We start from the raw sequence: 42,970 nt of genomic DNA, 5'->3' as shown, positions 1-42,970 counted from the left end.
AGGGTGCCCGTTCTCCTTGAGAGTGGTATGATCGCACGCGTATCACCCATTCGACAAGGAGCCCACCTATGGCGATCACCCCAGAGGCCGTCAAAACGGTCCTGAGCCGCGTCATTGACCCCAACCGAGGCAAAGATTATCTCTCTACTGGTGCGGTGGCCGGCGTCTCGGTCGATGGCGACGCCGTCTCGGTGAAAATCGTCCTCGACTATCCGGCGAAGAGCCAGTGGGAGGCGATCAAAAAGGAGATCGAAGCGGCGATCCGCTCGGCGCTCAACCCCTCGGCGCTCTTTGTCGAGGTGACGAGCCGCATCGCCACCCACAAGGTCCCGCCAGGGTTGCGGCCGATTCCGGGGGTGGCCAACATCGTCGCGGTTGCGTCGGGTAAGGGGGGCGTGGGGAAGAGTACCACCGCAGTCAATCTTGCGCTCGCGCTTGCGGCGGAAGGGGCGAACGTCGGGATGCTTGACGCCGACATCTACGGCCCGTCGCTGCCGCAGATGTTGGGGCTCGGCCACCAGAATCCCGTCTCCGAAGACGGCCAGAAGATGCAGCCGCTCTTGGCTTACGGCTTGCAGGCGATGTCGATCGGCTTCATGGTCGACGTCGAGACGCCGATGATCTGGCGCGGCCCTATGGCGTCGCAAGCGTTGGTGCAGCTCCTCACCGAAACGGCGTGGCACGACCTCGACTACCTGATCGTCGATATGCCGCCGGGAACGGGGGACATTCACCTGTCGCTCGCGCAGAAGGCGCCGCTCACCGGCTCGGTGATCGTCACGACCCCACAGGAGATCGCGTTGCTCGATGCCCGCAAAGGGATCAAGATGTTCGAGAAGGTGCAGGTGCCGGTGCTGGGGGTGGTCGAAAACATGAGCCTCCATATCTGCTCGCACTGCGGCCACATCGAGCCGATCTTCGGCGAAGGGGGCGGGAAGAAACTCTGCGAGGACTACGGCGTGCCGTTCCTTGGCGCGCTGCCGCTCGATCGGCGGATCCGCGAAGAGACCGACAGCGGCAAACCGACCGTGATCGCCGAGCCCGACGGCCCGATTGCGGCGAAGTATCGCGAGATTGCCCGCCAGGTGGCGATTCGCGTCGCGGAGCGCGGCAAAGATTACACCCACAAAATGCCGACGATCGTCGTCAAGAACGACTGAAGGTCATCGATGAGCATCAAATCGGACCGCTGGATTCGCCGCATGGCGGAAGAGCATGGGATGATCGAACCGTTTGAGCCGGACCTGGTGCGCGAGGTCGACGGCAAGCGGGTCGTCTCGTTTGGCACCTCGAGCTATGGCTACGACGTGCGCTGCGCGAACGAGTTCAAGATCTTCACCAACATCAACTCGACGATCGTCGACCCCAAAAATTTCGACGAGCGCAGTTTCGTCGATTTCGTCGGCGACGTCTGCATCATCCCGCCGAACTCCTTTGCCTTGGCGCGAACGGTCGAATATTTCCGCATCCCGCGCAACATTTTGACCGTTTGTCTTGGGAAAAGCACCTACGCGCGGTGTGGTATTATCGTCAATGTCACGCCGCTCGAGCCCGAATGGGAGGGGCACGTGACGCTGGAGTTCTCCAACACCACCCCCCTTCCGGCAAAGATCTACGCGAACGAGGGGGTCGCCCAGATGCTCTTCTTCGAGTCTGACGAGGTGTGCGCAACGAGCTACCGCGACCGGGGTGGGAAGTACCTCGGGCAGCGGGGCGTGACCTTGCCGCGAATCTGACGCGCCGAGAGGGGGGTTATGCGTTTTCACTTTCCGATCGTCATCATCGACGAAGATTTCCGCTCCGAGAACGCCTCAGGCCTGGGGATCCGGGCGCTCGCGCAGGCGATCGAGGCGGAAGGAATGGAGGTGCTGGGGGTGACCAGCTACGGCGACCTCACCTCGTTTGCCCAGCAGCAGAGCCGCGCGTCGGCCTTCATCGTCTCGATCGACGACGAGCAGCTGCAAGATCCGCTCCAAGCGGCCGAGGTGATCGAACAGATCCGCAACTTCGTCGCCGAAATCCGCTTTCGCAACGCCGACATCCCGATCTTCCTCTACGGCGAGACGCGCACGAGCCGCCACATCCCGAACGACGTGTTGCGCGAGCTCCACGGCTTCATCCACATGTTCGAGGATACGCCCGAATTCATCGCCCGTTACGTCGTGCGTGAGGCGCGCAACTACCTCGATAGCCTCGCCCCCCCCTTCTTCCGTGCGCTCACCCACTACGCGGCGGACGGCTCGTACTCGTGGCACTGCCCCGGCCACTCGGGCGGGGTGGCCTTTCTCAAGAGCCCGGTGGGGCAGATGTTCCACCAGTTCTTCGGCGAAAATCTCCTGCGCGCCGACGTCTGCAACGCCGTCGAAGAGTTGGGGCAGCTCCTCGACCACACTGGGCCGGTCGCTGCGAGCGAACGGAACGCCGCGCGGATCTTCCACTGCGACCACCTCTTCTTCGTCACCAACGGCACCAGCACCTCGAACAAGATGGTGTGGCACTACACGGTGGCGCCGAACGACATCGTCGTCGTCGACCGCAACTGCCACAAGTCGGTGCTCCACGCGATCATCATGACCGGCGCGATCCCGGTCTTTCTCACCCCGACGCGCAACCACTACGGCATCATCGGCCCGATCCCCGAACGGGAGTTCTCCCGCGACGCGATCGAGGCGAAAATCGCCGCCCACCCCTTTGCCCAGCTGGCGAACGACCGCCGACCGCGGATCCTCACCCTCACCCAATCGACCTACGACGGGATCCTCTACAACGTCGAGACGATCAAGGCGCGGCTCGACGGCTTTATTCCGACGCTCCACTTCGACGAGGCGTGGCTCCCCCACGCCGCATTTCACGACTTCTACGGCGACTACCACGCGATCGGCGAGAACCGCCCCCGCTGCCGCGAGTCGCTTGTCGTCTCGACCCAGTCGACCCACAAGCTCCTCGCGGGGCTGTCGCAGGCGTCGCAAATTCTCGTCCAGGAGGCCGAAAGCGGCGGTTTCGACCGCGACCTCTTCAACGAAGCCTACCTGATGCACACCTCGACCTCGCCGCAGTACGCGATCATTGCGAGCTGCGACGTCGCCGCGGCGATGATGGAGCCGCCCGGAGGGACGGCGCTCGTTGAGGAGTCGCTCATGGAGGCGGCGGAATTTCGCCGCGCGATGCGGGAGGTGGCGCGCGACTACCCCGACTGGTGGTTCCGCGTCTGGGGGCCGGAGCGGCTCGCCGAGGAGGGGATCGGCTCCCCCGACGACTGGATGCTCCGCCCCAACGAGCGGTGGCACGGCTTTGGCGACGTCGCCGAAGGGTTCAACATGCTCGACCCGATCAAGGCGACGATCATCACCCCGGGGCTCGACGTCGACGGCGACTTCGACGAGTGGGGGATCCCTGCGGGGGTCGTGACGCGCTACCTCGCCGAGCACGGCATCGTCGTCGAAAAGACCGGGCTCTACTCGTTCTTCATCATGTTCACCATCGGCATCACCAAAGGGCGGTGGAACACGATGGTGACCGAACTGCAGCAGTTCAAAGACGATTTCGACCGCGACCAGCCGCTGTGGCGGGTGATGCCCGAGTTCGTCGCCAAACACCCCCGCTACGAGAAGTGGGGGCTGAAGTCGCTCTGCCAGCGGATCCACGCTTTCTACAAAGAGCACGACGTGGCGCGACTCACCACCCAGATGTACATCTCCGAAATGGTCCCGGCGATGCGCCCGGCGGACGCCTTTGCCAAGATGGCCCACCGCGAGATCGACCGCGTCCCGATCGACGCGCTCGAAGGGCGGATCACCGGGATGCTCGTCACCCCCTATCCGCCGGGGATTCCCCTCTTGATTCCCGGCGAGCGGTTCAACGCCACCATCGTCCGCTACCTGCAGTTCGCCCGGGCGTTCAACCGCGCCTTTCCGGGGTTCGAGACCGACGTCCACGGCCTCGTCAAAGGGGAGAATGGCGACTACTTCGTCGACTGCGTGCGCGGGTAGATGCGGCGGTAGGTGACGAAGTCGAAGGGGTAGGGGTGGCGCGCGTCGCGCGGGTGGTGGTGGCGTGCCGTCTCGACGAACGCGTCGCGCGGCCACGCCGGGAAGAAGGTGTCGGCAGGAACCGTTGCGGCGACTTCGGTGAGCTCGATCCGGTCGGCGAAAGGCAACGCGGCCGCGTAGAGGGTCGCGCCGCCGATCACAAAGAGGACCGGTTCGTGCGCGAAGGCCTTGAGGGCCTCTTCGAGCGTCGGCGCAGCGACCACTCCCTCCGGAAGGTCCGAGGCGGTGAGCGTGCGGCTGACAACGACGTTGCGCCGCCCGGGAAGGGGGCGACCGAGCGACTGCCACGTCTTTCGTCCCATCACGACCGGCGCGCCGAGCGTGAGCGCTTTGAACCGTTGGAGGTCGTCCGGGAGGTGCCACGGCAGCGCGCCGCGGTAGCCGAGCTCCCCCCGTTCGCCGACGGCGGCGATCAGCACCACCTCACTCATACCGCCACCGGTGCGGGGATGTGGGGGTGGGGGTCGTACCCCTCAAGCGTAAAGTGCTCATAGCGGAAATCCTCAAGCCGCGTGACCGTCGGGTCGAGCCGCATCCGCGGCAGCCTCCGCGGTTCGCGCGCAAGTTGCAGCTTCGCCTGTTCGATATGGTTGCGGTAGAGGTGGCAGTCGCCGCCGGTCCAGATGAATTCGTGAGCGGTGTAGCCGCAGACCTGCGCGACCATCATCGTGAGGAGCGCGTAGGAGGCGATATTGAACGGCACCCCCAGGAAAATGTCGGCGCTCCGCTGGTAAAGTTGGCAGGAGAGTTTGCCGTTCGCGACGTAAAACTGAAAGAGCGCATGGCAAGGGGGGAGGGCCATCCGGTCGACGTCGGCGGGGTTCCACGCCACCACCACGTGGCGGCGCGAATCGGGGTTCTTCTTGAGCCCCTCGATGAGTTTCGCGATCTGGTCGATCTCGCGCCCGTCGGGGGCTTGCCACCGCCGCCACTGCTTGCCGTAGATCGGTCCCAGCTCCCCGTTCTCGTCGGCCCACTCGTCCCAGATCGTCACCCCGTGGTCGTGGAGATAGCGGATGTTGGTGTCGCCGCGCAGGAACCAGAGGAGCTCGTGGATGATCGAGCGGAGGTGCAACTTCTTGGTGGTGAGAAGCGGAAACGTTTCGCCGCCGTTTAGCGGAAAACGGATCTGGTAGCCGAAGATCGAGAGGGTCCCCACCCCGGTGCGGTCGTCTTTGGCGACGCCGTGGGTGAGCACGTGGTCGAGGAGGTCGAGGTAGCTTCGCATCGTGACGCTTTGTTGATCTGGATCAAAGTGAGGTCAGGGGGTTTGTGCTATAAACCGAAGGGAAAAAAGGAGAGCCCTTCATGCGCAATATCGAACTCTACCGCAATTCGGACCACTTGTGTGTGCTGCTCAACGAAAGTGAAAGCGAGGAGGAGGGGGGCATCCACTCCAACCAGTACCTGATTCTCCATCGCGGTGAAGGGATTCTGCTCGATCCGGGCGGATTTGGGGTGATGCCCGATGTCCTGGAGGCGATGCTCGACTACTGCCAGCCGGAGCAGATCAAGACGATCTTCCTCTCCCACCAGGACCCCGATATCGTCGGCGGGTTGGCGTCGTGGCTCGAGATCACCCCGGCCAAGATCTGGATCTCGCGCCTCTGGGTCCGGTTCATTCCCCACTACGGACTTCCCGCTGCCTATGCCGAAAGGCTCGTGCCGATTCCCGACGAAGGGGCGACGCTCACCCTCTCCGATGGGGTGGCGATGGAGCTGCTGCCCGCCCACTTCCTCCACTCCGAGGGGAACTTCCACCTCTACGATCCGGTTGCCCGTGGCCTCTTCTCGGGCGACCTGGGCGCGGCCGAAGTGCGCAGTGATGCGCTCACCCCATTCGTCGACGATCTATCCGACCACCTTCGCCACATCGAGGGGTTCCATCGCCGCTACATGGGCGGGCACCAAGCGATCGCAGCGTGGTTAGAGACGATCGCCGGGCGGACGATCGACTTTGTCGCCCCGCAACACGGGCCGATCTACCGCGGTCAGGCGGTTGCCGACCTCTTGGCCTGGCTCAGCCATCTGCGCTGTGGGGTCGATCTCCTGCAGCCGGGAGGGAGGTTCCTGTCGTGAGCCGTTTTACCCCCCCAGAGCTGTTGACGTTGCGCCGTGACGTCCTGCGCTCCGCCAGTAGCCTCCTTGAGCGACAAGTCCGCGCTGAGCAGGCGTTCGAGGCGATCGCCAAGACGCTCCACCGGGTCCATCGCGAGATCGCCGCGGTGGTGACGGCGCGCGCGGTCGACGAAGGGGCCGACCCGGAGTGGCGCACTGTCGCGAACCGGTGTGCCACCCTGTCGCAGACGTTGGGGCTTGTCGAGGCGCAATACCGCCGTGAGGTCCACCGCCACCGGGAGGCGCTGCAAGCGCTCTTGGTCGCGTTTGAGGGAAGCAGCCGACTCCTTGCCGAGACGCTCGTCGAAAAATCGCTCCTCGACCGCCATCGCCAGGTGCTCGAGCGGGTGCTCCTCTCTTATGAACGGGTGATCAACTGGCTCCCTTTCGTCGAAGAGGTGCTGCAGGAGTTTCACACCATCTTTCCATTCGACCTCTTTTTCGTCGCCTTTGCCGAAAAGCACGGCATTACCGCCCACCTCTTCTACCCGGGGCGGCCGAGCGAAAGTGTCCGGGCGGCGTTGGAGCCGGCGCTGATCCGCAAACTCCTTCTTCAGCTCGAGCAACCTCTCGACGCGGCGATCGACCTCGACGTCCGCTACTTAGGGTGGCATCCCTGGGCCGGAGCGGGGGATCCTGAACGGTTCGAGGTCCTGAGCGCACGGGTCCCGGACCATCGTACGGGGCTAGCCGGTATTCTCGGTGTCGCTTTCGCTACTGACGAACAGCTCTCCCCTCAAGAGGAGGCGGTGATTCAGTCGCTCCTTGCGATCCTGGTGATCGTCGTGGGGTCGAGCAGGGCGCTTGCGCAGACGCTGCAAGAGCTCGAATACTACTCGCTGCACGACCCCCTGACCAACCTCTACAACCGCCGCCACTTCCTTCACATGCTCGAGTATGAGATCGGGCGGAGCCAGCGCCACGACCATCCCTTCAGCCTGGTGATGATCGACCTCGACGACTTCAAGGAGATCAACGACACCCATGGTCATCCCGTTGGCGATGCGGCGCTGAAGGAGCTCGCGAACCTGCTGCAGGATTCGATTCGGGTCGGCGATCTCGCCTGCCGGATTGGCGGGGACGAATTCATCTTGCTCTTACCCGAAACGCCTTTGGCTGGGGCGCGGGCTTTCGCCGCCAAGCTGCGGGAGCGGTTGAGCCGCCACCGCTACCAGATCCAGGGCGCGTCGTTTCACCTCACCTGTTCGCTCGGCGTCGTGACCTTCCCCGAGGATGGCAAAAGCGGCGAGGAGCTCCTCGCCCATGCCGATCTTGCAGCCTACGAGGCGAAACGGCGCGGGAAGGACGAAGTCTGTTTCTACCGCGACCTGCGGGAGCATCCCCACGGAAAAGCGGAGCTGCGCGAAGCGGTCGCGCAGATGCGCAGCGACGCCGAACTGCTGCGCGCGGCGCTCCAAGAGCACCGCATTGTCCCCTACTACCAGCCGATCGTCGATACCCGTACCGGCCAGGTCGTCGCCTTTGAGGTGCTCGCCCGCCTGATCGAACCCGACGGCGCCGTGATCTCTGCGGGGCGCTTCATCACGACGATCGAACGGTACGGGTTGGGGCGTGCGCTCGATCGCGCGATCATCGCCGCGGCGTTGCAGGCGGTGCGTCACCATCCGGGCGAACAGCCGACCCTCTTTTTCAACCTCTCGCTCCAGGAGATCGAGAACCGCAACGTCTTGGGTTTCGCCGCGCGGCTCTGCCACCAGTGGGGCCTCGACCCCCACCGGATCGTCTTCGAACTCCTGGAGCGGCACGCCGTCGACGACCTCGAGAAGATGCGCGGCTTCATCCGTCAGCTGCGCAAGAAGGGGTTTCGCTTCGCGCTCGACGACTTCGGTAGCGGCTACAACAGCCTCCACTATCTGCGGGAGATCGAGGTCGACTTCGTCAAGATCGACGGGGCGTTCGTCCGCGGAATTCTCACGTCACGGATCGACGAGGCGCTGGTGCGCAACCTCGCGCGACTCTGCCAAGATTTGGGGATGGAGACGGTCGCCGAATTCATCGAGAACGGGGAGGTTTTGACCAAAGTGCGGGCGATGGGGATCACTCACGCGCAGGGGTACCACCTGGGCCTGCCGCTGCCGCGGTTGCCGGTGGTAGAATCGGGGCGCGCTGACTGACTCTTCTCCTCCCCGTAGTTCAATGGATAGAACGAGCGCCTCCTAAGCGCTAAATCCAGGTTCGATTCCTGGCGGGGGGACGCCCGCACAATTGGCGGCAAAAAAGGGCTCAACTTTTTCCGTTTTTTGCCGATAACTCCAATAAAATTGTTCTGGAAGTGAGAGAGGAGTCAGACGATGCGCATCAACCAACCGGTGACCCAACGCGAATACCCCGTGCGCGACGACTGCGCGATCATCAGCCACACCGACGAAAAGGGGCGGATCACCTATTTCAACAACGACTTCGTCGAATACTCGGGCTTTACTCCCGAAGAGCTGATGGGGCAGCCGCACAACATCGTCCGCCACCCCGACATGCCGCCTGAGGCGTTCCGCGACCTCTGGGCGACGCTCAAAGCGGGGCGCCCGTGGCAGGGGTTGGTGAAGAACCGGCGCAAAGATGGTGACCACTACTGGGTGAAGGCAACCGCGACCCCGAAACCGGGGGGGGGTACATGAGCGTGCGGTTGAAACCCTCCCGCCAGGAGGTCGCTGAAGCGGATGCCCTCTACGCCCGGATGCGCGCCGGCGAAAGCATCGCCCTGGAGGGGGGCAAGGTGCGGGCGGGGGCGCTCACCCGGCTGCTGCAGCGCATCTCGCTCACCCAGCGGGTGGGGCTGCTGATGGTGCTGCCGATCATCGGCTACCTCATTCTCCTCGGTTTGAAGTGGGCAGAGAGCGGCTCAGTCTCTCTTTCGATCATCGTGGCAACCGTTTTGGGGTTGCTGTTGACCCTCGTGGTCGGGCTCTGGACGATTGGGCGGATCAGGAGCGGTTTGGGTGAGGCGCAGCGGATCCTCGCGCAGATCGCGAACGGCGAGCTCAAGGTCGAGTTCGACGACATGGGGCGCGACGAAATTGGGCTCCTCTTCGACCAGATGCAGATCATGCGCAACCGCCTCTTCGAGCTGATCTTCACCCTGCAGCAGCAGTTGCGAGAGGTGCAGACGGCGCAGAGCACGGCCGAGAAGAGTGCGCACGAGATCGCCGCGAGCGCCCACCAACAGGCGGCGAACAGTCAGGCGATCGCCGCGGCGGTGACGGAGAATGTCGCCGCCGCCGAGCAAATCGCGCACAACGCTACGGTCACGGCGCAAGCGGCGACCGCGGCGTCGAGCGCCGTCGATCAGGGGGCGGCGGTCGTCCACCGCGCGGCCGACGAGATCGCCCGCATTGCCGACGCCGTGCGCGCCTCGTCGACGAACCTCACCAAACTGGAGGCGATCGCCGGCGAGATTGGCCAGATTATCATGACAATTCGCGACATTGCCGATCAAACGAACCTTCTCGCGTTGAACGCCGCGATTGAGGCGGCGCGCGCGGGTGAGCAGGGGCGCGGCTTTGCCGTCGTCGCCGATGAGGTGCGCAAACTCGCCGAGCGGACCGCGAAAGCGACCGTCGAGATCGGCTCGATGATCGAGCGGATCCAGGACGAGACGCGGGTGTCGGTCGCGAGCATGCACCAGGGGGTGGCGCTCGTCGAGAAGGGGGCCGAGAGCGCGCACGAAGCAGGCAGTTCGGTCGAGGCGATTAAACGGGAAGCGGCCAAGGTGATCGAAGCGGCGCAGGCGATCCAAAACGCGATGAAGGAGCAACTCGAAGCGATGCGCCTCATCGAAAAGAATGCCCACGAAATCGCCGACGGGAGCGCCACGGTCGAAAGCCGCGCGGAGCAGGTGGTGGAAGCCGCAAAGCACGTTGGAGGGGCTACGGCGCGGGTGATCGCGACCGCAGCGCTCTTCAAGACTTGAAGAGCGCTCGCAGAGGAAGCCTCAGCAACGCTCGCTGGGCGCGGCGCAGAGGTGTGAGCCGTCCCCCTCAAGGCGCGAGCGTTTCGCCGAACCGCTCCGCCCAGCGGGACCAGAACGCGGCGGGTACCGGAGTTTTGCTGCGGGTGGTGTAGTCGAAGGTCACCACACCGTGCTTGCCGCGCGCCACCTCCCGCCCTGTGGTTGCTTCCGTGAGTTGCCAGACGAGGTCAAAACCGAACGGGTGGGGGTCGCTCACCCCCATCGCGCAGTGGAGCCGCTCGCCCCAGAACGCCTCGCTGCGGTACTGGGCGGCGACATCGGCCAAGATGATTCCAGCGCCCCCGACATCGCGCTGGGAAAAGCCTAACTCTGCAAGAAGTCGGCAGCGCGCTTCCGCAACCAACCCCAAGAGGCGGGCGTTGTCGAGATGCGCCCCTTCGTTGATGAGGTCGATGTAGACCGCGAGCTCCGTAACAAAGGGGAGCCGCTCGGGAAGGACGATTTTGATCCGGGCCATGGTGGGTCGTTGCTCAGTGTCAGACGCCCGCGATGATACCCGAAACGGCGGCAAGTGGCGGGGAGTGGTCGTGCGGTTGCGCTATAATGGGATCGATTCTGACGAAGCCCACGGATGCGCGAGATGACCCCCACTGTTGCGCTCCTTCGGAAAGTGCCCCTCTTCTCGTTGTTGGACACCGAGACGCTCCACCATTTGGCCGAAACGGCCCACGAGGTGGCGCTTGAGCGCGATGAAACACTCTTTTTCCGCGGCGATCCGGCAAACGGCTTCTATGTGGTCGTTGAGGGGCGGGTGAAACTCTTCATCGACGGTCCCCATGGCGCCGAGAAGGTGATCGAAACCGTCGGGCCGACGGGCACCTTTGGTGAGGCAGTGATGTTCCTCGGGCAACCCTATCCGGTAAACACCGCGGCGCTCACGCCTGCCAGACTCTTGTGGATTCCGAAGCAGGCGATCGAGCAGCTCCTCGCGACGAACCGCGATTTTTGTCAGCGGATGCTCGCGGGGATGGCGATGCGCCTCCGCTCGCTGATCCACGACATCGAGACCTATTCGCTCTGTTCCGCAACCCAGCGGGTGATCGGCTACCTGCTGCAGTGGGTCCCCGAGACGGAAAGTGCGTCTCCAGGAAAAGAGCTCCTCATCGAACTTCCCGTCCAAAAGTATGTACTCGCCTCGCGCCTCAACCTCAAACCGGAGACGCTGTCGCGCGTCTTCTCCGATCTCGCTGCCGAAGGGTTGGTGCGCACCAGCGGGCGCAAAGTGTGGATTCTCGACCTCGAGCGGCTGCGCCATTTCGCGCCGGAGGAGGGGTTCGTTCCGCCGTGTCGATGATGGCGGTGCTGCAAGCAAAAAGCACTACCGAGGAGCTCCCCGGTAGTGCGCTCTGAGCGAAATCTCTGGTCTATTTGTGGAGGAGGTCTGCGGGGAGCGCCTCCTCTTTGACCCCTACGCCTTGCGCAATGTTGGGGAGACGATGGGCGATCCCTTTGTGGCAATCGATGCAGGTTTTCCCCTCGTCGCGCGCCTGCATGTGCATCAGGTTCGCGCGTCGCCCCTGGGCGCTGTAGTCGAAGTAGTCATAGTTGTGGCAGTTGCGGCACTCTTGCGAATCGTTCGCTTTCATCCGCGCCCATTCGTGTTGGGCGAGCTCATGCCGCTTCGCGAGGAACTTCTCGCGCGTGTCGATGGTTCCCCGGAAGTGGTGCCAGAGTTCGTTCGACGCCTGGATTTTCCGTTTGATTTTCGGAAACCACTCCTTGGGAACGTGACAGTCGGGGCAGGTGGCGCGTACGCCCGTTCGGTTCTGGAAGTGGATCGTCTGGCGATACTCCTCGTAGACGTTGTCGCGCATCTCGTGGCACGAGATGCAGAACGCCTCGTTGTTGGTTAATTCGAGCGCCCAGTTGAAGCCGCCCCAGAAGAGGATACCGACGACAAACGCGACAGCGAGCGCGCCGAGGCCGAAGGGGCCGAAACGGCGAAGGATCTTGTTCTGTTCTTCCATGGTCTGCTCCCTTGCTTATTGCCGCCGCCCTTGCACCGGAGTGAAGGTGTTCTCCACGAGGGGCCGCGCGTTGGTCTGGGGAACGTGGCACTGATTGCAGAAGTAGCGGGTTGCGGCAATGTTGGAAAGCTCTGTTCCTTCCCGGTCGCGGAAGTGGGTGATGCTGATCCGCGGGGCGCGCATCTGCTGCGCCCGGTCCCAACCGTGGCAGTCGAGACATTTGTTGAAATTGATCGAGACCTCGTAGCCGTCGATCTTGTGGGGGATCAGCGGCGGTTGCTGGACGAAGTCGCGCGGGAGCGGTTCACCATCTTTCAACGGCTGAAAGTTTCCCGGGGGAAGATCGGGGTCATCGACGCTCCCGCCCCGCAGACTCTGCACCGGCTGGGCGAAGACAGAAGAGGCGAGAAGGAGCGCAGTCAAGGTCAGAAGCGATTTTTTCATGGTTCTCTCCAGTCAAAACGATGGGTCATGCGAAAGACAGATTTGTCGCAAACATCGATGCACCGGCCACAGGTGGTGCACTGTTCGTTGAGGATCACGGGGTGGCTTTGTCCTTCCGCTTTGAGTGCGGGGCGGATCACTTGGGGTTCGGGGCAGACGGTGAAGCAGTCCATGCAGTCGTCGCACGCCCGCCGGTTGGCGGCGCTCACGCGCATCAAGGCCGTTTTGCCAAGCAGCGCATAGGCTGCCCCTTGCGGACAGATGTGGCCGCACCAGCCGCGAGGCGCGATTAGGAGGTCGTAGAGAAAGATCGCCACGGGGACCAGCCACGCGAGCCCGACGCCGAAAATGATCGCGCGGTGGGTCCATGAGACGGGGTTTACCCACTCCCACACCAGCATGCCGCTCACCAGCGAAGCAAGGAGTACCGCGCCGAGCAACCAGAAGCGCAGCGATGCTTTGGGGGCGTGTCCCCCTTTGAGGCCTAAGCGGCGACGCAGCCAGGCTGCGGCGTCGGTGACGGGGTTGATCGGACAGACCCACGCACAGTAGGCGCGCCCCCCCACCACCAGGTAGAGGAGCGTTACGACTGCGGCCCCAATGAGCGCCGTCGTTTCGGGCCAGTGCCCGGCTGCGAGCGTCTGAAGGAAGACGAACCAGTCGGTCATCGGAACGGTTTCAACCACCTGGCTGGCACTGAGGTTGCCCTTCAGCAGCCAGACGCCGCCAACCGGCCCGATGGCGAATGCGGCGAGAATCGCGATCTGGACGAGGCGCCGCGCCACCAACCAGCGATGGCGCGCCCACCACCCCTTGCGCACGGTGTTTTCAGGGGCAACCGTGTTACATCCGGGCGAGGAGGCGATCACGCTCATGGCTTCCACTCCGAATCGAGCCCGCGCACCGGGAGCTCAATCTGCTCACCGATCAACGATCTTCCCGCTTTGGCCTTCTCTTCCCACCCCAAGCGGTAGTGCTCCGGTTTTGAACCCTTGGCGAGCGCGACCGGCAACACTTTGATCGCGGCTTCACCAGGGAGCGGGCACGCTTTTTCGCACTTGCCGCAACCGGTGCACGCATCGGAATGGACGGTGGGCAGAAAGAGCGCGTGACGGTCGGAACGCGGGTTGTGCTGCAGTTCGAGGGTGATCGCTTTGTCGATCACGGGGCAGACGCGATAGCAGATGTCGCACCGCAGCCCGAGATAGTTGAGGCAATTCTCCTGGTCGATCAGCACCGCAAGCCCCATTCGCGCGTTGCGAATGTCGGTCAGGGCGTGATCGAGCGCCCCCGTTGGGCACGCTTTGACGCACGGGATATCCTCACACATTTCGCACGGCACCTGCCGTGCAATGTAGTAGGGAGTGCCCACGGGTGCCCCTTCGCCCGGTTTGGCGAGACGAAGGGTGTCGTAGGGGCAGTCGCGCACGCAGAGCCCGCACCGGACGCAGGCGGCCAAAAAGTGCTCCTCCGTCAACGCGCCGGGGGGGCGAAGGGCGACCGCACGGGCATGGGCGCTCTGCGTGGCATGGAGCGTCACCCCGCTCGCTACGAGCGCCGCAGCCCCCACCACGCCGGCGCTCTCTTTGAGAAAGCGGCGGCGTGCCGGGTTGGGCGGCGGGTTGGTGGAGGGTTTGGCCATTGCCGCGAACTCCTGTTACGCTTTCATCACCCGGACGGCGCACTTCTTGAAATCGGTCTCTTTCGAGATCGGGCAGGTGGCGTCGAGGGTCAGTTTGTTCACGAGCCGCCCTTCGTCGAAGAAGGGGATGAAGACGAGCCCCCTCGGGGGTTTGTTGCGGCCGCGCGTTTCGACGCGGGCGATGATCGACCCCCGCCGCGATTCCACCTTCACCGGCATTCCCTCCTGCAGTCCCCGTTCGCGGGCGTCGTCGGGGTGCATGTAGACCACCGCTTCGGGTACCGCTTTGTGGAGTTCGGGCACACGGCGGGTCATCGACCCCGTATGCCAATGCTCAAGCACGCGCCCGGTGCAGAGCCACAGGTCGTAGGTTTTGTCGGGCGATTCGGCCGGGGGTTCGTAGGGGAGCGCAAAGACAATCGCCTTGCCATCCGGTTTGCCGTAGAACCGGAGCTCTTCACCCGGTTTGATGTACGGGTCGTACCCCTCGCGGTAGCGCCAGAGGGTCTCTTTGCCGTCGACCACCGGCCAACGCAGACCACGGGCGCGGTGGTACATGTCAAACGGTGCAAGGTCGTGGGCATGGCCGCGGCCAAACGAGGCGTACTCTTCAAAGAGCCCCTTCTGGACGTAAAAACCGAACTCCTGCGATTCGTCGTTCATGTAATCGGCAATCGCGTGTTCGTTCACCCGTTTGACTTCGTCGAGCCCGAAGCGGTCCACCTGGCCGTTGCGGAAGAGGATTTCGAACAGGGTTTTGCCCCGATATTGCGGCATTTTGTTGAGCAGCTCTTCGGGCCAGACCTCTTCGACTTTGAAGTACTGGGAAAACTTGAGGTATTGCCACAGGTCGCTCTTCGCTTCACCGGGGGCTTTCACTTGCTGACGCCAGAATTGGGTGCGCCGTTCGGCATTGCCGTAGGCCCCCTCTTTCTCCATCCACATCGCGCTGGGAAGGATCAGGTCGGCCGAAAGAGCCGAAACGGTGGGGTAGGCGTCGGAGACGACGACAAAGGCTTCCGGGTTGCGCCAGCCGGGGTAGACCTCCTCGTTGACGTTGGGTCCGGCCTGCATGTTGTTGGTGGTCGAGGTCCAGTAGCATTTGAGTTTGCCGTCTTTGAGGGCGCGACTTTGGGCAACCGCGTGGAGACCGATCCAGTCGGGAATCGTGCCCGGTGGCAGCTTCCAGATCTGTTCGGCGATTTCGCGGTGTTTCGGGTTAGTCACCACCATGTCGGCAGGCAAACGGTGGGCGAAGGTGCCCACTTCGCGTGCCGTACCACAGGCCGAAGGTTGCCCCGTGAGCGAGAAGGGGCCACAGCCGGGCTTCGAGATCTTGCCGGTCAGCAGGTGGACGTTGTAGATCATGTTGTTGACCCACGTGCCGCGCGTGTGTTGATTGAAGCCCATCGTCCAGAACGAGACGATCTTCTTCTCGGGGTCGGCATAGAGTTTGGCGAGCCGTTCGAGCTTCTCGGCAGGAACCCCCGAGAGTGCAGCGACCTTTTCCAGGGTGTATTCACTGACGAAACGGGCGAACTCCTCGAAAGAGATCGGTTCGGACGCATTGGGATCTTTGGCGTTTTTCGCCTGTTGTTCGCGCGGGTCGGTCGGGCGCAGCCCGTAACCGATGTCGGCAGCGCCTTTGCGGAAATTCACATGTTTTTCGATGAACTGACGGTCGATCGCGTTGTGGGTGATCAGGTAGTTGCAGATGTAGTTGAGGATCGCAAGGTCAGTCTGAGGGGTGAAGATGATCGGGTTGTCGGCCAGTTCAAATGACCGGTGGGTGAAGGTCGAGAGGACATGAACCTCACACCCTTTGTGGGTCAGGCGGCGGTCGGTGATTCGGCTCCAGAGGATCGGGTGCATCTCGGCCATATTCGACCCCCAGAGGACGAAGGCGTCGGCGTGTTCGATGTCGTCGTAACACCCCATAGGCTCGTCCATTCCGAAAGTGCGGATAAAGCCGGCCACTGCAGAGGCCATGCAGTGGCGGGCGTTGGGGTCGATGTTGTTGCTGCGAAAACCGGCTTTGTAGAGCTTCGCCGCAGCGTACCCCTCCCAGATGGTCCACTGTCCCGAACCGAACATGCCCACCGCTTGGGGGCCGTGCTTTTTGATCGCCTCTTTCCATTTTTCGGCCATGATGGTAAAGGCCTGGTCCCACGTGATCGGGGTGAATTCGCCATTTTTATCGAATTTCCCGTTCTTCATCCGCAAAAGCGGCTGGGTCAAACGGTCTTTGCCGTACATGATTTTGGAGAGGAAGTACCCTTTGATGCAGTTGAGACCGCGGTTCACCGGTGAGTCGGGGTCTCCTTGGGTGGCGACAACGCGTCCATCCTTGACGCCGACCAGCACCGAACAGCCGGTGCCGCAGAAACGGCAAACCCCTTTGTCCCACCGGATTTTGCCCACACCCTCCGGTTGGGCGAAGACGGCGGGGGCAGGCAAACCCACCGCCGAAGCAGCGGCGGCAATGGCGTTGAGTTTGATGAAGTCGCGCCTATCCATGGTTCTCTCCTGATGTTGCTTGCGTCGGTTCAAAAAATTCGTAGGCCACGCTACAGGCCTGCACAGTGGGCAGAAGCTGGAGTTGGACGAGGGTATCGGCGAGCGGCTCGCCGCCCTCTTCGTCGCTCACCAAGGCAACGATGATCCCTTTGTCGTGATCGACCAAGCCGATTTCGACGTTCCCGAACCGCTGGGCCTCGTCGATCGTCGGTTCAATCTGGTGCGGGAGTACCCGGAGTACCACGGAGACCAGTTGCACGTTGCCTGCTCCTTCCATTGGTCAAGCAACATGCTAGAGCAACGCACAACACAAGAAAATCGGGCAAACGAGGGAAGCGTTTCCCCCAAATGAGCGACCCGGTATCGGTCAAAAGGATTAGGTCGATGGGTCTAAGGGTTGCCCCCACGGGCAAGACCTGCTTCAACCGCGATGACCGCGGCCTGAACGCGACTTTGGCATTCGAGTTTGCGCAGGATGTTCTGGACGTGGACTTTGACGGTGCTTTCCGCAAGGTCGAAGAGCCGGGCGATCTCTTTGTTGCTGGCGCCTTCGGCGAGTGCGGTCAATATTTCGCGCTCTCGCGGGGTGAGCCGTTCCAAAAGGGGGACAGCGCCATTTTTCTTTGCCGGATCGGGTTTGTGCCGCATCGCGCTCACCAGCCGGACCGTCATCTCCGGGGAGATGATCGTCTCGCCGTCGGCGACGCGGTGCAACGCGTCGAGGAAGTGGTGGGCGTCGATATTCTTGAGGAGGTAACCTTGGGCGCCGGCGGCCATGGCGTCGGCAAGATCGTCGGTGTTTTCCGAGACGGTGAGGACGATGACCTTGGCCGAGGGGATTGCTCCCTGCAGCGCTTCGAGCACCTCTTTGCCGCTGAGGCCAGGCATGTTGAGGTCGAGGAGGATGATGTCGGGCTTGAGCGAGATGGCGCGCTTGACCGCGTCGAGGCCGTTCGCAGCCTCGCCGACGACGTCGAATCCACCATGCCGCTGAAGGAGCGCCTTGATGCCACTGCGAAAGAGGGCGTGGTCATCCACGAGCAGAATGCGCAAGGGAGGGTGTTTCTCGGTCATCTGTAGCCACTCTTTGGGTTCGTGGAAGCGTCAGGGTAATAGTCGTGCCCACCCCCGGGGATGATTCGATGGTGAGGGTTGCGCCGATGCGGTGCGCCCGTTCGCGCATGATCTGCAACCCGACGTGGTCATTTTCGGGAAGTGGTAATTGCTGGGCGTCAAAACCGACCCCATTGTCTGCAATCGTCAAGGTGAGGGTGTGGGGTTCGCCGGTACAGTGGATGGTCACCTCGTCGGCATGGGCATGTTTTCGGACATTGGAGAGCGCCTCCTGGACGATGTGCAACACTTGGAGAATCGTCGAGGGGGAGAGGTGGCCGATCACCCCGTGGCAATAGAGCCGGGTGCGGATTGCGGTCTGTCCCTCGAAACGCTCTGCGGCGGCAGTGAGCGCTTCGCACAAATCGTGATGTTCGACGCGGATCCGGAACGAGACGAGGAGTTCGCGGACCGTATCGTAACTCTCCTGGATCCCTTCCCGGATGAGCGCAAGGTCTTGGCGGGCTTGGTCGAGGTTCTCCTCCGCGAGCGACTGCGCCAACATTTGCGCTTGCAGGTTGAGGTAGGCGAGTGTCTGCGCGATGCTGTCGTGCAGCTCCTGGGCAAGGAGGTTGCGCTCCTCTGAGACCGCCATCTCTTTCTCTCGTTCGGCAAGGAGGAGGTTTTCAATCGCGACGGCCAGGTGGTGCCCGATCGTTTCCAGGAGCCGCGTCTCATGGGGTTCGAGCCGCCGCTCTTGGTCGAAGAGGAGGTTGAAAAGACCGATGACACGCTGTTTGACACGCATCGGGATCGCGACGACATGGTAGCGGTGGCGCAAACAGAACGGGAGGTTTCCGTCAGCCATCGGCTGGGTCGGGCAGCCGACCAGGGTGTGATTCTGAGCGACGGCTTGCCCGCAGAGGCACTCTTCCCAGTTGATCGAGGTGGCGCAGGCTGCCTGCTCCGATCCCTGAGCCATCCCTTCGGAGGCGATTAGCGTCAGCACCCGGTCGCGCGGGCGGTTGAAGCGAACCATCCATCCTTGCGCCCCTACCAGGCTGGCCGTTCTGGCCAAGACGGCGCGGACCAGCTTGTCGACCTCTTCGGGTTCGGCCGTGGTCGCAGCCACTTCATAGAGGATGGCAAGCTCCTGCGCGCGAGCCTCCAGAGCCCGGGTCTTCTCTTCAACGCGCTCTTCGAGCGTGGCGTAGAGCGACTTCAGCTCATCGGCCATGCGGTTGAACCCTTGGGCGACCGCGCCGAATTCGTCGCGACGGTCGACGGGGAGGCGCACAGCGAAATCGGCCGAACCCATCCGTTCGATTCCGCGGTGCAGCGCGGAGAGGGGGCGCGAGACGAGGTGGCGGAAGAAGAGGAGGAGAAAAACGGTACTGAGGAAGGAGGCGACCAGAAAGCCGTTCAGCAGCCACCAAAGAATCGAAGTGTGGTGGGCGTTCCACGACTCGATCTGGGCGACCAGCTTGTGGACTTCGGGGACGTAGCGGCGCACCGTTTCGTCGCACTCGAGGAGTTGGGCACGCACCTGCTGCAGTTCGGGAAAGGGGGTTTCCAGAAGCGCTACTGTTGCGCGAAAACGGGGGGCCATCTCGGTGGTCCACGCCCGTTGGACGCGTTCGAGTTGTTCGCGAACTGGGCCAGTCGCCGGCAGCAAGAGGGGGCGTTGCGGGTCACCGCGGCTCAGAAGCGCTAATGCTGCTTCGTATTCGGCCAATGCCTGTTCCACTTCGGCAAGGAGTCGGCTGCGTCGCTCCGGAGTATTGCCCGCCTGTTCGAGCAGGTAGGCGATGCGGTAGGTGCGCATCCGCTGCAGACCGGCTTCGTTGATCGCCCCGGCGCCCCCCTCGAGTTGGTGACCGACCCAAAGGGCAGTGCCAATCAACGCGACCGCCACAGCGAGAAAGAAGAAGAGAATCCCGTCGATCTTTTGGGTGAGTGTCCCCGGAAGGCGCTGGAGAATCGACATCGTGGCGTCACGCAGAGAGGGAGTTATTCACCCATTGTGGCGCGTCACAGCCCATCGGTCAAGAGGGCGTAGATTTTGGGGAGCCGTTCAGCCAGGGTAGTCATGCGCGGGATGAGGAGGTAACCCGCCTGGCCAAAGAGGTAGGGGAGGTATTCGGCGGCATCTTTGTCGATCGTCAGACAAAAGGGACGCACCCCTTGGCTTCGCGCTTCCTGGATGGCCATGCGGCAATCTTCGATCGCGTACCGCCCTTCGTAGCCGTCGAGATCGTGCGGTTTGCCGTCAGAGAGGAGGAGCAGGAGTTTCAGGCTTTGTGGTTGCTCCTGGAGGGTGCGGACTGCAGCGCGAACGGCTGCCCCCATCCGGGTGTAGTAACCCGGTGCGAGGGCGGCGATCCGCGAACGAACAACTTCGGCGCGACGTTCGGCGAAGGTCTTGAGCCAGTGGATTTTGACTTCGGTCCGGCGAAGCGACGAGAAGGCGGCGATCGCGTAGCTGTCGCCGGTCGCGGCAATCGCCTCCGAGAAGACCCACAACGTGTCGCGGATGAGGTCGATCACCCGCACGTCGTCGCTGGCGTGGGCGTCGGTCGAGAGCGAGGTGTCGGCAAGGAGGAGCGTCGCGATGTCGCGATGGTGGGCCCGTTTCGCGAGGTAGAGCCCGCGGTCGGCTTCGGCGGTGCCTGCGGCACGATCGGCGCGAAAACGGACGAAGCGGTCGAGATCGATCTCGTCGCCGAAGGGTTGTCCGGTCAGAGTCACCCGCACCGGCGCAAGCAGCTCGAGTTGCGCGCGCAACCGGCGGATCAACGGGCGGAGCGTGGCGGGAATTTCGGTGGGTTGGTGCGTTCCGTTCGGCCGCGACTCGACGACCCGGCAGTGGTTCTCCCGATAGGTTTGGCTGCGATAGTCCCATTCGGGATAGAGGTGCTCGCCAGACAACGCTTCCGGCTCTTCGCTCCCCGGGGGCGTTTCGACCTCGATGCGGACTCGGGCGGCGACCCGTTCGTCGTCGTTGGCAAAGTGGAGGGTGTCGAGCGTCTCCGCGGCGCGAAGGGGATCTTCTTCGGGTTCATCGTCCTGGCTGCGGTTGACCCGGACATATTCGGCCCACGAGAGGAGACTCTCGGCGCGAAAGATGAGGAGCATGCCGTGCTCCTCTTTCGGTGCGTCGGTGCGTTCTGCCCGCATCGTCCGCGACGGGTTCTCCTGCTCCTTTTTGGGGCCGTCATTTTCCGCCGCTTCGCGATGGCGCTTCATCTCCGTGGGACGCGAAGCCTCTTCGTGTAACCAGAGCCAGACGGGGAACGGGGGCCTTTTCGCGTCGGGCGGAAAGGTGGGGCGGCTCCCCGGTTGGCGGAGTGCGTCGCGGATCGCCTCTTCGACGGCGCGTTCAGCGGCCGAGAGACGGGTAGGTTCGGGACGGTGGGCCAACAGGGCGTCGACCAGCCGCTGATAGCGTCGCTCCCAACCCGGAAAACGGGCCAGCGCGACCGCGGCCGCCCGCTGGTTGGCGAGCCAAATCGGTTCGCCGTTGGGGACAAAATGGGCGGCAACCAGAGCGAGCCAGAAGTAGGCGTCGCGGTTGAGTGCGGCTTCGGGGAACCAGTCAATCGTGGAGGGCAGGTAGAGCGCGTCCGCTCCGATTGTGGCTGGTTGATAGCGATCGCCCACACCTGCAATGCGCTCGATCAACCGGCGGCGGTGGCGGGTGACCGCACGAACGGCCGGTTTGACGACGCGCCCGGGAATGCCGCCACAGCCGCGGTAGAAGAGGGCAAGGGCGCGCGATAGCCCCGCGAGCGTCACCGCCGCGTCGGGATAGTTTCGCGATGCTACTTTGGTGATCCATCGGTCCCACAGGGCGCCGACCCACTCTTCCATCGGGCGGTCACCCTTCGAAGATCGAACGGACGATTTCGTGCAGCCCGGCCGCCACCTCGGGTTCGTCGGTCAGCGCTTCGACGATCGCAGCGCTACAGGCCACATGGGGTTCGACGCCGCTCGCGATGAGCCGCGCGGTGTAGACCAGCATGCGGGTGGAGATCACCTCTTCGAGGTCGATCTGTTTGAGCCCGCGGATCGCCTGCGCCAGGTGGACCAGTTTCTGCGCGACCCACGGCGCGCAACCCGTTTCGGCAATGAGGATCGCTTGTTCCTGCTCTGCGGGTGGAAAATCGAAACGGAGCGCGACAAAACGCTGCCGGGTCGAGGGTTTCAGCCCCTTGAGGAAGTTTTGGTAGCCCGGATTGTAGGAGACGACGAGCATGAAGGTGGGAGGCGCGGTCAGCCGTTCGCCGGTGCGCTCCAAGAAGAGCTCTCGCCGGTGGTCGGCCAACGGGTGGAGCACCACGGTGACATCTTTACGGGCTTCGACCACTTCGTCGAGGTAACAGATTCCCCCTTCGCGCACGGCACGGGTCAGAGGACCATCTTGCCAAACCGTTTCGTCGCCGCGGATGAGAAAGCGGCCAACCAAATCGGCAGCGGTAAGGTCGTCGTGGCAGGCGACCGTGTAGAGCGGTACCCCCAGGCGCTCGGCCATATAGGAGACGAAGCGGGTTTTACCGACCCCCGTCGGCCCCTTGATGAGGACAGGCAACTGGTTGGCGAACGCCTTTTCGAAGAGGGCGATCTCGTTGCCCTGAGGGAGATAGTGGGTCGTCATCGCTTCGCCTCGGTACTCCTTGCGGTTTCCCCATGGCGCTGTGCTGTCGGCGCAGCGTTGGCAAAGGGGCGCATCGCCTCTAACCCCTGGGCAACGCGGATCACCTCGCCGACGACGATCAACGCGGGCGGTTGCACCTGCGCCGCAGCGGCGATCGCAGGGAGCGTGGCGAGCGAGCCGACGATGCGGCGTTCGCGGGGGGTTGTCGCCGCCTCGATGATCGCTGCAGGCGTCTCAGGCGCACGTCCGTGGCGGATCAGCTCGGCACAGAGCTCTGGCAAGGTGGAGACGCCCATGTAAAAGACCACCGTTTGCCGCGGACGGGCCAGAGCCGGCCAATCGAGGTTGAGCTTACCGTTTTGGAGGTGACCGGTGACGAAGACGCACGCCTGCGCCACGCCGCGGTGGGTAAGCGGCAAGGCGTTGCTCGCTGCCATCCCGCACGCTGCTGTGATGCCGGGAACAATTTCGAACGGTACGCCGGCGGCAGCAAGGGCCCACGCCTCCTCACCGCCGCGACCAAAGATCAACGGGTCGCCCCCCTTCAACCGGACAATCCGGCGTGGCGCCTCTTGCCACAAGCGAACGAGGGTCTGGTTGATCTCCTCTTGGGGGAGGGTGTGGTTGCCCGCGCTCTTGCCGACAAAGATGCGCTGGGCGTCGGGCGCAACGAGCGCAAGTACGTCGCGCGACACCAGATTGTCGAAAACGACGATCTCGGCGTTCGCTAAGACCTTTGCGGCGCGGAGTGTCAGGAGTTCTGGGTCCCCTGGACCCGCACCCACCAAATAGACCTGAGCAGGTAACGGTTTGGCCACTGTGGGCTCCTTTCCTCTAGGAAGTGTCGTCCCCTCTTTTGTACCATCCCGCTTGGGCATTTGCGATGACTTGTATCAATTTCTTCATACCGCTATCCCGGACGGCCATCGGGACGAGGGCGGATCAAGCGGGGGAAGAAACGAACGAGGTAGATCGCAAACGCCAGGGCAAAGAGGATCGCCGAGAGCCGGAGCGCGCCGATTGCCCACGCGGTGGGGAGCGCCGCGCAGAGGCGCAAAACAGTTGCCGCGCCGATGAGAATGAACGCGGTGGGGATACCCGGCAGGGTGGCGTTGGGGTTTCCGCCGGTGTGGCCGAGTGCCGTACGGGTGACCATCCCGAGGATCATCCACCCCATTCCCCCCACCGTGAGGAGATGAAGCGCGGCGCTTTTCCACGACGGCGCCGCCCAACCGGTGAGCCCGTAGGCGGCGATCCCAAGCCCCGTGGCGGCAAAACCGAGATGGAGGACCCAGACCGCAGGGTTTTGCCAAATGCGCGGGTGATACCAACGCGCCGACCGTTCGAGGTAGCCAAACGCGGTCAGGAGGGATAAAACTAACACTGCGAGGGGTGGAAGACCCAAGAGGGTTGCCCCGGCAACGGCGGATACGCCGCCCACGGTGAACGCAAGGGCGGAGGGCGACGGAGCGATGGGTTCGAGGTCGAGCGCCCGACTGGTGAAAAAGGGGATCACCCTGAGCCCCATGAAAGCGATAATCGCCGCGACGGTCAAGACCCCCGCTTCCAGATAGGCCAGGGGGTTGCCCCACTGGGTATCGCCAGCACGCGTCAAGAGAAGTCCAAGCTCGAGGCTCCCCAACACGGCGACGAGCACGGGAACGGGGTAATTTTGCTTTTGACGGCGCTGCCAGATGCGGTACCAGAGGGTCTCAGCGGCAGAAAACCAGAAAAGAGTAGCGGGAACTGCGATCCACCCAGGGGTTGGTGCCAACGCGGCGGCGACGCGCGCGGCCGCCCAGAAGAGGACGACGAGCGCCAGTCGCCAGCCGGCAAGGGGGGGTAGCCCAGTCCAGTTGGTGACCGCAGTGTGGAGAAATCCGACGACGATCGCTCCTGCAAAGCCCCAGACCATCTCGTGCCCGTGCCACAGGAGGCCAGTCAAGAGCGGTTCGCGCTCACTTCCTGGGGCAAACGGCGGCGCAACGCCCCAACCCCACAGCAGGACGGTGATTGCCGCCCAGGCGCATCCCACCGTGTAGAAGGGGCGGAACGCCATCGCCAGCCAAGCAGAGAGACTGGGCGGGGCCTGTTTCAGTGAAGAGGGGGTCACCGGGTGCTCCTTGTTGTGACGCAATGCGGCGATTATGCCGCGAACGAGATCGCCGGTCGTTGACCGCGGTCATTTTTGCCCGAGGGGTTCAGACAAAATTGACACGGGTCAAGGCAATCTGGGCAAAGAAGCGCTAAAGTGACCCTTGCCGAACCTTCATGGGGAAGGGCGGTATCTTTGGAATTTGGGGAGTTACGACCATGAGGATGAAAACTTTGACGCTGGCCATGATGGCGCTGCCGTGGGCGGTGGGCACCGCGTTGGCGGAAAAACAGGTCTCTCCGGCGGAGGTGAACTATCAAGCGGGGGGTTCGCCCGTGGGCAATGTCGAGATGTACCAAGACATCAACCCTAAGGCGCCGCCCATGACCAAAGCGGAGTTCGATAAGGCGCGGACGATCTATTTCCAGCGGTGCGCCGGCTGCCACGGGGTTCTGCGCAAAGGGGCGACTGGGAAGCCCCTCACGCCGAACATCACGCTGGAGAAAGGGACCCCCTACCTCGAGACCTTCATCAAGTACGGTTCTCCCGCGGGGATGCCCAACTGGGGGACGTCGGGTGAGCTCACCGACGAAGAGGTGAACCTCATGGCCCGTTACGTTCAGCAGACGCCGCCGCAGCCGCCGGAGTTCGGCTTGGCCGAGATGAAGGCGACGTGGAAGGTGATCGTCCCGCCTGAGAAGCGGCCAACGAAGAAGATGAACAACTACAACCTCGACAACCTCTTCTCGGTGACGCTGCGCGACGTCGGTAAGGTGGCGTTGATCGATGGTGACACCAAGCAAATCATCAACATCGTCCCCACCGGTTACGCGGTCCATATCTCCCGTCTCTCGGCCTCCGGGCGCTACCTCTACGTGATCGGCCGCGACGCCAAGATCAACATGATCGACCTGTGGATGGAAAAACCCGACAACGTTGCCGAGATCCGCATCGGGCTGGAGGCGCGTTCGGTCGAAACCTCGAAATTCAAAGGGTTTGAGGATAAGTACGCGATTGCCGGCTCCTACTGGCCGCCGCAATACGTGATCATGAACGCCGATACCCTCGAGCCGCTCAAGATCGTTTCGACGCGGGGGATGACGGTCGACACCCAAGAGTACCATCCGGAGCCGCGAGTCGCGTCGATCGTCGCCAGCCACTTCCGTCCTGAGTTTGTCGTCAACATCAAAGAGACCGGCAAAACCCATCTTGTCGATTACTCCGATATCGACAACCTGAAGATCACCGAGATTCCGCTTGCCCGCTTCCTCCACGATGGCGGGTGGGACGCGTCGAAGCGCTACTTCTTGGTGGCGGCGAATCAGTCGAACAAGATCGCGGTGATCGACGCGAAAGAGGGTAAACGGGTGGCGTTGATCGACGTCGGCAAAATCCCGCACCCCGGGCGTGGGGCGAACTTTGTCGATCCGAAGTACGGACCGGTGTGGGCGACAGGCCACTTGGGTGACGAGACGATCTCGCTGATCGGAACCGACCCCGAGAAGCACCCCCAATATGCCTGGAAGGTGGTCCGCACCCTTCAAGGCCAGGGTGGGGGTAGCCTCTTCATCAAGACCCATCCGAAATCGAAGCACCTCTACGTCGATACGCCGCTCAACCCCGATCCGAAGGTCTCGCAGTCGGTCGCGGTCTTTGACATCGACAACCTGGACGCGCCACCGAAGATTCTGCCGATTGGTGAATGGGCGGGTCTCACCGACGATGGGGCGAAACGGGTCGTTCAGCCCGAGTTCAACAAGGCCGGCGACGAGGTCTGGTTCTCGGTCTGGTCGGCGAAAGACAAACAGTCGGCGATCGTCGTTCTGGATGACAAGACGCTGAAGGTGAAAGCAGTGATCAAAGATCCGCAGTTGATCACACCGACGGGCCACTTCAACGTCTACAATACCCAGCACGACATCTACTGAGGAGAGGGTAGTGGAACTGCGGCAGCGAAAAGGAAAAGGGGTCCGTAAGGGGTCTCGCATTTTACCTGCTGCCGCAGCCCTTGCGGGGTTTCTTGTTTGCTCACTCTCTATAGGCGCGGGGGAAGAGAACCAGCCCCGCGCGATCAGCGAGGCGCGGCGGGCGGAGTTGATCCATCTCGTCCGCCACGATTGCGGCGCGTGCCACGGCATGACCTTGAATGGCGGATTGGGGCCGGCGCTCACCCCAGCGGCATTGGCGGAAAAGCCGCCGGAGAGCCTCGTCGCCACCCTCCTTTACGGCCGCACGGGAACCCCCATGCCGCCTTTTCTTCCCTTTCTCACCGAGGATGAGGCCCGATGGATCGTCGAACGGCTCGTGGCCGGATTCCCCACCGAATGACCTGCGCTGTGCGTGCCCTTAGCCGTAGCGCCCTGTGGAGCGCCGCAGCGGTTCTCCTCTTTGCCCTCGCGGGCTGTGGCACCGCGGTTCCGGACAAGGGGGGCGTAGCCTCCTCTGCGACCCCTTCCTCAGAACTAGCATCCCTGCCCACAGGGGACCTCGGGGTGGTAGTCGAACGGGGATCGGGGAGCATTCTCCTCGTTCGGCAGTCGCAGCCTACGGTGGTCAAGCGTCTGGAAGGGTTGGGGGATCTGTCGCACGCGTCGGTGGTCTTCTCTCGTGACCAACGCTACGCCTACCTTTTTGGTCGCGACGGGGCGTTGACGCAGATCGATCTCTTGACCCAATCGGTCAAGAGAAGGGTGGCGCAGGCGAGCAACAGCATCGGCGGTGCTGTCTCGAGCGATGGCCGGCTGGTTGTGGCGCAGAACTACGACCCTGGGGGGCTCCGAGCGTTCGACGCCGAAACGCTCGAGTGGGTGGCGGACGTTCCTGCCCTTGCTGGGCCCAATGGGAAACCTTCGAAGGTGGTCGGGCTCGCCGACCTTCCGGGGCGGCGCTTCGCCTATGCCCTGTTCGAGGCCAACGCGCTCTGTGTAAGCGATTTTACCCGCCCCGCGGAACCGAAGACGCGCTGCTTCCCGGCAGGGAAGCAGCCCTATGATGGCCTCGTCTCCAACGACGGCCGTTTCTACCTTGCCGGGCTCTTTGGCGAGGACGGGATTGCGCTCTATGACGACCTCAATCCCGAAAAGGGGGTTGAGAAAATCATCGCGGGTTACGGACGGGGGGAGCAGCCCCTACCCGTCTACAAGATGCCCCATCTCCGCGGCTGGGCCCTTGCGGGTGAGCTCGCGTTTTTGCCAGCGGTGGGACGTCACGAAGTGTTGGTGGTCGATACGCGAACGTGGCAGGAGGTGGGGCGTGTCGCGGTGAAGGGGCAACCGGTTTTTGCCGTAGCGCGACCCGACGGGCGGGAGGTGTGGGTCAATTTTGCCTTCCCCGACAACGGCTGGGTCCAGGTGATCGACCGCAAGCGTCTCACGGTGACGCACACCCTCGCTCCCGGCAAGGCGGTGTTGCATCTCGAATTTACCCCTAAAGGGGATCAGGTGTGGCTCTCGGCGCGGGACAGCAACAGCGTCGTCGTCTACGATACGGTAACGAAAGAGGAGGTGGCGAGGCTTCCTGCGCGCGAACCGAGTGGGATCTTCTTTACCCACCGCGCCTACCTCTTCGGGCGGTGAGGAGCTCGGGATGAACGCCCCGCACCCCTTGCCCAACGCCCCAGGTGCCGCGCAGATCCTCACCCTGATCAATCGCTGGCAGCGGGGCTTTCCGCTGGTCGACCGCCCTTTTGAGGCGATTGCTGCCGCGACGCCACCGCTCACCGAGCGCGATGTGATCGCGGCGTTTCAGCAGGCGCAGACGTGGGGGTGGATCGATCGCGTCGGCCCGGTCTGGGCACCGCGCCGCCTGGGATGGAGCACCTTGGCCGCTGCAGCACTACCGGAAGAGCGGCTTGACGAGCTGGCGAAGAGGCTCAGCCGCTACCCTGAGGTCAACCACAACTATGCCCGCAGCGGCGCACCCCTCAACCTCTGGTTTGTCCTCACTGCCCCCAGCGAGCAGGCGGGGCGAACGTTACTGGCGGAAATGGCGGAAGAGCTCGCGACACCCCTCTACCCTTTTCCCCTGGTGCGCGAGTTTCACATCGATTTGGCGTTTGACCTGGCAAATGGGGGGAAAAGCGAGGATCGGGTGGGGGAAACACCCATCGTGCCGCTTGATCCCTGGCGCCACCGGCCGCTCAGCGCCTCAGAACGGCGGCTGATTGCGCGCCTCAGTGACGGCTTGCCGATCGCTCCCCGTCCGTACCATGCCGTTGCTGAGTCGTGCGGCATCCCTAGCACTGCGGTGGTTGCCGCGATCGCCCGGTGGCTGGGGGAGGGGACGATACGCCGCTTGGGCGCCGTCGTGCGCCATCGCGCGCTCGGCTGGACCGCGAACGCGATGGCGGTTTGGGCTGTCGCGCCGGAGGTGGCTGACGCGGTGGGGCCGCGCCTTGCGCAAGAACCGGCGGTCCATCTCTGTTATCGTCGCGAACCGGTTCCTGACGTGTGGCCGTACACGCTCTATGCGATGGTGCACGGCAGGGATCGTGATACGGTTGCGGCAACGGTTGCCGAGTTCTCGGAGCGGTTGGGGTTGGCCCATGCCCCCCATCGGCTGCTCTTCAGCACCCGCTGTTACAAACAGACCGGAGCACGCTATGTCCGCCCCCATGTGGCCTGAGGTGCCCGAAAGCGAAGCGCTTCTCCTCTGGGCGCTCCAGGACCATCTTCCCTTGGTGCCACGCCCATTTGCCCGGTGGGCCGAAGTATTGGGGCTTGAGGAGCGCGCGATTGCCGCGACGATCGCCCGTTGGTTGGCCGAAGGGGTGATCACCCGCTTCGGGCCGTTCATCCAAGTCGAACGAAGTGGTGGCGCTTTTGCGCTCGCTGCAGTGGCTGCACCTGAAGCGCGGCTGGATGAGGTTGTCGCGGCGATTAACGCCTTTCCGGAGGTTGCCCATCACTATCTTCGGGATCATGATTTCAATTTATGGTTTGTCCTCGCGTGTGAGGACGCCGTGCTGCTCCCCTCGGTGGCTCTGGCGATCGAACAGGCGATCGGGTTGCAGGTTTGGCTCTTTCCCAAAGAGCGGGAATTCTACGTCCGCCTGCGCCTCCTTCCCTGGACCGCTGAAAGAGCGCCTAATCCCCAGCGCCTTGCGGCGTGGGAGGAGCTGCTGGCCACGACCCGAACCGCTGAGGGTGCCCCAGCTGCGACAGGTGGCGAAACCTCCCCCTTGACTCCTGACGAGCGGTCGCTGCTCCTGGCTACCCAGGCGGGGTTGCCTTGTGTCACCACACCCTATTGTGCCGTTGCAGCCCATCTCGGGTGGCGGGAGACGCGCGTCATCGAAACTTTTCACGCGCTGCTTCAGAGAGGGGTTGTTCGCCGTATCGGTGTGGCTGTCCATCACTACGCCCTCGGCTACCGGGCTAACGCGATGTGCGTCTGGGATGTCGCCGACGATCGGGTCGACGCCGTTGGCCAATGGCTTTCGGCAACCGGTGAGGTGAGCCACTGCTACCGCCGTCCGCGCCATCTTCCCGTCTGGCGATACAACCTCTTTGCGATGGTGCATGGGCGGACGCGCGCCGAGGTCGATGCCCGGCGTAACGCGCTTGTTGCCGCGTGCCGCGAACGCTTCCCCGGTGCGCTGGCTGCCCACGATGCGCTCTATTCCACCCGGATACTCAAAAAGAGCGGGGTGCGTCTGCGCGCCCACGCAACCGCCTAACTGATCGAGGAACCTACGATGTTTCGCATCTCGTCGTTCATTGCCGAGTTTTTTTCGCCCACACCGGCGCGTCCCCGACGGCGCCTCCCTGGCCCCGTGGTGATCTGGAACCTCATCCGGCGCTGCAACCTCCTCTGTGCCCACTGCTATTCGCTCTCCGCCGATACCGATTTTCGCGGCGAATTGACCACCGACGAGGCCCTTGCAGTGATCGACGATCTCGCCGCGATGCGTGTTCCCGCCCTGATCCTTTCGGGCGGTGAGCCGTTGCTGCGTGCCGATCTCTTTACGCTGGCGCGCTACGCCAAGGAGAAAGGGCTCTATACCGCGCTCTCGACCAACGGAACGCTGATCGACGAGGCGATGGCGGAGCGGATTGCCGCAACCGACTTCGACTACGTCGGGATCAGTCTCGATGGGCTCGGGGAGACCCACGACCGCTTCCGGCGTAAGGAGGGCGCTTTTGCGGCGTCGCAACGGGCGCTTCTTCAGCTGCGCGATCTCGGTGTCAAGGTCGGGGTTCGCTACACGATGACCGAAGAGAATGCGCACGATTTTCTTCCGCTCCTCGATTGGGTGGCCGAAGCGGAGATCCCCCGTTTCTACTTTTCCCACCTCAACTATGCCGGGCGCGGGAAGAAAAACCGCGGGCGCGACGCGGTGGCGCAGACGACGCGTTGGGCGATGACCACCCTTTTTGAACGGGCACTTGCCGATCATCAAGTGGGAATAGCCCGCGAATATACGACCGGCAACCACGACGCCGACGGCCCCTTTTTCCTGCTCTGGGTTCAGGAGCGCTTCCCCGATCGGGCAGAGCAGATCGCGGCAAAGCTGCGGCAATGGGGGGGGAACGCGAGCGGCGAGAATATCGCCAACATCGACAACCTCGGCAACGTCCATCCCGATACGATGTGGTGGCACGTCACCCTCGGCAATGTCCGGGAACGCCCCTTTTCGGCGATCTGGCGCGATGAATCGTCGCCGCTCCTCAAAGCGCTGCGCCAATATCCCCGTGCGGTGGGCGGCCGCTGTGCCTCCTGTCGGTTTTTACTGCTGTGTAACGGCAGTTCGCGGGTTCGCGCCGAGAGTGCAAGCGGCGACCTCTGGGGCGAAGATCCAGCGTGTTATCTCACCGACGAAGAGATTGGCGCTACCATCGCCGAAGCGGTCTCAGCCTAAGGAGTAGGGAATGGGTGCGAGCAGAAAATGGACCTCGAACTTCGCGGTGCCGATGTGCGCTGCGGTGTGGGTTGCTTTCGCTGCGGGGGGTACGGTAGCGGCAGAGGGAGGGACGGGTGAGGGGCCAGCGGCGTGGTACCGCGACACCTGTGCCCAGTGCCACGGCGTCGACCGGACTGGCGGTTTAGGCCCTGCGCTCCTCCCTGAAAGTCTCGAGCGGCTCCCGCTCCCCAAAGTGGTGGAGACGATTGCCAACGGCCGGGTGGCGACGCAGATGCCTTCTTATGCCGCGACACTCTCTGCCGATCAGATTGCTGCGCTCGCGAAGTGGTTGAAGAGTACGCCTGCGGTGATCCCGGAGTTCACGCTTGAGTCGATGAAAGCGACCCACTGGGCGAAACCGGTGGTGCCACTCACCGGGCCCAAGGATGGGGGCGACCCGTGGAATCGGTTCGTCGTCGTCGAGCAGGGCGACCACCACCTCACCGTGCTCGATGGTAACCGCTTTGCGGTTCTCGCCCGCATGCCCACCCACTACGCGGTGCATGGCGGCCCGAAGTTTTCCCCCGACGGCCGTTTTGTCACTGTCGCGTCGCGTGACGGGTGGATCGAGAAATTCGACCTCTGGGCGTTGGAGAAGGTGGCTGAGATCCGTGTTGCGGTCAACACCCGCAACGTCGCAGTCTCGAGCGACGGCCGGTTCGTCGCGGCGGCGAACACCCTACCGGAGACGCTGGTGGTGCTCGACAGCGACCTCAACCCCCTCAAAATCCTGCGCGGCGAGTCTCTCGACCGCAAAGAGCACTCCCGTGTTGCTGGGGTCTACGACGCTCCGCCCCGCCGCAGTTTCGTTGTCGCTTTTCGCGACATGCCGGAACTGTGGGAGGTCTCGTACGATGAAGAGGCCAAGCCCGTTTTCGATGGCCTTGTTCATGACCACAAGATGGCAGAGGGGCTGGCAGTCCCCGGTTTTCTCCACCCCAAACGGACCCGTTTGCCGGCGGTGCTTGACGACTTCTTCTTTGCCCCCGGCTACCGCAATTTGATCGGCGCTTCACGCAGCGGCAAAAGTTTTGTCGTCAATCTCGACGTGCGGCAGCCGATCACCGAACTGCCACTCGACGGGATGCCCCATCTCGGTTCGGGAATCACCTTCGAAACCGGCGGGCGCCGCGTGATGGCATCGACCAATCTGCGCCGCGCGGTGCTCACCGTCATCGATCTCGATACGTGGCAGTTGGTCAAAGAGATCCCTTTGTGCGGCCCTGGCTTTTTCGTCCGCAGTCATGAACAGAGCCGTTACCTCTTCGTCGATTCGATGATGGATCCCAAATGCCGGGATACCCTGACCGTGATCGACAAAGAGCAACTGACCGAGGTGGCGCGTTTGACTCCTTTCCCCGGTAAGACCTTCGCCCATGTCGAATTCACCGCCGAGGGGCGCTATGCGCTCGCAAGCGTCATGGAGCCAGCGCCAGACGGGGCTTTGGTGGTGATTGACGCGGAAAAACTCGAAGTGGTGCGCACGATTCCCGCTCACAAACCGATTGGGAAGTACAACGCATGGAACAAAGTCCACCGCTCCGAGGGGACCAGTTGGTAATCGGCAGCGGGGGAAGGGAAGAAAAGGTCTATCCGCCAGGAGACCTGGCGATCTGGATCTTTATTCTTGCCGAGCTTACCGCCTTTTTTGCCCTCTTTGTGACCTACGCCACGAGTTACCGGCTGCATCACGCCCTCTTTGCAGCGATGCAGCCGACGCTCGACCCCGAGTGGGGGGCGGCGAACACCCTGCTGCTGCTGCTTGGGAGTTGGGCCGTTGCGCGGGCCGTTCTGGCAGCTGAGGAGAGCGAGTCGGCAGGAGAAGGGCAGCGGGCAGCGCGCTGGCTCTTTTTCGCCCTCCTCTGTGGTTGCGCGTTTCTCGTCAGCAAGGGGATGGAATATGCCGCGAAGTTTCGTGCCGGGATCGATCTCGACACCAACCTCTTCTACACCTTCTATTTCTCCCTGACCGCATTTCATGCGATGCACGTCGCGCTGGGTGTGGTGATCTTGGCGATTGTCGCGGTCAAGGCGGCCAGGGGAGCTTACACCAGCGGCGCAACGGTAGGGTTGGAGAGTGCCGCGAGTTACTGGCACATGGTCGACCTGGTGTGGTTGATCCTCTTCCCACTCCTCTACCTCTTCAGGATCCCCGTATGAGCAGACGAGCGGCTCGAAGACAGTTGGTGAATGGTGCCGCATTCGTTCTCCTCACCGCAACCCTCGTCGCAACGGCGGTGAGCGAAGTGGGGGAGAACGGCCCCTTGTCTGGCTCTACACTCGCCCTTTTTCTTCTTGCGCTCGCTGTGGGGAAAGGGGTTGTGGTGGCTGAAATCTTCATGGGGCTCCGTTGGGTGGCGTGGCGGTGGCGGATGCTCCTCTGGGCGTGGGTGGTAGGTGTCGTTACCGTCTCAGGCGTATTGATTCTTGCTTGAGGTGGTTCTCTTCATGACATAAAAAAACCCCGGTGGATCCACCGGGGTCAAATCCCACGATAGGAGAGCCCACCGATTATGCCGTCGCCTCTTGGGCAAGCGGCCGATATTCAGGAGAACCCTCAACCCCCTTGAAGAAACTCATGAGGTAGACGACGAGACCGGCAAGGAAAGCGACGCCCGCAATCACCCGCAGCCAGTAGAAGAGGGCGAGCTGTTCTTGCACCTCCATGAACGGCAGTGGGTTTGTCGCCATCCGTTGCAACCAAACCTGGAGGATACCGGCGGCAGTGAGGAAAAGGGCAATGAAGATCATCGAGATGGTCATCACCCAAAAGCCCCACATTTCGAGGACCTGCGACTGGTTGCCGTTCGCCTCGCGGCCATTGAGTTTGGGCCAGACGTAGGAGATCATCGTCAGCACCACCATCGCGTAGGCACCGTAGAAAGCGAGGTGACCGTGTGACGGGGTGATCTGCGTCCCGTGGGTGTAGAAGTTCACCGGAGCGAGGGTGTGGAGGAAGCCCCAGACCCCTGCGCCGAGGAAGGCCATCACCCCAGTGCCGAGCGCCCACAGGGTGGCTGCGCGGTTCGGGTGGTTGCGGCGGCGGCGGTTCACCATATTGAAGGCGAAGAGGGTCATCGCAAAGAAGGGGATCGGTTCAAGCGCCGAGAAGACCGAGCCCCAGAGTTGCCAGTAACCCGGCGTGCCGATCCAGTAGTAGTGGTGTCCCGTACCGATGATCCCGGTGACCAGGGTCAGGGTGATGATCACGTAGAGCCACTTGTCGATCACCTCACGGTCGACTCCGGTCACTTTGACGAGGACAAACGCGAGGATCGCCCCCATGATCAACTCCCACACCCCTTCAACCCAGAGATGGACGACCCACCACCAGTAGAACTTGTCGCGGACGAGGTTCTCCGGGTTGACGAAGGAGAAGAGGAAAAAGATCGCGAGCCCCCAGAGGCCAAGCAGCAGAACCGAGCTGATCGCCGTTTTGCGCCCTTTGAGGAAGGTCATGCTCAAGTTGTAGAGGAAGGAGAGCGCCACCAACACGATACCGATTTTGGTAATCGTCGGTTGCTCGAGGAACTCGCGCCCCATGGTCGGCAGAAGATCGTTGCCGGTCATTGCAGCGAGTTTGGCGTAGGGGACGAGGAGATAGCCCAACACCGTGAGTGCTGCAGCGATCAGAAAGACCCAGAAGGTGGCAATCGCCAGTTTGGGCGAATGGAGATCACGTTCGGCCTCTTCCGGAACCAGGTAGTAGGCTGCGCCCATAAAGCCCATCAAGAGCCAGACGATGAGTGCGTTGGTGTGGACCATCCGCGCGACGTTGAAGGGGATCGCCGGAAAGAGAAAATCGCCGACGACATATTGGATTCCCATGATGAGGCCAAAAAGTATCTGCGCGACAAAAAGCGCGAGCGCCGCGATGAAATAGGGTTTGGCCACTGCTTGTGACGGGTATTTCATCTCAAGTCCTCCTGATTGCAATCGTTTGCCAAAGTCATTTCCGGTTACCCCTCGATGTTGGGTGGCCAGCCGCCGGTGTTGATCTCCGAGGTGTAGCGGAAAAATTCAACCAGCGCGTCGAGCTCGCGGTCTGAGAGGTGGAATTGCGGCATCTGCCGGCGTCCATGGGTACCCGTGGGTTGTGATTTGATCCACGCTTTGATGAACTCGGGGCCGCGCCGCTTGTAGACGTTCCCCAGCTCGGGGGCGAAATAGGCCCCTTCGCCCAAGAGGGTATGGCAGCCGATGCAGTCGTTTTTCTCCCAGACGCGCTTCCCTTCCACGACGAGCGGGTTTGCCGCAAGCGTGGCGCGGGCGTCGCGCTGAGGAAGCGCACGCTCGGTGTGGAAGGTCAGCGCGAGAAAGAGCAAGAACGAAAAGAGGGCTCCGCCGTAGAAGATATTTCGGGCGGTTGTCGTTGAGAAGGCACTACTCATCTTTTGGCTCCTTGTCGAAAAACCCAGACGGGTCGGCAAGGAGCAGTCTAGCGGGTTGGTGAAAAAGATGCCTTGACCCGGGTCAATTTGTTGCCCAAAACGGTGCGAACCAGCTCCACGGCGAGCGGTGGATGGCGCAGCCGACAAGCAAGGTCACACACCCCACAGCGAGCGCATAGGCGAACCACTGCCCGGCGCGGGTCTTCGCGCGCTTGAGCGCGAAAGAACCGGCGACGATGTAGGCGATGAGCCAAAAGAGCTTTGCGGTGAGCCAGGCGGTGGTCAGGGGGTACTGGCCGATCATCGCGGCCATCGCGAGTCCGGAAAAGAGGAGGAGTGAGTCGTTTACGTGCGGGAGAATTCGGGTCATCCGGGCAGAAGACCACGGATGGTGGGTGATTCGCCAGGCAAAGCGCACGACGAAACCGCTAATCGAGAGGAGCACTGTGGTGAGGTGGAGCGATTTCAGCAGAAGATAGCTCATGGCGCAGCCAAGCGCGTCGCTACTTCCCAAGCGCGAAAGGTTTGCCAGGCGTCGCGCAGAATCCGTGCGAGTTGCGCTGCCGCAGCAAGCAGCACAACTCCGGCGATCCGCCCCATCGGTTCGGGGAGAAAAACGGCCGTGACGAGCAGCGCCAACCCCGCGCGCCAGAGCCATTCGAGCCGCTCCGCCTCTTTTTCCGGCGTGATTTTCAGCATTGTTGGCGGGAAATCCTTGCGGTTCGGCATCTGCTGGATGTTGAGCCAGGTGAGAAACGGAATGATTTTTACCCACATCCCGAAGATCACGCCGGCAAAACCGCCCCAGAAGATAAGCACGCCGATGAGGAGCGGAGCGATCGACTCCATGAAGTTGCTGACGACCAGAGCGGCTACGGCAGCGAGAGTGCACCCCATCGCCCCGCGCCACAGCCGTCGCGTCGCGTCGCTCTTTTTCCGTTTGCTGCGCGTCTGGAGCGCAAGGGTCTGTGCCGCGAAGGCCCAGGCACAGAGACCGAGGAGGAGTGCTGCGGCGAGTGGGGTGGTCTGAGGAGAAAAGGGGGCGGAAGCAAAAACGGGGAGCGCCGCGACCCAGAGGGCGGTGGTGAAGCGGCGACGGGTGAGGGGGGCGTAAGGGGGGGTGAGCTGAAACATCGGCACGACGACAAACCCGACCGTGACTACAAGCGCGAGTCCCCACAAACCCCACGCCGCGACGAGATGGAGCGCGACCCATGCGCTGTGGTCAAGCGCAACCAAGCCAGGAGCGAGGCGCTGGATGAGAAGCGTTGCGCCCAAAAGGAGGGTCAGCCCCAGTCCCGCCCCGACCCAACGCAGATCGCGGATGCTGTCCGAAAGGGTGGGGAGGGGGAGAAGGAGCCTTAGGGTGAGGAAGGAGACGGGCGCAAGCGCCCCAAGCAAGAGAACGAGCGCGACCCCAGCGAGCGCGTGGGCCGTTGCCAATGAACCGGTCCACAGGAAGTGGGCGGCGAGCGCTGTGACGCCGCAGGCAAAAGCGAAGCGCGGCCAGCGGCTCTGCCGCCAGCGAACGGGCCAACTCTGCCCCGAAAGGACCGGGATCACCTGCATCAACGCCCCGACCATCACCGAACCCATGAAGCCGAGCGCAAAGAGGTGGGTGAGCGCGAGCGTCGCGGGATGCCAGCGACTCGCCCAGAGGTCGGGGCCGGCGACCATAAGCAGCAGCCCCGCCGCGGCAAGAAAGAGCGGGGCGAGCGCAAACCAACTGAGTGGCATCCGATAAGGGGGTGAGGCCTCGATCCGCAGGTCGGCACTCTTCATGGCGCGGGCTTCCAGATCTGGATTTCGACCGTTCCGTCGTCGTGCTCATGAACAGCATAGCGCCACCCCCACTCGTCGAGTGCTTCAAAGAGCGGGTAGGGGGTGCGGTAGAGGAGGAGCCGAATCCATTGGGAAGGGTTCAGCCGCTCGAGGGTGTCGACGGTGCGGTGAAACGGTTCAGGCGGGAGCCACGTGCGCGCGTCGATCTCGATGGCGGCGTCGGCGGCGAATCCAGGTGGGGGAGGAGCCGGCGCATTCATGCCGAAGCGGTCAATTGGGCGACGAACTCAGCGCCAAGGAGCTGGTCGCACATCGGGTAGAGGACATTCTCCTCCTTGAGGTTGTGCTGTTGGTTCATGATGAGGAGGGTCTCGACCACTCCGGCGAGATTCTCCCCATCTTGAGCGGCAACGGCGGCGTCGCCGGCGGCAAGGAGTTCGCGCATCTGGCCGTGTTCCATGCGCATCACCCGCGTCGGGCCCTGGGTGATGCCGCTCTGCTTTTCGAACGCAGGAAAGAGCCGCTCCTCCTCCACCGCGAAATGGCGGAGGAGCTCGTCGCGCAGCGCGTGCCACGCGGCGGTGGTCGCAGACCAATCGTCGCCGGCCATCGCCTCTTCGAGCGAGGAGATCAGCTGGTCGCAGAGCCGGTGTTCGGCAGTGAGGTGTTGGGCAATCGACATCGCGCTGTTTCCTGTCGCGGTTCAAGAAGAAGATAGCCGTTAGTGTACGCGAGCGCGTTCGAATCGTCGATGATCGAGATCAAGAAACGGGAGTTTGAGTGCTGACCAGGTAAAATCGCTGCCAACGCAATGGGGCGAGGAAAAAAGATGAAACTTGCAGTAATCGGCACCGGTTATGTCGGGTTGGTGACGGGCGCCTGTTTTGCCGAAATGGGCAACACCGTCTGGTGCGTCGATATCGACGAAGCGAAGATTGCGGGTTTGAAGGAGGGGCGGCTACCGATCTATGAGCCGGGGCTCGATGAGATCGTCGTGCGCAACCACCGCGAGGGGCGGCTGCTCTTCACGACGTTGCTCGCGGACGCGGCGAAGGAGTGCGATCTCTTCTTCATTGCGGTCGGCACGCCGCCGCAAGAGGATGGGTCGGCTGACCTGCAGCATGTCCTTGGGGTGGCGCGGCAGATTGGTGAGGTGATCGAGCGCGACGCGATCGTCGTCGACAAGTCGACGGTACCCGTCGGAACCGCCGAGCGGGTCAAGGCGGCGATCGACGAGCAGCTCGCCGCGCGGGGGAAGCACCTCGCAGTGGCGGTCGTCTCCAACCCCGAATTCCTCAAAGAGGGGGCCGCGGTCGAGGATTTTATGCGCCCCGACCGGATCATCGTCGGGAGCGACGACGAGCGCGCACGGCTCGTGATGGCCGAGCTCTACGCCCCCTTCAACCGCAGCCGGCAGCGGGTGATCTACATGGGCGTGCGCGATGCCGAGATGACCAAATACGCGGCGAACGCGATGCTCGCGACCAAAATCAGCTTCATGAACGAGATCGCCACCCTCTGCGAACGCTACGACGTCGATGTCGAAAACGTGCGGATCGGGATCGGGTCGGACGAGCGCATCGGGTACCACTTCATCTACCCCGGGGTGGGGTACGGCGGCTCGTGCTTTCCCAAAGATGTCAAGGCGTTGGTTCAGATGGCGCGCCGGGTTGGGGTGGAACCGCTGGTACTCGACGCGGTCGAGGCGCGCAACGCGCTTCAGAAGCAGACGCTTCTCGCGAAGATCGTAGCCCGGTTCGGCGATTCGCTTGCCGGGCGCACCTTTGGCGTTTGGGGGTTGGCGTTCAAACCCGGAACCGACGACATGCGCGAGGCACCATCGATTGCGCTCATTACCGGTTTGATCGAACGGGGGGCAGTGGTACAGGCTTACGACCCAGTCGCGATGCCCAATGCGAAGAGCATCTTCCCGCAGGCGTGGCAAGCGGAAGGGCGATTGACCTTCACCGCCCATCAGTACGCGGCACTCGAAGGGGCCGACGCGCTCGTGCTCGTCACCGAGTGGAAGCCATTCCGCCACCCCGATTTTGCGGCGGTGAAACGGCTTCTCAAGACGCCAGCGGTGATTTTCGACGGCCGCAACCAGTACGACCCCGAGACGCTTGCACGCGAAGGGATCGTCTATTACGGGGTCGGCCGCCGCAACCGGCTGGCGACGTGATGCTCACGCGGCGGCGAGCGCCTGGTCGAGATCCTCGATCAGGTCGTCGATGTGCTCGATCCCGATCGACAGCCGAATCATCTCCTCGGTAACCCCCGCTTTCTCGAGCTCTGCGGGGGAGAGTTGCCGGTGGGTGGTCGAAGCGGGGTGGCACGCGAGCGACTTGCAGTCGCCGATGTTCACGAGGCGCGTGAAGAGCTTGAGCGCGTCTTGGAAACGAGCGCCGGCCTCCCGTCCCCCCTTGACGCCGAAATTGAGAATCCCCGAGGCGCGCCCGCTCATGTACTTCTGCACGAGCGGGTAGCTGGGGTGGTCCGGTAGCCCCGCGTAGTTGACCCACGCCACTTTCGGGTGGTTGCGCAAGAATTCAGCCACTTTCACCGCATTTTCGCAGATGCGGTCCATCCGCACCGCAAGCGTCTCGATCCCTTGCAGGATCAGGAAGGCGTTGAAGGGGCTGATCGCCGCACCCATGTTGCGAAGCGGCACCACACGGGCGCGGCCGATGTAGGCGGCAGCGCCGAGCGCTTCGGTGTAGACGACCCCGTGGTACGAGACGTCCGGCTCGTTGAGGCGGCGGAACTTCTCGGGGTAGTCGGCCCACGGGAATTTACCGCTGTCGACGATGATGCCGCCGAGCGTCGTCCCATGGCCCCCGAGATATTTGGTGAGCGCATGGACGACGATGTCGGCGCCGTGCTCGAAAGGACGGCAGAGGTAGGGGGTGGGGACGGTGTTGTCGACGATGAGCGGCACACCGTGGTCGTGGGCGAGTGTCGCAAGCGCTTCGAAATCGGTGACATTGCCCAAGGGGTTGCCGACCGACTCGCAGAAGAGCGCTTTGGTTTTGCCGTCGATCAGCCGGGCGAATGACGCGGGGTCTCGGTAGTCGGCAAACCGGACCTCGATGCCAAATTGCGGCAACGTGTGGGCAAAGAGGTTGTAGGTGCCGCCGTAGAGGGTGGAGCTGGTGACGATGTTGTCGCCGCTTTCAGCGATCGTGAGGATCGCATAGGTGATCGCCGCCATGCCGGAGGCGAGCGCCAACGCCCCTACCCCCCCTTCGAGCGCCGCGACGCGCGCTTCGAGCACCGCCTGCGTCGGGTTCATGATCCGGGTGTAGATGTTCCCCTGCACTTTGAGGTCGAAGAGGTCGGCGCCGTGCTGGGTGTTGTCGAAGGCGTAGGAGGTGGTCTGGTAGATTGGCACCGCAACCGCCTTGGTGGTGGGGTCGGGTGCATAGCCGGCGTGGATCAATTGGGTCTCGAAACGCATCGTCCTCTCCTTGAGTGGTGGGTCGCACCTGAATACTTTAGCACGGCACCGACCGCGAAGGGAGCCACTCTTTTTTCGGTTTTATGTTTATGGTCTTGACGCTCAGTGGTCTGATGGGACCCGGAGCGCCGGCAGTAACCCGTGGAGCGCGTTTCCGAGGTAGACTGCTTCGGCACGCGCCCAATCGGCAGGGGTGAGGGTGCGCTCGTAGGCGGTGCCGCTGGCTAGAAGTTGGGCACGCAACACCCCGGCAAGGCAGCCGCTTGCGAGCGGCGGGGTGGCAAGACGACTCTCGCCCGGAAAGCGGAGAAAGAGGGTGGAGCGGCACCCTTCGACCAGCTCGCCGCGGCGGTTCATCACCACCGCGTCGAAAAGCCCCTCGGCCACTGCCGCAGCAAGGAGCGCGTCGTAGTGGTGGCGGCGCGTCGTCTTATGCCGCTGTAAGGGATCATCCGGGTCGATCGTCACCGCGTCGCTCACACAGAAGCGCACGGGCGTTTCTGGCGGCGCCCAGGGGGTCGCGCGCGCAGCGCACGCGCCGTTCGGGGCGATTTCGACCCGAACACGCAGCGTCGCAGCGGTGGCCTCCGCCTCCTCTACCGCCGCTTCAACCGCACGGGTGAAGCGCTCCTCGGAGAAGGGGATCCCGAGCGCCCGGGCGCTCCTTCGCACCCGCGCAAGGTGCCCGCGCCAGAGGGGGGCGCCATGGCCACGCTCCCAACGGAGCGTCTCGATGAGCCCCACCGGGGGAGCGATGTTCCGAACGAAACGGGTTTTGAGCGCACACTCGCGCCACTCAGCGTGCGCGTTGGAGTCGATCACGACGCCACTCCCCACCCCGAGGGTTGCACGGCGCGCGGTGTCGATTTCGAGCGTCCGGATCGGCACAATCGCCTTCACGGTGCCCCCGGGAAGGAGGTAGCCGATCGCACCGCAGTAGAGCCCCCGCGGTTGCGGCTCCAATTCGGTGATGATTTCAAGCGCCCGCCGCTTGGGTGCCCCCGTGACCGAGCCGCAGGGAAAGAGGGCCGCCAGAATCTCCCAGAGCGAGGCCGAAACCCCCTGGGCGACGATCGTCGAGGTGAGCTGCGTCACCGTCGCGTACTGTTCTTCGCGAAAGAGCGCCGGCACCGCAACGCCGCGTTGCGGGGCGAGGCGGCTAAGGTCGTTGCGGATGAGGTCGACGATCATCACGTTTTCGGCGCGGGTCTTCTCGTCCACCCAGCCGCTTGTCCCCGGCCGCGCCGTCCCTTTCATCGGTCGGCAGACGACCGCGTCGCTTTGGCGGCTAAAGAAGAGCTCGGGGGAGCGGCAGAGGATCGCCCCGCCGTCGGGAAGCGGCAGGTAGGCCCCATGCGGGACCGCTTGAGCCGCCTTGAGGCGCAGGTAAAGGGCAAGGGGGTCGCCGTAGAGGGCCGCGTGCCACTGGAAGGTGAGGTTCACCTGGTAGCAGTCGCCTTCGCGCAGGTAGTGCTGGACGCGGTCAAACGCTTGACGATAGCCCCCTTTTCGCCAGCCTGCCTGCCAGTCGAGCATCCCGGCAACCGGATCCTCGACCGACGCGGCGGCTTGGGCGGTCGCCTCGTCAGTCGGGAGCCATTGGTAACGGCCAAAACGCCACAGACGCAGACGGCCCGCTGGGCGGTGGGCGAATGCCGGCGCAAACGCCCGGTCAAACCAAGGGGCAGATTCGAAATCGAGCGCGAAGACCCAGCAGGGACCGCGCGCGTCTTGGGGGCGTGCGCGGGCCTCTGCTTCCGCTTCGTCGAGGAGCGCGCGGGCCTTAGCAGATGACGCCACCTCATCGAAGCGCTCTAAGTCGTCCGCCCAGAGGTCTGCGGCGGTAGGATCGTTCGAATCGCGGTCGAACCAGGCAAACATTCTGTTCAGCGGTTGGTGGAGTGGGGAGTAT

General features: G+C 63.2%; 41 protein-coding genes and 1 tRNA gene. 19 read left to right on the top strand and 23 right to left on the bottom strand.

The genetic code is table 11. The features are described 5' to 3' along the window. Positions 1 to 68: 68 nt before the first annotated feature. The 3 genes from apbC to ACYQ6T_RS06635 are packed head-to-tail and all read left to right on the top strand — an operon-like array spanning position 69 to position 3,989. Positions 69 to 1,160 (top strand): iron-sulfur cluster carrier protein ApbC, encoded by a 1,092-nt coding sequence (gene apbC / locus ACYQ6T_RS06645; RefSeq protein WP_459829062.1) that lies wholly within the window; start codon positions 69 to 71, stop codon positions 1,158 to 1,160. 9 nt (positions 1,161 to 1,169) lie between these two features. Then, positions 1,170 to 1,736, top strand: a complete 567-nt coding sequence (gene dcd / locus ACYQ6T_RS06640; protein WP_459829059.1) for a dCTP deaminase — start codon at positions 1,170 to 1,172, stop codon at positions 1,734 to 1,736. Positions 1,737 to 1,754: 18 nt separating this feature from the next. After that, positions 1,755 to 3,989 (top strand): Orn/Lys/Arg family decarboxylase, encoded by a 2,235-nt coding sequence (locus ACYQ6T_RS06635; protein WP_459829056.1) that lies wholly within the window; start codon positions 1,755 to 1,757, stop codon positions 3,987 to 3,989. On the opposite strand, the gene ACYQ6T_RS06630 is transcribed toward ACYQ6T_RS06635, so the two are convergent. Next, positions 3,962 to 4,480: a dihydrofolate reductase gene (locus ACYQ6T_RS06630; RefSeq protein ID WP_459829053.1), complete on the bottom strand. Its 519-nt coding sequence runs from the start codon at positions 4,478 to 4,480 to the stop codon at positions 3,962 to 3,964. The two genes, ACYQ6T_RS06635 and ACYQ6T_RS06630, sit on opposite strands and share 28 nt — an antisense overlap. Continuing rightward, a complete protein-coding gene (locus tag ACYQ6T_RS06625; RefSeq protein WP_459829051.1) occupies positions 4,477 to 5,277 on the bottom strand; it encodes a thymidylate synthase in 801 nt (266 codons plus the stop codon). Before ACYQ6T_RS06625 ends, ACYQ6T_RS06630 begins: the two co-directional genes overlap by 4 nt. Before the next feature lie 80 nt (positions 5,278 to 5,357). Between ACYQ6T_RS06625 and ACYQ6T_RS06620 the strand changes: the two genes are divergently transcribed. The 5 genes from ACYQ6T_RS06620 to ACYQ6T_RS06600 all read left to right on the top strand — a co-directional run bounded on the left by ACYQ6T_RS06620 (position 5,358) and on the right by ACYQ6T_RS06600 (position 10,095). Next, positions 5,358 to 6,128 carry an oxygen-binding di-iron domain-containing protein gene (locus ACYQ6T_RS06620; RefSeq protein ID WP_459829049.1) on the top strand — a complete coding sequence of 257 codons (771 nt, stop codon included), beginning with the start codon at positions 5,358 to 5,360 and terminating at the stop codon, positions 6,126 to 6,128. Beyond that, on the top strand, positions 6,125 to 8,302 hold the full coding sequence (locus tag ACYQ6T_RS06615) for a putative bifunctional diguanylate cyclase/phosphodiesterase (RefSeq protein WP_459829045.1): 2,178 nt from the start codon (positions 6,125 to 6,127) through the stop codon (positions 8,300 to 8,302). The genes ACYQ6T_RS06620 and ACYQ6T_RS06615 overlap by 4 nt, the downstream gene beginning before the upstream one ends. An 8-nt stretch (positions 8,303 to 8,310) precedes the next feature. Beyond that, positions 8,311 to 8,382: transfer RNA gene (locus tag ACYQ6T_RS06610), tRNA-Arg, on the top strand. 97 nt (positions 8,383 to 8,479) lie between these two features. After that, entirely contained in the window at positions 8,480 to 8,803 is a 324-nt protein-coding gene (locus ACYQ6T_RS06605) for a PAS domain-containing protein (RefSeq protein ID WP_459829043.1), read from the top strand. After that, complete coding sequence (locus ACYQ6T_RS06600) at positions 8,800 to 10,095, top strand: methyl-accepting chemotaxis protein (RefSeq protein WP_459829041.1); 1,296 nt, start codon at positions 8,800 to 8,802, stop codon at positions 10,093 to 10,095. Before ACYQ6T_RS06605 ends, ACYQ6T_RS06600 begins: the two co-directional genes overlap by 4 nt. A 67-nt stretch (positions 10,096 to 10,162) precedes the next feature. Here the strand turns inward: ACYQ6T_RS06600 and ACYQ6T_RS06595 are convergent, their stop codons facing one another. Next, positions 10,163 to 10,612, bottom strand: coding sequence for an acyl-CoA thioesterase (locus ACYQ6T_RS06595; protein ID WP_459829038.1), 450 nt, complete (start codon positions 10,610 to 10,612; stop codon positions 10,163 to 10,165). Positions 10,613 to 10,726: 114 nt separating this feature from the next. Between ACYQ6T_RS06595 and ACYQ6T_RS06590 the strand changes: the two genes are divergently transcribed. Beyond that, complete coding sequence (locus ACYQ6T_RS06590) at positions 10,727 to 11,449, top strand: Crp/Fnr family transcriptional regulator (RefSeq protein ID WP_459829035.1); 723 nt, start codon at positions 10,727 to 10,729, stop codon at positions 11,447 to 11,449. A gap of 70 nt (positions 11,450 to 11,519) precedes the next feature. Here the strand turns inward: ACYQ6T_RS06590 and ACYQ6T_RS06585 are convergent, their stop codons facing one another. The 12 genes from ACYQ6T_RS06585 to ACYQ6T_RS06530 all read right to left on the bottom strand — a co-directional run bounded on the left by ACYQ6T_RS06585 (position 11,520) and on the right by ACYQ6T_RS06530 (position 24,545). Continuing rightward, positions 11,520 to 12,122 carry a NapC/NirT family cytochrome c gene (locus ACYQ6T_RS06585; protein WP_459829032.1) on the bottom strand — a complete coding sequence of 201 codons (603 nt, stop codon included), beginning with the start codon at positions 12,120 to 12,122 and terminating at the stop codon, positions 11,520 to 11,522. 15 nt (positions 12,123 to 12,137) lie between these two features. Then, positions 12,138 to 12,566 (bottom strand): nitrate reductase cytochrome c-type subunit, encoded by a 429-nt coding sequence (locus ACYQ6T_RS06580; protein ID WP_459829031.1) that lies wholly within the window; start codon positions 12,564 to 12,566, stop codon positions 12,138 to 12,140. Beyond that, positions 12,563 to 13,441 (bottom strand): quinol dehydrogenase ferredoxin subunit NapH, encoded by an 879-nt coding sequence (gene napH, locus ACYQ6T_RS06575; protein WP_459829028.1) that lies wholly within the window; start codon positions 13,439 to 13,441, stop codon positions 12,563 to 12,565. The genes ACYQ6T_RS06580 and napH overlap by 4 nt, the downstream gene beginning before the upstream one ends. Then, complete coding sequence (gene napG / locus ACYQ6T_RS06570) at positions 13,438 to 14,208, bottom strand: ferredoxin-type protein NapG (protein ID WP_459829025.1); 771 nt, start codon at positions 14,206 to 14,208, stop codon at positions 13,438 to 13,440. Before napG ends, napH begins: the two co-directional genes overlap by 4 nt. A 15-nt stretch (positions 14,209 to 14,223) precedes the next feature. Further along, the gene (gene napA / locus ACYQ6T_RS06565) at positions 14,224 to 16,725 is read right to left on the bottom strand and encodes a nitrate reductase catalytic subunit NapA (protein ID WP_459829022.1); all 2,502 of its coding nucleotides are present in this window, start codon (positions 16,723 to 16,725) and stop codon (positions 14,224 to 14,226) included. Further along, on the bottom strand, positions 16,718 to 16,984 hold the full coding sequence (locus ACYQ6T_RS06560) for a chaperone NapD (protein ID WP_459829020.1): 267 nt from the start codon (positions 16,982 to 16,984) through the stop codon (positions 16,718 to 16,720). Before ACYQ6T_RS06560 ends, napA begins: the two co-directional genes overlap by 8 nt. Positions 16,985 to 17,115: 131 nt before the next feature. After that, on the bottom strand, positions 17,116 to 17,799 hold the full coding sequence (locus ACYQ6T_RS06555; RefSeq protein ID WP_459829017.1) for a response regulator: 684 nt from the start codon (positions 17,797 to 17,799) through the stop codon (positions 17,116 to 17,118). After that, a complete protein-coding gene (locus tag ACYQ6T_RS06550) occupies positions 17,756 to 19,765 on the bottom strand; it encodes a type IV pili methyl-accepting chemotaxis transducer N-terminal domain-containing protein (RefSeq protein ID WP_459829015.1) in 2,010 nt (669 codons plus the stop codon). Before ACYQ6T_RS06550 ends, ACYQ6T_RS06555 begins: the two co-directional genes overlap by 44 nt. A gap of 44 nt (positions 19,766 to 19,809) precedes the next feature. Beyond that, positions 19,810 to 21,648, bottom strand: coding sequence for a nitric oxide reductase activation protein NorD (locus tag ACYQ6T_RS06545; RefSeq protein WP_459829012.1), 1,839 nt, complete (start codon positions 21,646 to 21,648; stop codon positions 19,810 to 19,812). Positions 21,649 to 21,655: 7 nt separating this feature from the next. Beyond that, complete coding sequence (locus ACYQ6T_RS06540) at positions 21,656 to 22,432, bottom strand: CbbQ/NirQ/NorQ/GpvN family protein (protein WP_459829009.1); 777 nt, start codon at positions 22,430 to 22,432, stop codon at positions 21,656 to 21,658. Further along, a complete protein-coding gene (cobA, locus tag ACYQ6T_RS06535; RefSeq protein ID WP_459829006.1) occupies positions 22,429 to 23,250 on the bottom strand; it encodes a uroporphyrinogen-III C-methyltransferase in 822 nt (273 codons plus the stop codon). Before cobA ends, ACYQ6T_RS06540 begins: the two co-directional genes overlap by 4 nt. Before the next feature lie 92 nt (positions 23,251 to 23,342). Beyond that, a complete protein-coding gene (locus ACYQ6T_RS06530) occupies positions 23,343 to 24,545 on the bottom strand; it encodes an NnrS family protein (RefSeq protein ID WP_459829003.1) in 1,203 nt (400 codons plus the stop codon). A 227-nt stretch (positions 24,546 to 24,772) separates the two neighbouring features. Here ACYQ6T_RS06530 and ACYQ6T_RS06525 point away from each other — a divergent pair, with 227 nt between their 5' ends. From ACYQ6T_RS06525 to ACYQ6T_RS06485, 9 genes are read left to right on the top strand one after another with little or no spacing between them, the layout of a single operon-like run. Then, a complete protein-coding gene (locus ACYQ6T_RS06525) occupies positions 24,773 to 26,455 on the top strand; it encodes a cytochrome D1 domain-containing protein (protein WP_459829070.1) in 1,683 nt (560 codons plus the stop codon). Between the two features lie 16 nt (positions 26,456 to 26,471). Beyond that, positions 26,472 to 26,855, top strand: coding sequence for a c-type cytochrome (locus tag ACYQ6T_RS06520; protein WP_459829067.1), 384 nt, complete (start codon positions 26,472 to 26,474; stop codon positions 26,853 to 26,855). Continuing rightward, on the top strand, positions 26,852 to 28,102 hold the full coding sequence (locus ACYQ6T_RS06515; protein ID WP_459829064.1) for a cytochrome D1 domain-containing protein: 1,251 nt from the start codon (positions 26,852 to 26,854) through the stop codon (positions 28,100 to 28,102). The genes ACYQ6T_RS06520 and ACYQ6T_RS06515 overlap by 4 nt, the downstream gene beginning before the upstream one ends. Positions 28,103 to 28,112: 10 nt before the next feature. Then, positions 28,113 to 29,150 carry a siroheme decarboxylase subunit beta gene (gene ahbB, locus ACYQ6T_RS06510; RefSeq protein WP_459829000.1) on the top strand — a complete coding sequence of 346 codons (1,038 nt, stop codon included), beginning with the start codon at positions 28,113 to 28,115 and terminating at the stop codon, positions 29,148 to 29,150. Next, on the top strand, positions 29,128 to 30,204 hold the full coding sequence (gene ahbB / locus ACYQ6T_RS06505) for a siroheme decarboxylase subunit beta (protein WP_459828998.1): 1,077 nt from the start codon (positions 29,128 to 29,130) through the stop codon (positions 30,202 to 30,204). Before ahbB (ACYQ6T_RS06510) ends, ahbB (ACYQ6T_RS06505) begins: the two co-directional genes overlap by 23 nt. 18 nt (positions 30,205 to 30,222) lie before the next feature. Further along, complete coding sequence (gene nirJ / locus ACYQ6T_RS06500) at positions 30,223 to 31,386, top strand: heme d1 biosynthesis radical SAM protein NirJ (RefSeq protein WP_459828995.1); 1,164 nt, start codon at positions 30,223 to 30,225, stop codon at positions 31,384 to 31,386. 10 nt (positions 31,387 to 31,396) lie between these two features. After that, a complete protein-coding gene (locus ACYQ6T_RS06495; protein ID WP_459828993.1) occupies positions 31,397 to 32,989 on the top strand; it encodes a cytochrome D1 domain-containing protein in 1,593 nt (530 codons plus the stop codon). Beyond that, positions 32,950 to 33,588 (top strand): cytochrome c oxidase subunit 3 family protein, encoded by a 639-nt coding sequence (locus ACYQ6T_RS06490; RefSeq protein WP_459828991.1) that lies wholly within the window; start codon positions 32,950 to 32,952, stop codon positions 33,586 to 33,588. The genes ACYQ6T_RS06495 and ACYQ6T_RS06490 overlap by 40 nt, the downstream gene beginning before the upstream one ends. Further along, the gene (locus ACYQ6T_RS06485; RefSeq protein WP_459828988.1) at positions 33,585 to 33,863 is read left to right on the top strand and encodes a cytochrome C oxidase subunit IV family protein; all 279 of its coding nucleotides are present in this window, start codon (positions 33,585 to 33,587) and stop codon (positions 33,861 to 33,863) included. Before ACYQ6T_RS06490 ends, ACYQ6T_RS06485 begins: the two co-directional genes overlap by 4 nt. Positions 33,864 to 33,939: 76 nt before the next feature. On the opposite strand, the gene ACYQ6T_RS06480 is transcribed toward ACYQ6T_RS06485, so the two are convergent. From ACYQ6T_RS06480 to ACYQ6T_RS06455, 6 genes are all read right to left on the bottom strand, one after another. After that, entirely contained in the window at positions 33,940 to 35,343 is a 1,404-nt protein-coding gene (locus tag ACYQ6T_RS06480; protein WP_459828985.1) for a cbb3-type cytochrome c oxidase subunit I, read from the bottom strand. Positions 35,344 to 35,387: 44 nt separating this feature from the next. Beyond that, positions 35,388 to 35,819, bottom strand: a complete 432-nt coding sequence (locus ACYQ6T_RS06475; protein ID WP_459828982.1) for a c-type cytochrome — start codon at positions 35,817 to 35,819, stop codon at positions 35,388 to 35,390. An 82-nt stretch (positions 35,820 to 35,901) separates the two neighbouring features. After that, positions 35,902 to 36,303 carry a SirB2 family protein gene (locus ACYQ6T_RS06470; protein ID WP_459828979.1) on the bottom strand — a complete coding sequence of 134 codons (402 nt, stop codon included), beginning with the start codon at positions 36,301 to 36,303 and terminating at the stop codon, positions 35,902 to 35,904. Continuing rightward, complete coding sequence (locus tag ACYQ6T_RS06465; RefSeq protein WP_459828977.1) at positions 36,300 to 37,601, bottom strand: hypothetical protein; 1,302 nt, start codon at positions 37,599 to 37,601, stop codon at positions 36,300 to 36,302. The genes ACYQ6T_RS06470 and ACYQ6T_RS06465 overlap by 4 nt, the downstream gene beginning before the upstream one ends. After that, on the bottom strand, positions 37,598 to 37,861 hold the full coding sequence (locus ACYQ6T_RS06460) for a DUF2249 domain-containing protein (protein ID WP_459828974.1): 264 nt from the start codon (positions 37,859 to 37,861) through the stop codon (positions 37,598 to 37,600). Before ACYQ6T_RS06460 ends, ACYQ6T_RS06465 begins: the two co-directional genes overlap by 4 nt. Beyond that, a complete protein-coding gene (locus tag ACYQ6T_RS06455; RefSeq protein WP_459828972.1) occupies positions 37,858 to 38,283 on the bottom strand; it encodes a hemerythrin domain-containing protein in 426 nt (141 codons plus the stop codon). The genes ACYQ6T_RS06460 and ACYQ6T_RS06455 overlap by 4 nt, the downstream gene beginning before the upstream one ends. A gap of 147 nt (positions 38,284 to 38,430) precedes the next feature. Between ACYQ6T_RS06455 and ACYQ6T_RS06450 the strand changes: the two genes are divergently transcribed. Next, positions 38,431 to 39,783 carry a UDP-glucose dehydrogenase family protein gene (locus ACYQ6T_RS06450; protein ID WP_459828969.1) on the top strand — a complete coding sequence of 451 codons (1,353 nt, stop codon included), beginning with the start codon at positions 38,431 to 38,433 and terminating at the stop codon, positions 39,781 to 39,783. Positions 39,784 to 39,786: 3 nt separating this feature from the next. Here the strand turns inward: ACYQ6T_RS06450 and ACYQ6T_RS06445 are convergent, their stop codons facing one another. Beyond that, complete coding sequence (locus ACYQ6T_RS06445; RefSeq protein WP_459828966.1) at positions 39,787 to 41,058, bottom strand: O-acetylhomoserine aminocarboxypropyltransferase/cysteine synthase family protein; 1,272 nt, start codon at positions 41,056 to 41,058, stop codon at positions 39,787 to 39,789. Positions 41,059 to 41,160: 102 nt separating this feature from the next. Next, positions 41,161 to 42,970: chorismate-binding protein (locus ACYQ6T_RS06440; RefSeq protein WP_459828964.1), on the bottom strand; the 1,810-nt coding region annotated here is incomplete at its 5' end.

Source organism: Hydrogenophilus islandicus, assembly GCF_054657095.1.
Note: the sequence above shows the minus strand (reverse complement) of the source record. Positions and strands in the feature narration are given on the sequence as shown.

What these genes read in the sequence shown, in the direction of transcription:
- apbC (WP_459829062.1), top strand. Translation starts at nt 69, where the DNA reads ATGGCGATCACCCCAGAGGCCGTCAAAACGGTCCTGAGCCGCGTCATT.
- dcd (WP_459829059.1), top strand. Translation starts at nt 1,170, where the DNA reads ATGAGCATCAAATCGGACCGCTGGATTCGCCGCATGGCGGAAGAGCAT.
- ACYQ6T_RS06635 (WP_459829056.1), top strand. Translation starts at nt 1,755, where the DNA reads ATGCGTTTTCACTTTCCGATCGTCATCATCGACGAAGATTTCCGCTCC.
- ACYQ6T_RS06630 (WP_459829053.1), bottom strand. Translation starts at nt 4,480, where the DNA reads ATGAGTGAGGTGGTGCTGATCGCCGCCGTCGGCGAACGGGGGGAGCTC.
- ACYQ6T_RS06625 (WP_459829051.1), bottom strand. Translation starts at nt 5,277, where the DNA reads ATGCGAAGCTACCTCGACCTCCTCGACCACGTGCTCACCCACGGCGTC.
- ACYQ6T_RS06620 (WP_459829049.1), top strand. Translation starts at nt 5,358, where the DNA reads ATGCGCAATATCGAACTCTACCGCAATTCGGACCACTTGTGTGTGCTG.
- ACYQ6T_RS06605 (WP_459829043.1), top strand. Translation starts at nt 8,480, where the DNA reads ATGCGCATCAACCAACCGGTGACCCAACGCGAATACCCCGTGCGCGAC.
- ACYQ6T_RS06600 (WP_459829041.1), top strand. Translation starts at nt 8,800, where the DNA reads ATGAGCGTGCGGTTGAAACCCTCCCGCCAGGAGGTCGCTGAAGCGGAT.
- ACYQ6T_RS06595 (WP_459829038.1), bottom strand. Translation starts at nt 10,612, where the DNA reads ATGGCCCGGATCAAAATCGTCCTTCCCGAGCGGCTCCCCTTTGTTACG.
- ACYQ6T_RS06590 (WP_459829035.1), top strand. Translation starts at nt 10,727, where the DNA reads ATGCGCGAGATGACCCCCACTGTTGCGCTCCTTCGGAAAGTGCCCCTC.
- ACYQ6T_RS06585 (WP_459829032.1), bottom strand. Translation starts at nt 12,122, where the DNA reads ATGGAAGAACAGAACAAGATCCTTCGCCGTTTCGGCCCCTTCGGCCTC.
- ACYQ6T_RS06580 (WP_459829031.1), bottom strand. Translation starts at nt 12,566, where the DNA reads ATGAAAAAATCGCTTCTGACCTTGACTGCGCTCCTTCTCGCCTCTTCT.
- napH (WP_459829028.1), bottom strand. Translation starts at nt 13,441, where the DNA reads ATGAGCGTGATCGCCTCCTCGCCCGGATGTAACACGGTTGCCCCTGAA.
- napG (WP_459829025.1), bottom strand. Translation starts at nt 14,208, where the DNA reads ATGGCCAAACCCTCCACCAACCCGCCGCCCAACCCGGCACGCCGCCGC.
- napA (WP_459829022.1), bottom strand. Translation starts at nt 16,725, where the DNA reads ATGGATAGGCGCGACTTCATCAAACTCAACGCCATTGCCGCCGCTGCT.
- ACYQ6T_RS06555 (WP_459829017.1), bottom strand. Translation starts at nt 17,799, where the DNA reads ATGACCGAGAAACACCCTCCCTTGCGCATTCTGCTCGTGGATGACCAC.
- ACYQ6T_RS06550 (WP_459829015.1), bottom strand. Translation starts at nt 19,765, where the DNA reads ATGTCGATTCTCCAGCGCCTTCCGGGGACACTCACCCAAAAGATCGAC.
- ACYQ6T_RS06545 (WP_459829012.1), bottom strand. Translation starts at nt 21,648, where the DNA reads ATGGAAGAGTGGGTCGGCGCCCTGTGGGACCGATGGATCACCAAAGTA.
- ACYQ6T_RS06540 (WP_459829009.1), bottom strand. Translation starts at nt 22,432, where the DNA reads ATGACGACCCACTATCTCCCTCAGGGCAACGAGATCGCCCTCTTCGAA.
- ACYQ6T_RS06525 (WP_459829070.1), top strand. Translation starts at nt 24,773, where the DNA reads ATGATGGCGCTGCCGTGGGCGGTGGGCACCGCGTTGGCGGAAAAACAG.
- ACYQ6T_RS06515 (WP_459829064.1), top strand. Translation starts at nt 26,852, where the DNA reads ATGACCTGCGCTGTGCGTGCCCTTAGCCGTAGCGCCCTGTGGAGCGCC.
- ahbB (WP_459829000.1), top strand. Translation starts at nt 28,113, where the DNA reads ATGAACGCCCCGCACCCCTTGCCCAACGCCCCAGGTGCCGCGCAGATC.
- ahbB (WP_459828998.1), top strand. Translation starts at nt 29,128, where the DNA reads ATGTCCGCCCCCATGTGGCCTGAGGTGCCCGAAAGCGAAGCGCTTCTC.
- nirJ (WP_459828995.1), top strand. Translation starts at nt 30,223, where the DNA reads ATGTTTCGCATCTCGTCGTTCATTGCCGAGTTTTTTTCGCCCACACCG.
- ACYQ6T_RS06495 (WP_459828993.1), top strand. Translation starts at nt 31,397, where the DNA reads ATGGGTGCGAGCAGAAAATGGACCTCGAACTTCGCGGTGCCGATGTGC.
- ACYQ6T_RS06490 (WP_459828991.1), top strand. Translation starts at nt 32,950, where the DNA reads ATGGAACAAAGTCCACCGCTCCGAGGGGACCAGTTGGTAATCGGCAGC.
- ACYQ6T_RS06485 (WP_459828988.1), top strand. Translation starts at nt 33,585, where the DNA reads ATGAGCAGACGAGCGGCTCGAAGACAGTTGGTGAATGGTGCCGCATTC.
- ACYQ6T_RS06480 (WP_459828985.1), bottom strand. Translation starts at nt 35,343, where the DNA reads ATGAAATACCCGTCACAAGCAGTGGCCAAACCCTATTTCATCGCGGCG.
- ACYQ6T_RS06475 (WP_459828982.1), bottom strand. Translation starts at nt 35,819, where the DNA reads ATGAGTAGTGCCTTCTCAACGACAACCGCCCGAAATATCTTCTACGGC.
- ACYQ6T_RS06470 (WP_459828979.1), bottom strand. Translation starts at nt 36,303, where the DNA reads ATGAGCTATCTTCTGCTGAAATCGCTCCACCTCACCACAGTGCTCCTC.
- ACYQ6T_RS06465 (WP_459828977.1), bottom strand. Translation starts at nt 37,601, where the DNA reads ATGAAGAGTGCCGACCTGCGGATCGAGGCCTCACCCCCTTATCGGATG.
- ACYQ6T_RS06460 (WP_459828974.1), bottom strand. Translation starts at nt 37,861, where the DNA reads ATGAATGCGCCGGCTCCTCCCCCACCTGGATTCGCCGCCGACGCCGCC.
- ACYQ6T_RS06455 (WP_459828972.1), bottom strand. Translation starts at nt 38,283, where the DNA reads ATGTCGATTGCCCAACACCTCACTGCCGAACACCGGCTCTGCGACCAG.
- ACYQ6T_RS06450 (WP_459828969.1), top strand. Translation starts at nt 38,431, where the DNA reads ATGAAACTTGCAGTAATCGGCACCGGTTATGTCGGGTTGGTGACGGGC.
- ACYQ6T_RS06445 (WP_459828966.1), bottom strand. Translation starts at nt 41,058, where the DNA reads ATGCGTTTCGAGACCCAATTGATCCACGCCGGCTATGCACCCGACCCC.